The 56,003-nt window shown below is 47.0% G+C and carries 65 protein-coding genes and 1 pseudogene (2 of these 66 cut by a window edge); 30 read left to right on the forward strand and 36 right to left on the reverse strand.

Features of this window, described 5'->3' with window-relative positions; genetic code table 11:
- A protein-coding gene (locus SY83_RS20610) for a putative glycoside hydrolase (RefSeq protein ID WP_068609971.1) crosses the window boundary here: on the forward strand, positions 1–210 show its 3' end. It extends 948 nt beyond the left edge of the window; only the last 210 of its 1,158 coding nucleotides appear in the window; its start codon lies beyond the left edge, outside the window; the stop codon is at positions 208–210.
- A gap of 21 nt (positions 211–231) precedes the next feature.
- A complete protein-coding gene (locus tag SY83_RS20615) occupies positions 232–492 on the forward strand; it encodes a DUF2164 domain-containing protein (RefSeq protein ID WP_068609973.1) in 261 nt (86 codons plus the stop codon).
- A 53-nt stretch (positions 493–545) separates the two neighbouring features.
- Here the strand turns inward: SY83_RS20615 and SY83_RS20620 are convergent, their stop codons facing one another.
- From SY83_RS20620 to SY83_RS20640, 5 genes are all read right to left on the reverse strand, one after another.
- Positions 546–1,079, reverse strand: a complete 534-nt coding sequence (locus SY83_RS20620) for an NADPH-dependent FMN reductase (protein WP_068609975.1) — start codon at positions 1,077–1,079, stop codon at positions 546–548.
- Positions 1,080–1,166: 87 nt separating this feature from the next.
- Positions 1,167–1,376, reverse strand: a complete 210-nt coding sequence (locus SY83_RS20625; RefSeq protein WP_068609977.1) for a DUF3906 family protein — start codon at positions 1,374–1,376, stop codon at positions 1,167–1,169.
- Positions 1,377–1,472: 96 nt separating this feature from the next.
- The gene (pfkA, locus tag SY83_RS20630; RefSeq protein WP_068609980.1) at positions 1,473–2,438 is read right to left on the reverse strand and encodes a 6-phosphofructokinase; all 966 of its coding nucleotides are present in this window, start codon (positions 2,436–2,438) and stop codon (positions 1,473–1,475) included.
- Between the two features lie 74 nt (positions 2,439–2,512).
- Positions 2,513–3,595 carry a tetraprenyl-beta-curcumene synthase family protein gene (locus tag SY83_RS20635; RefSeq protein WP_068611249.1) on the reverse strand — a complete coding sequence of 361 codons (1,083 nt, stop codon included), beginning with the start codon at positions 3,593–3,595 and terminating at the stop codon, positions 2,513–2,515.
- A gap of 179 nt (positions 3,596–3,774) precedes the next feature.
- On the reverse strand, positions 3,775–4,092 hold the full coding sequence (locus SY83_RS20640; protein ID WP_068609982.1) for a hypothetical protein: 318 nt from the start codon (positions 4,090–4,092) through the stop codon (positions 3,775–3,777).
- Between the two features lie 169 nt (positions 4,093–4,261).
- On the opposite strand from SY83_RS20640, the gene SY83_RS20645 reads away from it, so the two are divergent.
- On the forward strand, positions 4,262–4,909 hold the full coding sequence (locus SY83_RS20645) for a nitroreductase family protein (RefSeq protein ID WP_068609984.1): 648 nt from the start codon (positions 4,262–4,264) through the stop codon (positions 4,907–4,909).
- A gap of 105 nt (positions 4,910–5,014) precedes the next feature.
- On the opposite strand, the gene SY83_RS20650 is transcribed toward SY83_RS20645, so the two are convergent.
- Positions 5,015–5,212 carry a cold shock domain-containing protein gene (locus SY83_RS20650; RefSeq protein ID WP_068609986.1) on the reverse strand — a complete coding sequence of 66 codons (198 nt, stop codon included), beginning with the start codon at positions 5,210–5,212 and terminating at the stop codon, positions 5,015–5,017.
- A 336-nt stretch (positions 5,213–5,548) separates the two neighbouring features.
- Between SY83_RS20650 and SY83_RS20655 the strand changes: the two genes are divergently transcribed.
- Entirely contained in the window at positions 5,549–5,788 is a 240-nt protein-coding gene (locus SY83_RS20655; protein ID WP_068609989.1) for a hypothetical protein, read from the forward strand.
- Between the two features lie 56 nt (positions 5,789–5,844).
- Here SY83_RS20655 and SY83_RS23685 read toward each other — a convergent pair whose 3' ends face one another.
- Together SY83_RS23685 and SY83_RS23595 are read right to left on the reverse strand one after the other, a co-directional pair.
- Positions 5,845–5,979, reverse strand: coding sequence for a hypothetical protein (locus tag SY83_RS23685; protein ID WP_269453464.1), 135 nt, complete (start codon positions 5,977–5,979; stop codon positions 5,845–5,847).
- 12 nt (positions 5,980–5,991) lie between these two features.
- Entirely contained in the window at positions 5,992–7,791 is a 1,800-nt protein-coding gene (locus tag SY83_RS23595; RefSeq protein WP_068609991.1) for a thiamine pyrophosphate-binding protein, read from the reverse strand.
- Between the two features lie 106 nt (positions 7,792–7,897).
- Here SY83_RS23595 and SY83_RS20665 point away from each other — a divergent pair, with 106 nt between their 5' ends.
- A complete protein-coding gene (locus SY83_RS20665) occupies positions 7,898–8,077 on the forward strand; it encodes a hypothetical protein (protein WP_068609993.1) in 180 nt (59 codons plus the stop codon).
- Positions 8,078–8,298: 221 nt separating this feature from the next.
- Positions 8,299–10,089 (forward strand): oligoendopeptidase F, encoded by a 1,791-nt coding sequence (gene pepF / locus SY83_RS20670; RefSeq protein WP_068609995.1) that lies wholly within the window; start codon positions 8,299–8,301, stop codon positions 10,087–10,089.
- 76 nt (positions 10,090–10,165) lie between these two features.
- Here pepF and SY83_RS20675 read toward each other — a convergent pair whose 3' ends face one another.
- Entirely contained in the window at positions 10,166–10,657 is a 492-nt protein-coding gene (locus SY83_RS20675) for a GNAT family N-acetyltransferase (protein ID WP_231891473.1), read from the reverse strand.
- Positions 10,658–10,781: 124 nt separating this feature from the next.
- Here SY83_RS20675 and SY83_RS20680 point away from each other — a divergent pair, with 124 nt between their 5' ends.
- The 4 genes from SY83_RS20680 to SY83_RS20695 are packed head-to-tail and all read left to right on the forward strand — an operon-like array spanning position 10,782 to position 13,837.
- On the forward strand, positions 10,782–11,558 hold the full coding sequence (locus tag SY83_RS20680) for a Cof-type HAD-IIB family hydrolase (protein ID WP_068611250.1): 777 nt from the start codon (positions 10,782–10,784) through the stop codon (positions 11,556–11,558).
- Between the two features lie 5 nt (positions 11,559–11,563).
- Entirely contained in the window at positions 11,564–11,905 is a 342-nt protein-coding gene (locus SY83_RS20685; protein WP_068611251.1) for a LapA family protein, read from the forward strand.
- A 12-nt stretch (positions 11,906–11,917) separates the two neighbouring features.
- The gene (locus SY83_RS20690; protein ID WP_068609999.1) at positions 11,918–12,958 is read left to right on the forward strand and encodes a M42 family metallopeptidase; all 1,041 of its coding nucleotides are present in this window, start codon (positions 11,918–11,920) and stop codon (positions 12,956–12,958) included.
- Positions 12,959–13,837 carry a hypothetical protein gene (locus SY83_RS20695; RefSeq protein ID WP_231891312.1) on the forward strand — a complete coding sequence of 293 codons (879 nt, stop codon included), beginning with the start codon at positions 12,959–12,961 and terminating at the stop codon, positions 13,835–13,837.
- A 51-nt stretch (positions 13,838–13,888) separates the two neighbouring features.
- Here the strand turns inward: SY83_RS20695 and ltrA are convergent.
- Positions 13,889–15,150, reverse strand: a pseudogene (gene ltrA / locus SY83_RS20700) (group II intron reverse transcriptase/maturase).
- A 355-nt stretch (positions 15,151–15,505) separates the two neighbouring features.
- Between ltrA and SY83_RS23600 the strand changes: the two are divergent.
- Positions 15,506–15,679: a hypothetical protein gene (locus SY83_RS23600; protein WP_231891313.1), complete on the forward strand. Its 174-nt coding sequence runs from the start codon at positions 15,506–15,508 to the stop codon at positions 15,677–15,679.
- Between the two features lie 62 nt (positions 15,680–15,741).
- Here SY83_RS23600 and SY83_RS20705 read toward each other — a convergent pair whose 3' ends face one another.
- From SY83_RS20705 to hemE, 8 genes are all read right to left on the reverse strand, one after another.
- Complete coding sequence (locus SY83_RS20705) at positions 15,742–17,712, reverse strand: ABC-F family ATP-binding cassette domain-containing protein (RefSeq protein WP_068610001.1); 1,971 nt, start codon at positions 17,710–17,712, stop codon at positions 15,742–15,744.
- Positions 17,713–17,956: 244 nt separating this feature from the next.
- Positions 17,957–18,766 (reverse strand): DUF92 domain-containing protein, encoded by an 810-nt coding sequence (locus tag SY83_RS20710; protein WP_068610003.1) that lies wholly within the window; start codon positions 18,764–18,766, stop codon positions 17,957–17,959.
- A 28-nt stretch (positions 18,767–18,794) separates the two neighbouring features.
- Positions 18,795–19,427, reverse strand: a complete 633-nt coding sequence (locus SY83_RS20715) for a fumarylacetoacetate hydrolase family protein (protein WP_068610005.1) — start codon at positions 19,425–19,427, stop codon at positions 18,795–18,797.
- 22 nt (positions 19,428–19,449) lie between these two features.
- On the reverse strand, positions 19,450–20,184 hold the full coding sequence (locus tag SY83_RS20720; RefSeq protein WP_068610007.1) for a glycerophosphodiester phosphodiesterase: 735 nt from the start codon (positions 20,182–20,184) through the stop codon (positions 19,450–19,452).
- A gap of 14 nt (positions 20,185–20,198) precedes the next feature.
- A complete protein-coding gene (locus SY83_RS20725; protein ID WP_068610009.1) occupies positions 20,199–21,503 on the reverse strand; it encodes a CapA family protein in 1,305 nt (434 codons plus the stop codon).
- Between the two features lie 121 nt (positions 21,504–21,624).
- Positions 21,625–22,446: a spore coat protein gene (locus SY83_RS20730; protein ID WP_068610011.1), complete on the reverse strand. Its 822-nt coding sequence runs from the start codon at positions 22,444–22,446 to the stop codon at positions 21,625–21,627.
- Positions 22,447–22,529: 83 nt separating this feature from the next.
- Complete coding sequence (gene hemH / locus SY83_RS20735) at positions 22,530–23,456, reverse strand: ferrochelatase (protein WP_068610012.1); 927 nt, start codon at positions 23,454–23,456, stop codon at positions 22,530–22,532.
- A 3-nt stretch (positions 23,457–23,459) separates the two neighbouring features.
- Positions 23,460–24,512: a uroporphyrinogen decarboxylase gene (hemE, locus tag SY83_RS20740; RefSeq protein ID WP_068610013.1), complete on the reverse strand. Its 1,053-nt coding sequence runs from the start codon at positions 24,510–24,512 to the stop codon at positions 23,460–23,462.
- 265 nt (positions 24,513–24,777) lie between these two features.
- Here hemE and SY83_RS20745 point away from each other — a divergent pair, with 265 nt between their 5' ends.
- The 3 genes from SY83_RS20745 (at position 24,778) to SY83_RS20755 (ending at position 28,286) form a co-directional block, all read left to right on the forward strand.
- Complete coding sequence (locus SY83_RS20745) at positions 24,778–26,451, forward strand: PhoX family protein (RefSeq protein ID WP_231891314.1); 1,674 nt, start codon at positions 24,778–24,780, stop codon at positions 26,449–26,451.
- 129 nt (positions 26,452–26,580) lie between these two features.
- The gene (locus tag SY83_RS20750; protein WP_068611254.1) at positions 26,581–27,795 is read left to right on the forward strand and encodes an MFS transporter; all 1,215 of its coding nucleotides are present in this window, start codon (positions 26,581–26,583) and stop codon (positions 27,793–27,795) included.
- Between the two features lie 152 nt (positions 27,796–27,947).
- A complete protein-coding gene (locus SY83_RS20755; RefSeq protein ID WP_068610015.1) occupies positions 27,948–28,286 on the forward strand; it encodes a L,D-transpeptidase in 339 nt (112 codons plus the stop codon).
- Here SY83_RS20755 and SY83_RS20760 read toward each other — a convergent pair.
- A complete protein-coding gene (locus SY83_RS20760) occupies positions 28,276–28,929 on the reverse strand; it encodes an O-methyltransferase (RefSeq protein ID WP_068610017.1) in 654 nt (217 codons plus the stop codon). The genes SY83_RS20755 and SY83_RS20760 overlap by 11 nt on opposite strands.
- Positions 28,930–29,055: 126 nt before the next feature.
- Here SY83_RS20760 and SY83_RS20765 point away from each other — a divergent pair, with 126 nt between their 5' ends.
- Positions 29,056–30,198, forward strand: coding sequence for a THUMP domain-containing class I SAM-dependent RNA methyltransferase (locus SY83_RS20765; protein ID WP_068610019.1), 1,143 nt, complete (start codon positions 29,056–29,058; stop codon positions 30,196–30,198).
- Between the two features lie 116 nt (positions 30,199–30,314).
- Positions 30,315–32,321: an LTA synthase family protein gene (locus SY83_RS20770; RefSeq protein WP_068610021.1), complete on the forward strand. Its 2,007-nt coding sequence runs from the start codon at positions 30,315–30,317 to the stop codon at positions 32,319–32,321.
- Between the two features lie 26 nt (positions 32,322–32,347).
- On the opposite strand, the gene SY83_RS20775 is transcribed toward SY83_RS20770, so the two are convergent.
- A complete protein-coding gene (locus tag SY83_RS20775) occupies positions 32,348–33,175 on the reverse strand; it encodes a DUF2935 domain-containing protein (protein ID WP_331709962.1) in 828 nt (275 codons plus the stop codon).
- A 162-nt stretch (positions 33,176–33,337) separates the two neighbouring features.
- On the opposite strand from SY83_RS20775, the gene SY83_RS20780 reads away from it, so the two are divergent.
- Positions 33,338–34,216 carry an alpha/beta hydrolase gene (locus tag SY83_RS20780; protein ID WP_082882665.1) on the forward strand — a complete coding sequence of 293 codons (879 nt, stop codon included), beginning with the start codon at positions 33,338–33,340 and terminating at the stop codon, positions 34,214–34,216.
- A gap of 54 nt (positions 34,217–34,270) precedes the next feature.
- On the opposite strand, the gene SY83_RS20785 is transcribed toward SY83_RS20780, so the two are convergent.
- The 4 genes from SY83_RS20785 to SY83_RS20800 form a co-directional block, all read right to left on the reverse strand.
- A complete protein-coding gene (locus SY83_RS20785; protein ID WP_068610023.1) occupies positions 34,271–34,501 on the reverse strand; it encodes a YuzB family protein in 231 nt (76 codons plus the stop codon).
- A gap of 30 nt (positions 34,502–34,531) precedes the next feature.
- Positions 34,532–34,834 carry a HesB/IscA family protein gene (locus SY83_RS20790; RefSeq protein ID WP_068610025.1) on the reverse strand — a complete coding sequence of 101 codons (303 nt, stop codon included), beginning with the start codon at positions 34,832–34,834 and terminating at the stop codon, positions 34,532–34,534.
- A 69-nt stretch (positions 34,835–34,903) separates the two neighbouring features.
- Positions 34,904–35,134: a hypothetical protein gene (locus SY83_RS20795; protein WP_068610027.1), complete on the reverse strand. Its 231-nt coding sequence runs from the start codon at positions 35,132–35,134 to the stop codon at positions 34,904–34,906.
- A gap of 106 nt (positions 35,135–35,240) precedes the next feature.
- Positions 35,241–36,134, reverse strand: a complete 894-nt coding sequence (locus SY83_RS20800; protein WP_068610029.1) for a M14 family metallopeptidase — start codon at positions 36,132–36,134, stop codon at positions 35,241–35,243.
- A 161-nt stretch (positions 36,135–36,295) separates the two neighbouring features.
- Between SY83_RS20800 and SY83_RS20805 the strand changes: the two genes are divergently transcribed.
- From SY83_RS20805 to SY83_RS20815, 3 genes are read left to right on the forward strand one after another with little or no spacing between them, the layout of a single operon-like run.
- Positions 36,296–37,060 (forward strand): ABC transporter permease, encoded by a 765-nt coding sequence (locus tag SY83_RS20805; RefSeq protein WP_068610031.1) that lies wholly within the window; start codon positions 36,296–36,298, stop codon positions 37,058–37,060.
- A gap of 5 nt (positions 37,061–37,065) precedes the next feature.
- Positions 37,066–37,881 (forward strand): ABC transporter permease, encoded by an 816-nt coding sequence (locus tag SY83_RS20810; RefSeq protein ID WP_197479913.1) that lies wholly within the window; start codon positions 37,066–37,068, stop codon positions 37,879–37,881.
- Between the two features lie 9 nt (positions 37,882–37,890).
- Entirely contained in the window at positions 37,891–38,895 is a 1,005-nt protein-coding gene (locus tag SY83_RS20815) for an ABC transporter ATP-binding protein (RefSeq protein WP_068610034.1), read from the forward strand.
- 178 nt (positions 38,896–39,073) lie between these two features.
- Here SY83_RS20815 and racE read toward each other — a convergent pair whose 3' ends face one another.
- Positions 39,074–39,883 (reverse strand): glutamate racemase, encoded by an 810-nt coding sequence (gene racE / locus SY83_RS20820; protein ID WP_068610036.1) that lies wholly within the window; start codon positions 39,881–39,883, stop codon positions 39,074–39,076.
- A 325-nt stretch (positions 39,884–40,208) separates the two neighbouring features.
- On the opposite strand from racE, the gene SY83_RS20825 reads away from it, so the two are divergent.
- Both SY83_RS20825 and SY83_RS20830 read left to right on the forward strand, forming a co-directional pair.
- Positions 40,209–40,610: a DUF2188 domain-containing protein gene (locus tag SY83_RS20825; RefSeq protein ID WP_068610038.1), complete on the forward strand. Its 402-nt coding sequence runs from the start codon at positions 40,209–40,211 to the stop codon at positions 40,608–40,610.
- 45 nt (positions 40,611–40,655) lie between these two features.
- Positions 40,656–41,525: an SDR family oxidoreductase gene (locus tag SY83_RS20830; protein ID WP_068610040.1), complete on the forward strand. Its 870-nt coding sequence runs from the start codon at positions 40,656–40,658 to the stop codon at positions 41,523–41,525.
- Positions 41,526–41,589: 64 nt separating this feature from the next.
- Here SY83_RS20830 and melA read toward each other — a convergent pair whose 3' ends face one another.
- Complete coding sequence (gene melA, locus SY83_RS20835) at positions 41,590–42,888, reverse strand: alpha-glucosidase/alpha-galactosidase (protein WP_068610043.1); 1,299 nt, start codon at positions 42,886–42,888, stop codon at positions 41,590–41,592.
- Positions 42,889–43,040: 152 nt separating this feature from the next.
- On the opposite strand from melA, the gene SY83_RS20840 reads away from it, so the two are divergent.
- Complete coding sequence (locus tag SY83_RS20840; protein WP_231891315.1) at positions 43,041–43,907, forward strand: AraC family transcriptional regulator; 867 nt, start codon at positions 43,041–43,043, stop codon at positions 43,905–43,907.
- A 48-nt stretch (positions 43,908–43,955) separates the two neighbouring features.
- Here the strand turns inward: SY83_RS20840 and SY83_RS20845 are convergent, their stop codons facing one another.
- Positions 43,956–44,378 carry a hypothetical protein gene (locus SY83_RS20845; protein ID WP_068610045.1) on the reverse strand — a complete coding sequence of 141 codons (423 nt, stop codon included), beginning with the start codon at positions 44,376–44,378 and terminating at the stop codon, positions 43,956–43,958.
- 134 nt (positions 44,379–44,512) lie between these two features.
- Here SY83_RS20845 and SY83_RS20850 point away from each other — a divergent pair, with 134 nt between their 5' ends.
- A complete protein-coding gene (locus tag SY83_RS20850; RefSeq protein ID WP_068610047.1) occupies positions 44,513–45,157 on the forward strand; it encodes a LytTR family transcriptional regulator DNA-binding domain-containing protein in 645 nt (214 codons plus the stop codon).
- Positions 45,158–45,853: 696 nt separating this feature from the next.
- Here SY83_RS20850 and SY83_RS20860 read toward each other — a convergent pair.
- On the reverse strand, positions 45,854–46,444 hold the full coding sequence (locus SY83_RS20860; RefSeq protein WP_068610051.1) for a CPBP family intramembrane glutamic endopeptidase: 591 nt from the start codon (positions 46,442–46,444) through the stop codon (positions 45,854–45,856).
- A 254-nt stretch (positions 46,445–46,698) separates the two neighbouring features.
- On the opposite strand from SY83_RS20860, the gene SY83_RS20865 reads away from it, so the two are divergent.
- From SY83_RS20865 to SY83_RS20880, 5 genes are all read left to right on the forward strand, one after another.
- The gene (locus SY83_RS20865; RefSeq protein ID WP_068610053.1) at positions 46,699–47,406 is read left to right on the forward strand and encodes a hypothetical protein; all 708 of its coding nucleotides are present in this window, start codon (positions 46,699–46,701) and stop codon (positions 47,404–47,406) included.
- Positions 47,393–47,950 carry an accessory gene regulator B family protein gene (locus SY83_RS20870; RefSeq protein WP_068610055.1) on the forward strand — a complete coding sequence of 186 codons (558 nt, stop codon included), beginning with the start codon at positions 47,393–47,395 and terminating at the stop codon, positions 47,948–47,950. The genes SY83_RS20865 and SY83_RS20870 overlap by 14 nt, the downstream gene beginning before the upstream one ends.
- Positions 47,947–48,069 (forward strand): cyclic lactone autoinducer peptide, encoded by a 123-nt coding sequence (locus SY83_RS23170; protein ID WP_157279898.1) that lies wholly within the window; start codon positions 47,947–47,949, stop codon positions 48,067–48,069. Before SY83_RS20870 ends, SY83_RS23170 begins: the two co-directional genes overlap by 4 nt.
- 61 nt (positions 48,070–48,130) lie before the next feature.
- A complete protein-coding gene (locus tag SY83_RS20875) occupies positions 48,131–49,945 on the forward strand; it encodes an EAL domain-containing protein (RefSeq protein ID WP_068610057.1) in 1,815 nt (604 codons plus the stop codon).
- A gap of 220 nt (positions 49,946–50,165) precedes the next feature.
- The gene (locus tag SY83_RS20880) at positions 50,166–51,224 is read left to right on the forward strand and encodes a phosphodiester glycosidase family protein (RefSeq protein ID WP_231891316.1); all 1,059 of its coding nucleotides are present in this window, start codon (positions 50,166–50,168) and stop codon (positions 51,222–51,224) included.
- A gap of 81 nt (positions 51,225–51,305) precedes the next feature.
- On the opposite strand, the gene SY83_RS20885 is transcribed toward SY83_RS20880, so the two are convergent.
- The 7 genes from SY83_RS20885 to SY83_RS20910 form a co-directional block, all read right to left on the reverse strand.
- Positions 51,306–51,650, reverse strand: a complete 345-nt coding sequence (locus SY83_RS20885) for a YtxH domain-containing protein (protein WP_068610061.1) — start codon at positions 51,648–51,650, stop codon at positions 51,306–51,308.
- On the reverse strand, positions 51,643–52,149 hold the full coding sequence (locus SY83_RS20890) for a DUF948 domain-containing protein (RefSeq protein WP_068610063.1): 507 nt from the start codon (positions 52,147–52,149) through the stop codon (positions 51,643–51,645). The genes SY83_RS20885 and SY83_RS20890 overlap by 8 nt, the downstream gene beginning before the upstream one ends.
- Positions 52,150–52,286: 137 nt before the next feature.
- Positions 52,287–52,919 (reverse strand): helix-turn-helix transcriptional regulator, encoded by a 633-nt coding sequence (locus SY83_RS20895; protein WP_068610065.1) that lies wholly within the window; start codon positions 52,917–52,919, stop codon positions 52,287–52,289.
- A gap of 110 nt (positions 52,920–53,029) precedes the next feature.
- Positions 53,030–53,455: a DUF86 domain-containing protein gene (locus tag SY83_RS20900; RefSeq protein WP_068610067.1), complete on the reverse strand. Its 426-nt coding sequence runs from the start codon at positions 53,453–53,455 to the stop codon at positions 53,030–53,032.
- A 31-nt stretch (positions 53,456–53,486) separates the two neighbouring features.
- Complete coding sequence (locus SY83_RS23690) at positions 53,487–53,609, reverse strand: hypothetical protein (RefSeq protein WP_269453465.1); 123 nt, start codon at positions 53,607–53,609, stop codon at positions 53,487–53,489.
- Positions 53,610–53,648: 39 nt separating this feature from the next.
- Complete coding sequence (locus tag SY83_RS20905) at positions 53,649–53,936, reverse strand: Dabb family protein (protein ID WP_068610069.1); 288 nt, start codon at positions 53,934–53,936, stop codon at positions 53,649–53,651.
- An 86-nt stretch (positions 53,937–54,022) separates the two neighbouring features.
- Positions 54,023–54,397: a cupredoxin domain-containing protein gene (locus SY83_RS20910; protein ID WP_068610071.1), complete on the reverse strand. Its 375-nt coding sequence runs from the start codon at positions 54,395–54,397 to the stop codon at positions 54,023–54,025.
- A 192-nt stretch (positions 54,398–54,589) separates the two neighbouring features.
- On the opposite strand from SY83_RS20910, the gene trhA reads away from it, so the two are divergent.
- Entirely contained in the window at positions 54,590–55,240 is a 651-nt protein-coding gene (trhA, locus tag SY83_RS20915; RefSeq protein ID WP_231891317.1) for a PAQR family membrane homeostasis protein TrhA, read from the forward strand.
- Positions 55,241–55,284: 44 nt separating this feature from the next.
- Here trhA and msrA read toward each other — a convergent pair whose 3' ends face one another.
- Positions 55,285–56,003, reverse strand: the 3' portion of a protein-coding gene (msrA, locus tag SY83_RS20920) for a peptide-methionine (S)-S-oxide reductase MsrA (protein ID WP_068610073.1). The gene runs 250 nt beyond the window's last position; the window shows 719 of its 969 coding nt (coding positions 251–969); the start codon falls outside the window, past its right edge — the gene reads right to left on this strand; it ends in the stop codon at positions 55,285–55,287.

Here is a 56,003-nt window from a genome sequence, read left to right on the forward strand (position 1 = left end):
GACACCCATAAGAAACTTGTGCCGATTGGAGCCAAGAAACCTATCATTCGCCCGTGGATTCAGGATTTCACCGCAAGCTGGATTCCGGGACATATCCGATACGGCAAGAAGGAACTTGACGCTCAGATCAAAGCACTGAAGGATAACGGCGTGGAAGAGTATCTGCTGTGGAATTCCGGCAACCGATACACACAACATGTGAAATATTGACCTCAAGAAAGGGGAAGAAATATGGTAACCAAACTTCCTAAAGAAACTAAGCAACAGATGGTATCCAATCTTCAAATTTATGTTCAAGAGCAATGGAATCAAGAAATAGGTCAGTTACCTGCAGAATTATTGTTGGACTTCGTGCTCAAAGAATTGACACCACATGTATATAATCAGGCTATTGATGATGCTTCTGGGTTAATGTCAGATCGCATGACGGCCATGGAAGAAGATCTCTATGCTCTGAAGAAGCAAATTCAACTTGCTAAGCGAACACAGTAAGCAATATAACACAAGACCCATTCACCTGATTAAGGGGTGAATGGGTCTTGTATTTATTGGCGCAAATTAGCGGATAAGTCTATAAAGTAATGCAATGTGCGGAGGATCCGAGTTTTTACCTTATCATCAGCCGGTATACCCTCGGAATCAAACGTTCGCGCATCGCCGCCAACCGAAATCCATTCCGGGCAATTGATGCCGTGTAAATTACGTACGATCGCCTGCAATTGCAGAAGTGACGATGTTCCTACCGCCCCACCCGCAGAGCTGACAACAAGAACAGCTTTTCCATCGAACTCCTCTGAGCTTACATGATCTAAAGCATTCTTCAGCACCCCCGACATGCTTCCGTGATATTCAGGCGTCCCAAGAACAATCGCATCCGCTTCCTTTAAAACCCGTTTAAGCCGCAAAGTAGCCGCATCAGCATGATTCTCATCCGTGGAATAGAACGGAATTGGCGTTACATACAAGTCGACCAGTTCAACTTCGTGCTGCTGTGCTGTAAGTTCATGTTGAATATAACGTAAAACCTGGGTACTTGTTGCTTCCAAGCGATTACCGCCTGCAATTAGAGCTACCTTCATCCTGTTCACACTCCATTCACATTGTGTGCAAAATAACTTTATATACATATTAGTATACAAAGTAGGATTTGGTCAATGTTTCCTATATTATATTTTTCCAGTCTCAATGACGTAGCCTGTACCCTTTTCCATCCTCTTCTTTTCAACGATGGCCACACTCTTCATTTCGGGTGTCGCAATATAATATTTAGCCGCCACGGGCTCCACATATTCGAACGCCTTCTCGTCCGTTTCAGCTATGACAACAAAATAAGTTAACTGATCCGGCAATTCTACTTCAAGTTTATATAGATACATCGTATACCTCCAATGATCATTGTAAATAAAGCAAGCCCCGTTCGCTTGCTTCATAATAAGGCGCAAGCCCAACGGGGCGGAAGTAATCCTAAACATTTATTGAGACAAACGCATCGCTAAATCATACAGATTCATATTGAATGGTTTCTTCGTGTTTACAACCGTATTAATATCCGTAGCCACCAATTCATTATTGACTAAACCTAATGCTTTACCCGAATCGCCCTCAATCAACTTGCGGACCGCGAAATCACCCAAACGGCTTGCAAGAATGCGATCGTTATGGGTTGGCGCTCCGCCGCGCTGGATGTGTCCCAATACGGTCACCCTTGGTTCAATTCCGTTGCGCGCAGTGATTTGCGCCGCGATATCTTCACCGGTCCCGGCTCCCTCAGCAACCAGAATAATACTATGACGCTTCCCATGACGGAAATTATCTGACATACGGTCCGCTACATCATGTACGTCCAATTCCACTTCAGGAACTAGAATCGCTTCCGCACCGCTGGCAAGTCCCGCATATAAAGCTATATCTCCGCAATGTCTCCCCATAACTTCAACTACGGAAGAACGTTCGTGCGAAGTCATGGTATCCCGTAATTTATTGATGGCATCCACAACAATGGAAACGGCCGTATCAAATCCAATGGTGAAATCCGTAAACGGAATGTCATTGTCGATTGTGCCAGGGAGTCCCATGGTGCGAATACCCAGTTTGCTCAATTTATTCGCGCCTTGATAAGATCCATCCCCTCCGATTACCACCAAGCCGTCGATTCCCCGCTTACGCAAGTTATCGGCACCTTTCTGTTGACCTTCCGGCGTGAGAAACTCTTTACAACGAGCGGTTTGCAAGATTGTTCCGCCGCGCTGAATAATATCTCCTACACTCCGCAAATCCATAGGGCGGATATCATCGTTAATCAGACCCTGATATCCTCTCTGAACGGCAAACACCTCAAGGCCGTGGTACAGCGCGCTCCGAACAACCGCGCGAACAGCCGCGTTCATCCCTTGAGAATCTCCTCCGCTGGTTAATACTGCAATCGACTTCACTGACATTATCGTTCCTCCTAAATAATTCCTATCTCTTTGTTTGTATTCTGAACCATCGTATAAATTAATGCTTGCAGTCTCTAAGTGCCCGATGAGCCTGTCTTACGAATCCAGACGCTGTTCATCCAAAAAAACAATCTCGATAAAGGGCTGTTTTTCATTAATTGACGCGTCACCGCGCGAACTTCAGACTGTCCGCTGACTTTGGGGTCAGACAAATATAACGCCAAGAGCCCCTCAATCACCATCCGATGAAAATTTGAGTCCTGCATACGGTTAATATCTGCCCGCGCATGCTCAACAATCGCCGCGATTCTGGCGGCTGTTGCTTCCCGGTTCCCGTAATAGTTACAGAAGTTCAAGTCTCCGCCTTGCAAATCCTCTTCCTGATCAATTAAGTAATCAAGCAGAATGTGCAGGGCGCAAATGTGAGGAAAATAAGCTCCCCGAATGACGACGGCTCTTTCGCGGGTTAATCCCGGCTTGGAAGCTGCAAGGAATAAAGTAAACATCCCCAGTGTTGATCCGGTAGCCGCAGCAAACTCATTCCAGCTTAAATGCGCATGCCGGGACTGATGCTTCTCCCACCATCGCAGCAGCTCGCCTTCTCGTAAATCGTGGTGTATGTGTTTGTACACTTGCAAGTCCGCGTAATAGCCCACCAACTCCGAAACTTGCTCGCGAACCGCTCCATAGGATGGCAATTGTTGAACACATCTCCTGCATGTCTGTACAAGCTCTGCCAGATACGCCCCATCATCTTTCTCGGTACGAAAGGCATAATAATCCTGCATGGGCCAATCGGGATTAACCGCGTCGAGCATCGATTGATGCAATCTGCGAAAATCCTCCGGATCCAAGGAAGTACTGCGATCACAAAGATTATCGAGATAATCGGAAATGGTTTGCAGAGCAACAATTAGCGGAATCAGCACATGCCTTTGATCCAGATTAGCCGCGGCATAAACCGATCCGCCCTGGCAATGAAATTCCTTGGTTTGAATGCTTGCCAAAGCTTGTTTACGTAATTCCTGATCAGGAATCTGTTCTGCCTTGGTTCGCCAAGCGCCTAATTCCTTCTTTACTTCAGGCAATATGTATCTATATACACGGTACATTAAACGTAGTGGTCCTTGCGGTACAGTTACGCTACCTGCTGTCATCCTCGTCTCATTCAAGCATCTGGCCTCCAAGCGTTTCTCGACAAAACCAACGGCGTATACGCCCTTATAACCTTCTCATCACTAGTGTTTCATCGATTCCTAGTTCCATACCTGCTATTATAATATAGGATAACCCCTACGTAAAATGCCATTCCTGAGTACTAACCAACTCAAACCTGCTAGGTGTGCGGACGATCATCTACTTCTTGATTCAGTCTGTACCATAATTGCAAATCATTAATACAGCTTGCTAAAGCAGCAATTTCCCAGTTTAAGTCACAGCTGCGTTCAAAATCACTTTCATCATACAACTCATTCTGCTTCTGAACGATGCAACGCTCAAACGCTTGAATTCGTGTAGGTATGCTTCCTCGGATATTCTCCCATTGCTCCAGAATAAAGGAACGTTCTGATTCGGAAAATTCTTCCCATTCCCTTTCCAACATCGGAATCTGAATTCCTAACCGATCATCTGGTATAAAGTAAACCTTTTCCATGTTAACCCCTCAGTTCCGCATGAAAAACTCCTTTTGTTAATGTACCATGACCCACAAGCGAAATCTACTCTTTCCGATGGACAAAAGGAACTTGGCATTATACTCGGCAAGCGATATAATTAGTATATGATATTAGTACCAAGTCATAAATAGATAAGGAAGCGTGTATATGGACTTTTTTCAACTCAAAAAAATCATTCAAGAACGCCGGAGTATCCGTAAATTTACAGATCAAGCCGTTTCTGCGGAGACAATTCATGAGATTATCGATTGCGCGCGGTATGCGCCAAGCGATACCAATTCGCAAACCTGGGAATTCATCGCCATCGTAAACAAAGATAAAATTAAAGAAATCGAAGCGATGACTTGGGAGCAATTGCATCTTAAAGCCGCTCAGGCGGATGCGGGCGGATTGACCCGGGAAGCCAAATTGCTCACGAAATCATTTGGCCCCTATGCTACTGCGTTCTCGGATGCCCCGGTGCTCATCATTTGTCTGGCCACACCTTATCAATCCAAGTTCCGCGATCGCATCTTTGATCCCATTGGTTTGGTAGATGAAGATGTTTGGCGCGAGGAAGGAATCAAGAGTTCCTGTTTAGCAGCCCAGAACTTGATGCTGGCCGCGCATGCTTTAGGTTTGGGCACATGTCCTATGACAGGTCCTGTTCTGCTGGCGGAGAAACCGTTAAAGGCATATTTGAATATCCCTTCCGATCGTCAAATCAACATGGTCATTTCCTTAGGTTATCCTTCGGACACCCCGGGCAAGTTACCCCGTAAAGAGGTTCAAGAAATTCTTACAATAGTTGAATAATCGGAAACACTTAAAAAGGCAGCCCCAGAGGACTGCCTTTTAATTTCACGATTCCATGCTATGTTACTATTTATAAGGTTAGAAAGTCTCCAGCAGGAGCCTATCTTATAATTTAGTTACGTTAGCTGCTTGAGGACCGCGGTTTCCGTCCGTGATTTCGAATTCTACTTCTTGACCTTCATCAAGAGTCTTGAATCCGTCGCCTTGAATTGCGGAGAAATGCACAAATACATCTTCGCCACCTTCAACAGAGATAAAACCGTAGCCTTTTTCTGCGTTAAACCATTTAACTGTACCCTTCAAGTGAACAACCTCCTAAAAATATCGCCTAGTTAGCGAGTAATGAAATTATACTACAACCGGAATGACAGTTCAACCATATATTTTCAAAAATTTGTAGATTTTGAGATATACAGCTAACTAATCCGGAAGCTTTAACTCCTTCACATTTATACCCAGTACCCGCAAAATTTGAAACAGCGCCTGTCGATCAGACCTATTGAATAATTGATCCGCGGAATGCACATACAAAGGTATTGATTTTCTACAACCCTTTCGTTATGATTTTTTTAAGTAACATCACATTGGACAAGATCTAAAGCCCAAAATTCGGATGCAATGAATGGAGAACCTTACAATATGGCAGCTTTCAAAAAACACTTGATTTATAAAAAAGACAATTGGAATATGTTGACCGTCGAGGTACAGGGCAAAACCCTGGTCCTTAGAGAAATTTCCGATCAATGGGGAGAAGAAGCGCGCAGCTTTATTTCCCGGCCGGAGATGATGCACTGGGCCAACGAACGGTTCAAGAGAGAAAATTATGTAGGCAATGAAGAAGAATACGAAGCGATTATGGCTGCGTTTAAACTAGTATAGAAATTAAGTAAGCCCCGGTGCATAGGCCCGGGGCTTCTCTTTTTTTTGACAACTAATTAATTGGATGGACGGTTCGGTTGATGATACTGATTCGGTGTACGCGTGTTCGCCTTACTCTTCGCAGCGTTGTTCGCGTGATCGGCCGTGCTTTGATTGGACTCTTGCTGGGATTTTCCTTTTTCCTTGCTCATGATGGTCACCTCCTATATTTTCGTGTGCGGGACTATGGGATCCGCGGTCATCACTTCAATCAAGGAAGTCTGCGGCGAAGCCAGCGCTTCCTTGAGATCCGTTTCAAACTGCTCCGCGGTTTGAGACAAGTAGCCTCGGCCGCCGCAGGCCTCGGCGATCCCCGTAAAGCTTGGGTTCAGAATCCGGCTGCCTTCCGTGGACAAACCGCTGACCAGCATGCGGTTGCGCTCCATGGAATAACTGCCGTTGTTCAGAACCACAAGCGTAATCGGAAGCTCCAGCTCGACGGCCGTTACAAACTCCAGCAGTGTCTGCACCACACCGCCGTCTCCGGCCACGGCAACGACCTGACGCTCCGGCTCCGCAAGCTGCGCGGCAATCGCCGCAGGCAAAGCCCAGCCGAGCGTGCGCCATGTGCCGGAGATCAGAATGTCCTGCGCCCGGGCCTGAAAGATGCGGTTAAACCACAGCGAGTGATCGCCTGTGTCCACCGTTATAACCGCATCCTCCGCCACCAGCCTGGACAAGATCCGCATTACGCGTTGCGGGGGGATGCCTTCATGCGATTCTGTGGCAAGATCGACGGGTTGAGCAACCACGTCGGACGACACGCTGCCATCCGCTTGATTCGAATGGATATCCTGTTTATCCGAAGCCGCGTAGTTGCCCGCCTGATCTGATGGGATGCCACCCTCGCATTCCCGCTCCATCCGCAGGAGCCAGGACTGTTTCGCCTCGGCGATGGCAGTCTCCCAAGCGGAGCGGTCCCGCCGCTCATCCCTCAGCTCTCGAAGCAGCGCGGGAACAAAGTGCCCCAGGTCGCCCACCACCCCTTTATGCAGGGGGTGGCCTAAACCGATGGCCGCGCGGTTCAAGTCGACCTGCACGAGCTTCATCGCGGCCGGGACGTAGTCCTCCGGCCACCAGGTGGCGCCGAGCACGACGACGAGGTCGCTCGCCGCCAAGAGCGCGCTGGCCGCTTCGCTGCCCGCCTGCCCCAAGCCCCCCGCGAACAACCGGTGGTCGTTCGGGAACAGGGCCCTGGCGGGCATCGTCGCGGTGACGCAGGCCGACGCCAGCTCGGCCAGCGCCACCGCGTCTCCCGCGGCGTCCGCTGCGCCGCGGCCCAGCAGCAGCATCGGGCGCTCCGCGTCCCGCAGCAGCTGCGCGACGGCGCGCACCTCCTCGCGGGGCGCGCGCACGGGTTGGTGCAGGTGCGCCTGGTAAGGATGCACCTGCCCTTGAACCTTCTGTCCGTACAAATCCTTCGGTACGGACAGATGCGTGACTTCGCCCATCGTAAAGGAGCGAATCAACGCTTTGTGCAGGATATATGGCAGCGCGTCCGCATGCGTTAGAAGCGCGGAATACGGCGCCACGGCGGCAAGCAGCCGCTGCTGGTCAATGTATTGCTTGGTGTCTGTGCCGATCTTGGTCGCTTCCACTTGTCCCGTGATGGCCAGTACGCCCGCTCCGTCCATCATGGCATCGCCAAGTCCGTTCATCAAATTCGCGATGCCCGGCCCGCTCGTGGCCAGACAGACGCCTACGCGTCCCGTCAGCTTCGCTTCCGCGGAAGCCATCAGCGCGGCGGCGCATTCATGCCGGCAGGCTACATATTGAATCTGCGTCTGCTTGGACAATTCATCCAACAGATACAGGTTAGCATCCCCAATAACGCCATATATTCGCCTGACATCCCAAGCCGTTAGTTGCTTCACGATGAATTCGGCAACAGTCAGCTCCGAAGACGTTGACGCTTTGGTATTTAGGGCTTCTTGCGCTATAATCGGCGAAGAGGTGTTGTGCATCGTTATCGGCCTCCATATCTCTTTTTTTCCATTTCATAGAATGACCTATGCACGGCGTTTCATACCTCAAGCACAACCAATTTGCCTATATAGAAAGGAATGCCTTATGTTCTCTGAAATTAATCTGTTATTCATCATCGTCGCTTTCTCCTTCGCCCTGGTCCTTATTCTCAGCCGCAACAATATCGCCCCGGGATTTCGGAGAGGTCTGGCCTTGGCCGCGATTGTTATGGTAGCTTTCGCTTTCTTCCTGTTGGTCTACAGTTTTTTCAATATGGGAACATAGGCCTGCGCCTGGCGAACATGGTATAATTATGAAACAGACGGCATTCTGTTTTATAATACATGCACGGGGTCATACTATGGGAAATATCGACAAGTCAGGAGTGTTTGGCCGTGCGATGGATTCCTATGGCGATGGCTGCCGGTCTGCTCTGCAGTTGTCTTTCCCCGGTTGTGTTCGCAGTTCAGCAAGACCAATCTAAGGTTCAATTCAGGAGGGATCCCATGAGTCAATTTGGTAAACGTACCGAAGTACCCGCAGAACACCGTTGGAAGCTTGAAGATTTATTCGCGGATCAGTCCGCCTGGGACAAAGAATACCAGCTGGTGAAAGAACACGCGAAGAAAATCGCCGATTTTCAAGGAAAGTTGAAAGACGCCGCCGCGGTTAAAGCCTGCTTCACCCTCGAAGATGAATTATCCCTACATACCGAACGATTATATGTATACGCCAACATGAAACATCATGAAGATACCGCTGAGCCCGCGTTTCAGGCGCTTTCGGACAAAGCCAATAAACTAAGTGTTGAAGTGAATGAGGCGCTGTCCTTCATTACGCCGGAGATTCTGGCGCTGTCTGACGATGTGCTGACTTCCTTCATTGACAATCCGGAGCTTGCTCCATACCGGAACACCCTGACGGAAATGCGCAGACAGAAGCCCCATGTTCTAGGCAAAAATGAGGAAGCTTTGCTCGCGCAAGTGGGCAACATCGCACAGGCTCCGAGCAAGATCTTCAACCTGCTCAACAATGCGGACTTGAAATTCCCGAAGATTAAGAACGAAAAAGGCGAAGAAGCGGAACTGACCCACGGCAGCTACATCCAATTTCTCGAGAGCAAAAACCGCGAAGTGCGAGAGAACGCTTTTAAAACCGTATATGCCACTTACAGCAAGCAAAAAAATACATTAGCCGCTACCCTTAGCGCCAATGTCAACAAGAATGTATTCTACGCGCGCGCGCGAAAATATCCTTCCGTCCTCGAGATGTCTCTGTACGGAGATAACATTCCGAAGGAAGTGTACACAAGCCTGATCGATACGATTCACGAATCCCTGCCTTTAATGCATCGTTATATGAATTTACGAAAGAAATTGCTAAAGGTCGACGAGCTTCATATGTATGACTTGTTTGCTCCGCTGGTGGAAGAGTTTGATATGGACATCACGTATGAGGATGCGAAGAAGACCGTTAAGGAAAGTCTGAAGCCGCTCGGCGAGGATTATTTAACGGTGTTGCAAGACGGGTTTGATCAAGGCTGGATTGACACGTACGAGAATGAAGGCAAACGAAGCGGCGCTTACAGTTGGGGCGCTTACGGCACACATCCTTACGTGCTCCTGAACCATAAAGACAACCTGAACTCCATGTTCACGCTCACGCACGAAATGGGTCACGCGTTACATTCCTACTACTCCGACACAACCCAAGAATATCGTGACGCGCAATATACGATCTTCCTTGCCGAAGTGGCTTCGACACTGAATGAAGCGCTGTTGATGGACTATATGCTGAAGCGCACAAAGGATGCCAAAGAGAAAATGTATCTGCTGACGTACTACGCGGACCAATTCCGCACCACCGTATTCCGTCAAACGATGTTCGCCGAATTCGAGAAGATCATTCACGAGAAAGCGGAGGCGGGCGAATCCCTGACACCGCAGGAGCTGTCCAAAGTGTATTATGATCTTAACCTTCAATATTATGGTGCTGATATGGTTGTGGATCAGGATATTGAGATGGAGTGGGCGCGGATTCCCCATTTCTACAACAGCTTCTATGTGTTCAAATACGCAACCGGCTTCTCGGCGGCGACAAGCTTCGCCAAGCAAATTCTGGATGAAGGCGAGCCGGCGGTGGACCGTTATCTCGGTTTCCTGAAGAGCGGCGGCGGCGACTATTCGATCAACATCTTGAAGAAAGCCGGCGTGGATATGTCTTCCCCGCAACCGGTCAGAGATGCGATGGCTGTGTTTAAAGATCTCATTGAACAAATGGAACAATTAACTAAATAGAACATTTTGGAAAGAAAAAGCCGCTCCTTCTCAGGTTGCAATGCACCTGGAGGGAGCGGCTTTTCATTACGGGACTTTACGCTTGGACTCTTAATCCAACAATAATCAAATCTCTCTCCACCCCGTCCAATTCCGCAACATTCGGCATATGCGCCCAGGTTTCGAACCCATACTTACGGAACAGTTGAAGGCTTGGCTCATTATGACCGAAAATAAAACCCAGTACCGTCTTTAGTCCCAGCCGCGGACAAGTGTTAAGAGCTTCATCCATCAATATTCGTCCAATGCCGCGCCCGCGGAAGGCCTCATCCACATAAATGCTAATCTCAGCGGTTCCGTTGTAGGCGGGTCGGCCATAGAACGATTGAAAACTTAGCCAGCCGCAGATTTGCCGGCTTTCTCGGTCGCGAATAACCCATAACGGTCTGAAATTCGGGGAGTGTTCCTCAAACCATCGGAATCTGCTTTCCACCGTAATCTCTTCCGTATCCGCCGTCACCATTCGACCGGAAATCGTACTGTTGTAAATCGCCACAATGGCCGGTAAATCGTCCTTCTGTGCATCCATAATCTCGTATGTAGTCAGGGACTTGTTCACAACCATTCTCCTTTTCATTCTAATTAATAAGATGATACTATGTTCGTACAGGAAATGATATATACTGAGAGAAAAAGGAGCGTGGTTCTTGCTCATGAATGCCGAGAATCAGCTGCAGACCATAAGTCCCCCTTATAAACTCCTTGTGTTGGATATGGACGGTACCTTGTTCAACAGCTCCGGCATTATTTCCGAAGTCAACAAGCTTTGGCTTCGCAAAGCTCGCGAAGCCGGCATTGAAATTGCTCTAGCCAGCGGCAGGCATGTTCGTTACGTTTCTCCTACCGCCAAGGAGCTTGACCTTACGCTTCCGATGATCACAAATAACGGATGCGAGGTCTGGGCAGCGGACGGTTCCCTTCTCCATCGCACGACGATGACGAAAGATCAAATTCTCTGGCTGCGCGAACTGGCATTGGAGTACCATACAGCTTATAGGGTATATGCCGCGGGGAGCGACTTTGAGAGTGCCCTATTTCCAGCGGAGCATGTGGATGAATATATATGGCTTATGTTTATGTTTCGGACTCCGGATCCGACAGTTAAAGAATCTTTATGGGAACGTTGCCTCGCGAACGGCGAGTTTGAGCTTACCATGGCTTCGCCCGCAAAATTCGATGTGAACCCTAAGGGAGTCAGCAAGGGACACGCGATTCAGCGGCTTTGCGAAGAACATGGCATCTCTTTGCGCGAAGTAGCCGCAATAGGAGACGGCTTAAACGATGCTTCCATGTTGCGAATCGCCGGCTTAGGCATCGCAATGGGGAATGCTGAAGAGGAAGTGAAAGCCTTAGCGGATTGGGTGACCCTTGATTGTGATCAGAACGGGGTTGCTCATGCCATTCAATACATACTCGGAGGGAGTCGTTGACTTATATGAAAACACAATGGATGTTGATTTCCGTATTGATTTTTGCCCTGATTATCGCGCTGTTCGCCGTATTGAACGTGGATCCGGTCCTTATCAACTATGCTTTCGGAGAGGCACAGGTTCCGTTGATCCTCGTTATTCTAGGTTCAGCGTTGCTTGGCGGGCTGACCGTAGGCTTGTTCGGTATCGTACGCCAGTATAAATTACAACGCCGCATCCGCACTTTATCCGCGGACCTCGCGAAAGTTAATTCTTCCGCTCCTGTACCGCAGGGAATGACCCCGGTACCGTCTGCTGACGCTACAATTGCAGACAAAGCTTCAGACTCTAAGATAAACCACCCCTAAGGAGATATACACATGATAAATCAAATAAATACGGATTATGTCCAATCGATATTAAGTGAAATTTTGTCTATTCCCAGCCCCAGCGGGTATACCCATGCCGTGATGGAAAGAATCGCACATGAGGCAGCGCAGCTTGGCTATGCTTACGAGACAACTCCCAAAGGAGGAGGCATCCTGACTGTTCCGGGACGTAACCAAGACCATGTGGTCGGCATCTCCGCTCACGTGGATACGCTCGGCGCAATGGTGCGAGCTGTCAAAGATAACGGCACCCTTCGACTGACACCGGTGGGCGGCTATATGATGCATTCCATTGAGAATGAATACTGTGTCATTCACACCCGCAACGGAAAGACGTACACCGGTACAATCCTGACTTCGCGCCCCTCTGTGCATGTGTACACGGATGCGCGTGATTTCAAACGGGAAGAAGCCCATATGGAAGTTCGAATTGATGAGAAGGTAAGCTCCAAAAGCGATGTGCTCGAATTAGGCATCGCCCCCGGCGATTTCATTTCATTCGAACCGAGAACGGAATTTCTGCCGAGCGGCTATGTGAAATCCCGCCATCTCGATGATAAAGCCAGCGTCGCGGCCCTGTTCGCCCTGCTTGAAATGATGAAACGGCATAGCCTGGTTCCCGAATCAACCTTGAAAATTCTGATTTCCAATTACGAGGAAGTAGGTCATGGATCCGCCTATATTCCCGGTGAAATCAGCGAGTTTATCGCTGTGGATATGGGAGCGATGGGCGATGACCTGAGCTGTACCGAGCAGGATGTGTCGATCTGCGCCAAAGACTCTTCCGGCCCTTATGATTACGGAATGACTTCCCGATTTATCGAGCTTGCTAAGCGAGACGGCATCCCTCACGTAGTCGATATTTATCCTCATTACGGCTCTGATGCCTCGGCCGCTCTGCATGGGGGCAGCAATATTAAGGCCGCGTTAATCGGACCGGGCGTGCATGCCTCCCATGGGATGGAACGCACCCATATGAATGCGATTCTCGGGACGGCGGCGCTGCTCGCCGCTTATGTGCTGGAGGCGTAAGTGAACGAGGAGGAACACGTCACGTCTCCAGAGGTTAAGTCGCGTCACAGTATGCCGGCGCGATCCGGTCTAAGAAGCCGGGCGCCGGTTATCGCCGGCTTTATGCTTGCGGCGGCTTGCTTGGCCGCCGCCTTATGGGCCTCTCCCGCGCTTCGGGAAAGCGGGAAACCGCTGTGGTCTGATGCGCCGGCGGGGTACACATACCGCCAAGCGAAGTCCAAGAATGGCGTCGTACTGCACATCATGCAGACGACGCCGGAGAATATCCGCCTTGAGGCCGTCAGCGCCAACGTCACGAAGACGAAGCGGTACGGTATCAACGGCGGGTTCTTCTATGAAGGCGATCTGCTGTCGATCGCCGTGCAGAATGACCGCGCCGCTCGAGGTGGGGGGCGCGTGTTCGGTTCCGGCTGGCACAACGTGAAGTACAGCCGGGGAACGCTGGTGTGGGACGGTGCGGCGCAAGCCTTCTCCGTCCAGGTGGCCGCCTCCGCCGATGCGCTGGCGGTTAAGGACCGCGGCCGATATTGGGCGCAGGGCGGCATTTCCATGAACTTGCGCGATCACACGCGATGGGCGGAACAAGCCGGAAAAGAAGCTATGCCCTTTCCTAACGAACGCCGTATGCGATCCGGACTTGTGTATGATAACGTCAACAGATTATACCTAATCGTTTCTCCTACGCTCACTACGGCCGCGGCTTTTCGTTCCGCCATCTTGGAAACCCTAAACGGACAAGGACGGGACACACGGATTGAAGGTGTGTTTCTGGACGGTGACGGGTCATCACAAATGCAATGCACCGAGATTCAACTTTCGGGTGATCAGCGCGAGGTGTACCAGATGCTGACGCTGATTCAATCGAGTAGGAGGGAGTGATTAACTCCCGACCTCTCACACCACCGTACATACCGTTCGGTATACGGCGGTTCATGACATATTCCGCAGTGAGTTGTATCTGTCCGTTAGACTCTTTAAGCCGCAGGATTCCCAATATTGGTTACCCAGTGCGCGGTGTAAGATTGGACTCTTTGCAATACGCCAATACCCTTTACGGGTATTCCCCCATTCATAGGATTTATCTCTGGGCATACCCAAGGATATAAGCCTTTTCACTTTGGTTTTTGGATTCTTCCATTGTTTCCAAAGGCACATTCGTAACCTTCTTCTAATCCATGAATCCATCTTTTGAAAGATACTTGGTGTATCCGCAAGCGAGAAGTACCCACACCATCCTATGAGGTATTGGTTTAGTTCCTTAATTCGCTCTTCCATTTTCATCGACTTCTTTCGGGACGTGATCGCTCGAATCTTAGTCTCCGCTTTCTGCAAGGATTGCTTCGCAACCCTCACCTTTGGGTCTTGATTCAAGCTGAAGCTAAATCCAAGAAACTTTCGCTTCCATGGCCGGTCTACCGCGCTCTTGGCTTGGTTTACCTTTAGCTTTAGTTTGTCTCGATGAATTTGGTGACAGATGCCTTGACTCGTTCGCCTGCTCTCTTGGTTTTCACGTAGATGTTACAGTCATCCGCGTAGCGAACGAACCTAAGTCCACGTTTTTCAAGTTCCTTGTCTAATTCGTCCAGTACGATGTTAGATAGCAATGGACTTAGGGGACCCCCTTGCGGGGCTCCCTCCGAAGTCGGCTTAACTAACCCGTTCTCCATTACGCCCGACTGCAAGTATTTACGGATGAGTAAAAGCACTTTCTTGTCCCTTACTTTCTCCGCAATCTTCATCATGAGCCTGTCATGGTTGACTCGGTCAAAGAACTTCTCTAAATCCAAATCGACAACGAAGCGATATCCTTCTTTCATGAATGTTTTCGCTTTCCTTACTGCGTCATGGCCTCTCCGTCCGGGACGGAAGCCATGACTATGTTCGGAGAACTGTGGATCGAAAACGGGGTTTAGTACTTGGGCGATGGCTTGCTGGATTACTCGGTCTGTCACGGTAGGTATGCCTAGCTTCCGAAAGCCTCCGCCATACGGTTTCGGGATTTCGACCCGTCGCACGGGGCTCGGTTCATAGGTACCTTCTTCTATAGCTTCGCGTATCTTCTGCCAGTTTTGTTTCATGTGTTCGCGTAAGGTTCTTACGCTCATTCCATCCACGCCGTGGCTTCCTTTATTTGCTTCCACACGCTTTAAAGCGCCAAGAAGATTTTCTCGTGACAGCAATTGCTTCAGCATTTCTACAACTCCTTGCGTGATTGGTACCTTCCTCTTGTGCCCGGGATAAACTCTGCCCTGCCGAGGCCCCACACGGGATTCACCGCTTCCTTCCTCAGTCAGGTCCTTATGGATTTTCTGCTTTCATCGCTTTCCCAGAACGCCTTGATGTACAAATCCTATTTCATGTTCAGCCCTTCCGCTCGTGTTGCAACACGTAACGTACTATGGCTTCTGCTGACTTCTGTACGTTCAGCTTGCTTTCACAAACAAGGTTACGGAGGTTGCTCCGCGTACCGTTCAGACCTCCCCAGGTAAGAACGCTATCTTCCTCTCCATTTATCTGCTTCATTTACTTTCATGCGCCTTCGGCAGTATGGGCTTTGACTTGTTAAGCAGTCTCATCCAACGCACGCTAGCCTTATATGAAGTTCGTGTTCCTCAGACCGGAGATTTGCCGCCGGCTTCCTTCAGATTCGACCTCACGGTCGACACCCTTGCCTTAAGCTATGGCTACTACTGCCTTCACCATTCGGGACTTGAACCCTAGAGATAGCGCTCATGCTGGGCGCACTTAAATGATAAAAAGCCGATCCTGGGATCGGCTTTTTATCATTTTCGCTTGGCTTGTTCAATCTGCTCCGCCAACTCGTTTAAATACGTCCATCGCTCCAGTAGATGCTCCAGTTTGGTCTCCGCGTCGCGTTGTTCTTCCGCTAATTGCTGCAGCAACACCGAATCGCTGCCTGACCCGTTCATCCGGTCGATTAATGCCGCAATATGCGCCTCTTGGGCTTCAATATCCGCATCTATGGTTTCATATTCCTTCTGTTCCTTGAACGAGAATTTCAATGCTTTCTCCCGCTCCGTGCGGACTCCTGTCTGGGCATCGGGCGTCGTCATGCTAACCGTGCTCGGAGATGCTTTAGCGCTTGTATGATTGCTTTTGAGGGCAGCTCCTTCATCTGTTCCTGTATCCATGCCCAGCAGCTTTCGATACTCCTGATATTCGGAATAGTTGCCTACATGCTGAACGATTCGCCCCGCTCCTTCGAATGCCAGAATCTTCTCCGACATTCGATCCAGGAAATAACGATCATGGGACACAGCGATACATACGCCGGGGAAATCGTCCAAATAATGTTCCAGAACCGACAGAGTCTGAATATCCAAGTCATTGGTAGGCTCATCCAGGAGTAATACATTGGGCGCCTCCATCAGCACACGTAACAGAAACAGCCTTCTTCGTTCGCCGCCTGAAAGTCTGGAGATGGGTGTCCATTGCGCAGCCGGCGGGAACAAGAATCTTTCCAGCATTTGAGCAGCCGTTATGGCTTCACCCTCTGCCGTCATAATCACTTCCGCGCCTTCTTTAATGTACTCGATCACCCGCAGCTTCTCATCCATCTCCCGGCTTTCCTGGGAGAAATATCCGATTTTCACCGTGGGACCGACATCAATCATTCCGCTGTCAGGCAACAACCGGCCAGCAATCATATTCAATAACGTCGATTTCCCGCTTCCGTTGGGACCAATAATACCAATGCGGTCGTCCCGTACCGTCGTATAACTGAAATCCCGGATCAGCGTTCGTTCCTCAAAGCGCTTTGTCACATCGACAATTTCAACAATCTTCCTGCCCAGCCGGCTGCCGCCCACCGAAATATCCACTTGATCATTGCGAAAATCCGGATTGGCATCTTGCAGTTTCTCATAGCGGTCAATTCTCGCTTTTTGCTTCGTAGTTCTTGCCTTCGCCCCGCGACGAATCCATTCCAATTCTGTGCGAAGCAGGTTCTGCCGCTTCTTCTCAGAAGCGTGTTCACGTTCTTCCCGGTCCGCCTTTAATTCCAGAAACCGGCTGTAATTTGCCGCATAGCTATATAAATTCCCTTTATCCAATTCAAGAATTCGATTGACTACTCGATCCAGGAAATACCGGTCATGGGTAATCATCAGCAGCGCGCCTTTGCGCTTGTTCAGATATTGCTCCAGCCAATCGACGGTTTCGTTATCGATATGATTTGTAGGCTCGTCCAGAATCAACAGCTCGCAAGGATGAATCAGTGCACCCGCGAGAGCAATGCGTTTACGCTGCCCCCCTGATAATGTGCCTACTTTACGTTCGAAGAAATCAATTCCGAGCTTGGTCAGAATGATCTTGGCTTCACTTTCCAGCTGCCAGGCATCATACGTATCCATATCCTGGCTTAAAGACACAATCCGCCCTTGCAAGATCGAGTTATCCGGATCTTTCTCCGCTTGCTCCAATACGGAACGATAAGCCCGCAACGTCTTCATAACCGGTGTATCTCCGTTAAAGATTTGATCCATGACTGTCGCGTCGGAATCAAATTCCGGATTTTGCGGGAGAAAACGAATTCTTACCCCTCCGCCCGTAGACACTTTACCGGAATCCGCAGGCTCGAGTCCTGCCAATGCTTTCAAAAACGAGGATTTTCCCGCTCCGTTCACACCAATTAACCCGATTTTGTCCTGATCCTCAATACCTAACGTTATCTCATTAAATAATATCTTCTCTCCGTAACTCTTGGACAGTTGCTCAACTGTAACAATATTCATGCGGCAGTACTCCTTGTTCTCGCAGTTCTCGTAATGACCCTTATATCCTTAGCATTATACGGCAAAGCTTGCGGTTTAGCCACAAACAGCCCTTTACTGGCTCGAACGCTTTATGTGAAAAAGGTCGCGTGGAACTGGTCACAATGTATGATTGTGGTATAGAAAAGTGTTTAAAATAACATCTTGAGTCTGAGTTTGAAAAGATAAAGGGATGAGCGCTAACTAAACGCTCATCCCTTTATCTTTAACCGAGGCAGCTCCACACCGCGGCTAAGCACGCGGCAAGCCCCGCCCCCGCCGCTGAACTGATAAAGTTCACGGCATCGTTGTTCATGCGGGCCGAGCCGCGTACCAGCACGGCGGCTTGCCCGCAGTGGTGCGTGCGCTCCAGCTCGCGGCCGCATACGGTGCAGGCGTACATCGCCTGCACCGTGGCGCCCAGCGCGGAGTCGGCGAGCGCGCCGCCCATCCCCGCGAGGCCGGCGAGCGCGATCAGCGCCGGCCAAGCCAAGGCGCCGTCAGCGCCGCCCAGCAGGGCGGTGACGGCGCCGATGAAGAGGCCGCCGGCCAGGCTGGCGGCCGTTCCTGCCGGCGACACCGCGCCGGAGGTGCCTTTGGGCACTTTGCGACCGTTCAGGATGAACCGCGGCTGCCCGCCGCTGAGTCCGCCGATTTCGGTCGCCCATGTGTCCGCGGTCACGGTCGCGATGGCGCCGACAAACAACAGCAGGAAGCCTTCATAGGGAAAGAAGGCGCTCAGAATGCACAACAGCAGCCCCAAACCTCCGTTAGCCAGCACTTGTCCCGCATCCCGGCGGCCAGATTTCTCATAAAGTTGTTCTGTCGCGGCTTTTGCCCGTTTCTTATATTGAGACAAAAGGGAAGAGGACATAAAAAACGCAATCAAAGTGCCTGCCCAAAGAAACCCGCCAATCCCGTAAATTAATGTACCCATGATGACAGCTGCCACAAATCCGGAGAAGGCTAAGGACTTTAGCCGGTACGCCCCGCCCGCGATCAGTAAGCTGCCCGCGAATCCTATGAACCAGTCCATCGTCCTTCTCCTTTCCGAGCATTATCCGTTAACACAAGATAATTGTTGCTTCTCCCAGTTTGTCTTTTCCCCAAAACAACGCCGTATGATCTCCCGAAGCGATCGGCCCAACGCCGGCGGGCGTACCCGTATAAATCAGATCCCCGGGACCCAGTCCATAATGGAAATGAATAAATTCCAGAACGTCTTCAATGGAAAAAATCATATCCTTACTGTTACCCCGTTGCACCTCTTTTCCGTTAATCGTCAGACTAAACTCGATCGAGGACAAACTTTCCTCGCCCGGGAAAGGAAGAAAGGATGTCAATGCCGCCGAATTACGGAACCCTTTGGCCGCAAGCCAAGGATGGCCTTTCTTCTTTAGTTCGCTTTGGACGTCTCGAAGGGTAAAGTCTAAACCTAAAGCCATGGAATCAATCATTTCCGACAACTTTTCACCCTCAACATAGGGTTTACCTATATGAAGAACCAACTCCGCTTCATAATGGACTTCGCCTGTACTGCCCGGGAGTGCGATTTCGTCGCCATTCATTGTGATTAGCGCATGAGTAGGCTTCGTGAAGATCATAGGCTTGTCCGGTATGGCATTACCCAGCTCAGCGGCGTGCTCACCGTAGTTTCGGCCTACGCAATATATATTGCGGATATGATTATGATGCATAAGTTTACTCTCTCCTCTATCGTTATTGTACACCGGATAACAACGCCTGTTTCCAGCGGTCCGGATAATTGGTGCAAATCATAATGTCAGGATGCATGGCGGCAATACGCCGTATGTGTTTCTCTTCGTTGACGGTCCACGCCATAATGCGAAATCCGCTCTGAATAACTGTGGCGGCGAACGCCTCGCTCAAGTACTTATAGGAAATGGACAACAGGTCGCAATCCAGTTCGTCCAGGCGTCTTAGCAGATCAGCCGGTCGTCCGTCCATAATCAGGCCCATTGAAATCCCCGAATCCAGAAGGCGCACATTTCTTAGAGCTAACGGTTCAAAAGAAGTAATACATACGTCTCGTTTCATATCATACTCTTCCAAAAGATTTAAAACATTTTCTTCAATGCCGGGATAAAGCGTCCCTTTTGTCTTCAATTCAATGTTCAGCTTGCACCGACCTTTGGCAAGTTGGAGCACCTCTTCTAACGTAGGCACTTTCTCGCCCAGATAAGCCGGTCCGAACCAGCGTCCCGCATCCAAGGATCGAATCTGCTCGAGCGTGCGATCTTTTACTTTCCCGCGGCCTGAAGTGGTGCGGTTTAACGTGAAATCATGGATGACCACGGGCACGCCGTCCTTCGTTAACTGTACGTCCAGCTCCAACCAATCCACATAGGACTCGTTTAAGGCCAGCTTCATCGCTGCAAGTGTGTTCTCGGGCGCGCGACCCGACCAGCCGCGGTGTGCTGCGCATGCATTCATATCCGGATTCCTCCTCAGTCGGCTATAATTATTCCTTTGGCATCTACTGCGGCGTCCTTAGACAGATCAGAAATCCGCTTTCTTAAAGCTGATCCGGCCACAGCATCCATAAGTTTTGGCTGGCCATACTTGGTCAGTACGGGAATCAGCTTTAAAGCGCAGGAACCCTTCTTTGTGCAGGTCGTTTCCAGTATCCCCGTGTCCCAAGTCTTGGGGTTGGAATTGGTGGTAAAGATGAAGTTTCCTAAAGAGTAGGCAATCCACTTGCCCTTATATTGTTCAAAGCCTTGTAATACATGAGGATGGGCGCCAATGACCAAATCCGCCCCCGCATCAATATAGGCATGCGCCAATTCCTGTTGGTGATCTGCGGGCTGTTCCTGTCTTTCTTTCCCCCAATGAACTACCACAACGACGAGATCGGCGGTTTGATCGGCCTTCCGAATTTCTTTCAAAGGTCTGGTTGTATCATAAGTTTCAGCCACGCCCGGAGTGCTTGGCCCCGCTTTCCATGACCCTTCCGGCACCACCCGGCTTAAACCTACAAAAGCGACTTTTACGCCTTGTTTGGTCATCATAACCGGTTTGTAAGCCTCATCGACATTTTTGCCCGCTCCGATGCGTTCAAAGCCCGCTTCATCCGCAGCTTCCATCGTATCCAGTAGTCCTTGTCGACCTTGATCAAGGATGTGATTATTGGCGAGACTCAATACGTCGAATCCGGCATCCTTCAGCGCGGGTAAGGCATCAGGTGAAGATTTAAACACATAGCTCTTTTTTTGAGGCTCATTGTGTTTCGTGACAGGCGTTTCCAGATTACCCACTGTAATATCCGCCTTGCTTAACACATCTTTAACGAAAATGTACGGTGTGTTCCAGCCTTCTTTCATCATGCGATCCTCCACGGTACCGGCCAGCAGAATATCACCTACGAAATTCATATGTATAAGAGCTTGATCTGATGATGAAGGATTTGGCGCTTTAGAAGAATCGGGTTCAGCGACTTCCGGACCTGAAGGATTCGATTTCTCTGGTTCCTGATGTTCCGCGTCCGGCAGGTTCTCGGGTCGCTTCACCTGATCGGGTACATCCTGGGCAACCGGTTTAGTCTGCTCTGAAGCTTCTTGATTGTTAGCGGCTGTAGTTGTTCTTTCTGTTGAAGGGCTTGCGTCTTCCGGGTCATTTCCCGCATACCATATCCCGTAACCTAAAGTCCCGGCTGTAACCAGCAATAGCGTATTCAAGACAATCAGCCGCTTAAGCTTGGTTTCTTTCCTGGCTTTCCGCTTACGTCTTGTTTCTTTTCGACTCTCAATCATGTTGGATAGTACTCCTTTTCAACCTTGGACATCTCCCTCATTATACCATAGAAACAATAAAGGCTACCCGCTGGTTGGCGGGTAGCCCTGATTAACAAACAAAGAAATGGAAAGGAATTTTTTATTGCTTGCGGAGCTGCTGCTCCTGTATCTGATTCTGTGAATTCATCACCTGGGAGTTCATCATAGCATGGTCGACAGCCTCAACATAACCCATCGGCTCTTGCGCATTTAAGAACGCTTGTCTTGAGATTTCACGTCTTTCGCTTGAGGTCAGCGGTCTGCCGCTGGGATGACGCACCATATCGGAAGCGTTATATCTCTTCCCGCTTGGGGGCTGGGTATGGGATTGCGTTTGCCCGTAAGTAGTAGATTCATTTTGCCCGCCCTCCAGCGTTTGTCCGGAAGGTTGAAATGCGTGCAGATACGTTTTGGCCGTATGATCCTTAATTGTAGGAACTTGATATTCCCCTTGCGCGTTCATGTACAGGAACACTTCATAGGCCTCATCGGCGCACTTCACAGCCCCGTTAATCATCATCTGTCTTAGATTGGGATCCGCGCATTCCAAGCCTTTGGCGATGTGATTTTTTGCAGAGTTTTTATGACAGGACAGCATGGCTGCCGCAATCTGACTATCATTGAATTCCGCGCCGTCAGACGGTCCGACCGGCTCCGGATTCCGCAAACCGTAAGTGATTTCCTGGGGCTTAGCGCTCATGATATTGTGCATTTTGTTGCTTGTTTTCGGTTCTGTGTAATCGTGAGTATAACCAACCAGCTGATCATAGGCTTCCATTGAGGTATGCAGGTGACGCTCAATCATTTGACGCAGTGTCTCATCTTGTGCTTGCTGCGCGTATAAACCAAAATGATTCATCATGTTAATTTTTTCGTTCAAAATTTCATGGACTTCCATCGTTTCATGTGCGCCGAAAGGCATAAAAAAACAGCTCCTTAGTTGTCAGTTTGCAATCATTTCTATGCAAAGTACACAAAGGATACTGTTTCCTAGTCAGGTAATAATTATGTGAGTTTGGAGAACACCGACTCAGCCAGAGTGGTCATATACTTCGGATCGGTGTTCAGGCTGGGCGTTCTCTCCAGATGTAACCCGAGGTCCGCTGCGACCTTCTGTGCTTCGATGTCCAAATCATAAAGAACTTCAAGATGATCGGATACAAAACCGATGGGACAGACCAGCACATTGCGAACTCCCTCTTCTTGCAAAGTCTTTAACGTGTCCAGTATATCGGGTCCAAGCCAAGGCATAGCAGTCTGACCCGCGCTTTGCCAAGAGAATTGCCAGCTGTTCACACCGGCCTGTTCAGCAACCGCCTCTGATGTTTCTATCATCTGCTGCGGGTAAGGATCCCCGGTTTCTAGAATCTTCTCCGGCAGACTGTGAGCCGAGAACACCACACGAACCGGCACTGAGTTCCTATCTTCAAAGCGCTGTAATGTATCCGCTACCCGTTCGGAAAGCGCGTCAATCAGCTGAGGATGCAAATGGTAACTCTCTACAAAGGACATGGCGAGACCTGCTTCTTCAGCCGCCTGCTGCGCACGCTTTATATAACTACCTACACTCATCGTGGAAAAATGCGGCGCCAGCACAATCCCCACAGCGTGGTTTATGCCGTCCTTCGCCATTTTGTGAACGCCGTCCTCAATATAGGGAACGGCATGCTTCAAGCCCTGATAACAAACAAACTCATATTCGGGATACATCCCATTTAATGTTTCTTCCAAGCCGGCAACTTGTTGATTTGTGTTTTCCCGAAGCGGAAAGAATCCGCCAACGATCGCCTCATAGCGATCTGTCAATTCCTTCAATTGCTCTGGACTGGGTGGATTTCCCCTGCGAATGTGGGTGTAGTAAGCTTCCACTTGGTCCAAGCTTTCAGGCGTTCCGTAAGACATCACCAACACACCGATTCTCTTCTTCTCCATCGTCTACACCTTCGATTTCGTCAGCATACTGGCCGAATATTCATGAATATAGGAGGTTAATTCCTTCAGCTTATCCAGTGAAGCTTCCGGATAAAGACCATGACCCAAATTAAAGATAAATCCGGGCTTTTCCAATCCCTGATCCATGATTTCTTTGGCATAACGATGGATAACCGAGCTCGGACCCTGCAGAACGGTCGGATCCAGGTTGCCTTGCACGGCAAAGCGATCATCCAGTCTGTTTCGTCCTTCTTGAATGGATACGCGCCAGTCCAAGCCGATGACGTCGGCTTTAATGCTGTGCAAGGAAGTCAGCAATTCGCCGGATGCCACACCGGGGAAATAAATTTTCGGTTGATCCAGATCCTTAATCCCTTCGAATATACGTTCAATCGTCGGCAACACGAAGGTTCGGAAATCGGCCGGAGACAACGCTCCGACCCAGCTGTCAAACAGCTGAACCGCTTTAGCGCCCGCTTCAATCTGCGCGCGAAGATAAGTCGTGACCATATCGCCAAGCTTCGACATTAACGTATGCCACACCTCAGGCGCGCTGTACATCATTTCTTTGGTACGAAGGTAATTTTTCGACGGTCTGCCTTCAATCAGATAACTTGCAATCGTAAACGGTGCTCCCGCAAAAGTAATCAACGGGCGATCCAGCTCGCGATCCAGAATCTTGATGGTTTCTATAATGTGCGAAAGGTCACCCTGGACATCAATGGGCCGAAGGTTGGCCACGTCCGCCGCCGTCCGGATCGGATTATGAATGACTGGTCCGATATTTTTCACAATATCAAAGTCGATCCCTATAGAAGCAACCGGATTCATAATGTCAGAATAAAGTATAGCCGCGTCCACATCGAGCTTCTTTACAGGCATTAAAGTCACTTCCGCCGCAAGCTCAGGCTGTAAACAAATTTCCAATAGCGAATATTTCTCCTTGATCTTACGGTAATCGGGATCATAACGTCCCGCCTGCCTCATATACCATACCGGTAATCGATCAATCTCTTGTTTGCGGCATGCCCGGATAAATTCGTCACGATAGCTCACTGATAAGCACTCCTTGTTTCCTGTCTCAATAGCCTTTTCCCTCAAACCTAAAAATTGCGGGATCGGCCGACATTTCTGATACCTAACATTATGCCCTTTTTGCCATGACGAAACAACCGACGCCCTTTTTATAGTATGACAAATGTTTGACACTTACGAAGGGAAAGCGTGAATTATTCTTAACAAAGAATCCACATTTCATTAACACTGCAAACATATAACTCTATTAATCTATGAAAGAAACTAATCGTTAGGGGTGTATGGAATGAGCAATCAGGGAATGGATCGTCGCACGTTTCTCACGTTCTTGGGTACCGGAGCTGCCGCTTTGGCCGCCGCTTCAACGGGTCTTGGTGTATTGGAGGGGAAAGCGGAGGCTGCGGAAAAAGGTATATTCGGATTTCATGTGGACAAGAACGCTAAATTCAAATTTGAACCGATCGCGCCTTCATCCGCAGATGAACTCCTGTTGCCGAAAGGATTCAAATATGACGTTGTGGCTGCTTATGGGGACATTATCAACAATCAGGGAGACGTATTCGGATTTAACTGTGATTTCACGATTTATTTCCCGATTGAAGGTTCTAACACCCGCGGTTTGCTATGGGTCAATCATGAATATTCCAGCGATTTGTTTGTGCACGGGGCCAAATCAGGGGATAAATATTCCGCCGAACAAATCCGCAAAATGCTCTATACGCAGGGCGGCTCCATTATTGAAGTATACCGTGATGCAGCCGGCCTCTGGAAGATGGACACCAGCTCTAAATATGCACGTCGCGTAAGCGGATTGACTCCGTTCGCATTAACGGGTCCGGCCAAAGGTTCACTTGCGGTCGGCGGAGCAACCACCGTTCAGGGCACATTTGCTAATTGTTCCGGAGGAACAACGTTATGGAACACAGTACTTTCTTGTGAAGAAAACTATGAAGCGACTTCAACGGACGCGGGATTAAACATGACTCATTACGGGTGGGTTGTTGAAGTGGATCCGTTCGATCCCTCCTTCCCTGTTCGTAAACATACAGCACTAGGCCGTTTTCATCATGAAAATTCGGCAATGGGCATCTCTAAAGACGGACGAATTGTGGTTTACATGGGCGATGACAAGACAGATGCTTGTATTTATAAATATATCAGTGACGGAAAGTACGTTCAGAGCAGCGGCAGATCCAATACTTCGCTCTTGGAAAACGGTCAGCTCTACGCCGCGGATCTGCGAAACGGAAAGTGGATTCTCCTCTCCCACGGTGCAGTTAACACTGCGTTAATGAACGAAAAGTATGTCATTCCTTCCGCCATCAAGAGCACTCGGGCCGACTTACTCAAGAAATACACTTCTCAAGCTGACGTGCTCGTCCATGTTGCAGAAGTAGCCATTCTTCTGGGAGCGACGCCAACCGATCGCCCGGAGGATCTGGAGATCAGCCCGTTCGACAACACCATCTTTGTAGCTCACACCAATAATGATGTGCATGGTAACATTCATGGTCATATCACGCGGTTGTTTGAGAAGGATAATGATCTGGGCGCGACGGAATTCGATTTTGAAATTTTCGCCGCCGGCGGACGTCAAAGCGGCTTCAGCGCACCGGACAACATCACGTTCGACACTGCGGGTAACTTGTGGACAGTGACGGACATCTCTTCGAGCAAATTAGGTAAAGGCGTTTACGCTTCCTTCAAAAACAATGGCGTTTTCGTAATTCCTACTTCCGGCAACCAGCAAGGCAAAGCGTTACAATTCGCTTCAGCGCCGGTTGAAGCCGAAATGACGGGACCTTGGTTTACACCGGACGAAAGCACTCTGTTCATGGCTGTACAGCATCCGGGTGAGGAAACGAAATCACTCAGTGATTTGACCAGCCGATGGCCGCACCGCCTCGGCGATCATATGCCTCGTCCGGCCGTGGTGGCCATTACCGGTTTCAAAAAGTAACTCATGTTTGCGGTATATCATGAAATGTTCAAGCTCATCCCGTCAAAGACGGGGTGAGTTTTTTTGTGTTCTTCCTGTTGTGCTATAATGATCAACAAGAAAAATGAGACTCAGGAAGAAGGAGAATACATGGAGCGGTGGAAAATCAATCTGGCCGTGCTGTGGATCGGGCAGTTTCTGGTCATGGGCGGAATGACTATGATTATTCCGTTCCTGCCTTTGTACCTTCAAGAGCTTGGTTTAAAGGATCCCGATGAGATTACGTTATGGGCAGGCATTATTTTTGCCGGAAACTTTGTAACTTCATTTCTGTTCCAGCCTTTATGGGGGAAGCTTGCGGATAAATATGGACGTAAAATGATGTTGTTGCGCTCCGGTTTCGGCATGGCTGCGGTGATGGCCACCATGGGCTTGGCTATGGTTCCATGGCATCTGCTTGTACTTCGCTTAATTAACGGCACCATCTCCGGCTTTAATCCTGCCGCTGTATCCTTAATGGCTGCCTCAACACCGAAAGAGCACAGAGGGTTTGTCATGGGCATCCTTCAATCCGGTTCGGTAGCCGGGACGATATTCGGCCCTTTGCTCGGTGGTTTGGTTGCAAACGAGGTCGGGTACCGACCCATTTTTTACATAACGGGAGCGTTGATCTTTGCGGCATCCTTACTCGCTATGGCGCTGGTGAAAGAGGATTTCCAACGAAAGACGGAAGCGCAAGAGGCCCCTCTTTCTGTATTCGGCGGTTGGCAAGAGCTAAAGCGCATTCCCCAACTGCCCGCCCTCTTCACCGTTACGGTTTTGTTACAGTTCTCTATGCTAAGTTCGATGCCCCTGGTTCCATTATTTGTTCAGGAACTCAGCCACGACCCCTCGAATATAGCGCTTTATGCGGGATTGGTGGGATCCATGTCAGGATTCTCCAACCTGTTCGCGTCTCCCTTGTTAGGCAGGATAAGTGACAGGCTGGGCGCTGAAAAGGTACTTGTCCTGTCTCTGATCGGGGCGGTGCTCTGCTTCATTCCGCAAGCCTTTGTCACCACGGTTTGGCAACTTATGGCCGCCCGTTTCTTGTTGGGGGTATGTATGGGAGGCATGCTGCCGTCGATCAACGCGCTCATCGGTAAATATACGCCAAAAGGGATGGACAGCCGCGCATACAGCTTTAATACAAGCGCCCTGAGTCTTGGGAATATGATTGGTCCTGTAGGTGGAGGCTTGTTAGCCGGATTTATGGGAATTCGCGGCATTTTCATCGTATCGGCGGTGCTCTTGGTCCTGAATGTGCTGTGGGTGCGGTCTACATTGCTTAAGAAGTCGACACCACACCATGCATCCTCTAAATAAAACGGCTTTGGCAGTGTCTAAGATGCAACGAAATAAACAAAGAACCTATCCGCCGGATAGGTTCTTTACTTTATTTGCTAATCCCAAGTCACCCATTGTTCCGATCGCGGATATACATAGGGTAAACGCCCTTACAAAAAGGAGCAGATGGTATGCCTAATTATCGCATTATTGTTGACTTATCCGACCGCAAATTATATTTGTTGGACAACAACATCGTTGTTCGTCAGTTTCCCGTAGGCGTAGGACGAATTGTTACCACCACTCCGACCGGTGAGTTTACGATTATTAACAAGGCTCCGAATCCCGGTGGCCCGTATGGCGCTTTCTGGATGGGATTGTCCAAGCGCGGGTACGGCATCCACGGTACAAACAATCCTTCGTCCATAGGGAAGATGGTCTCCAAAGGATGCATCCGGATGTATAACAACGATGTAGTGCAGTTGTCCCGCCTGGTGCCCATCGGCACCAAAGTAACCATCAGACCTTAGCTGCGGCCGAGTCCTTTACACGAGCAATCGCCAAGCCGTCATAGGCCGGTAATATCGTGCTTTCCAAGCGCGGATCGCTGGCCATGCGCTTGTTGAATTCGCGCATAGCAAGAACGGACGGACCTTGCTTTAAAGGATCTGTTGTTCTGCCGCGCAGAAGAACATTATCTCCTACGATGACGGCACCGGGGTTCGCAAGACGTATGGCCCAATCCAGATAATTGGGGTAATTCTCTTTATCGGCATCAATAAAGAAGAAATCAAAGGTTGCCCCTTCGGCGCCCAATTTCTCCAGATGTCCCAATGCTTCTCCAATCCGGTATTGCACCTTATCTCCTAAACCTGCTTGCCGCATATGCTCCATCGCAACGTCGGCATATTCAGGAAGCAACTCAAGCGAAATCAGCCGCCCTTCGGCGCCCAACCCCCGGGCTAAGCAGATTCCGCTGTAACCTCCTAATGCGCCAATCTCCAGAATTTGTTTGGATCCGCTCATCCGGACAAGCATTGTTAATAGCCTGCCATAGCCGGGTGCAACGGAAATCTCAGGCATCCCGCGTTCGCGGATTCCCTCTGCGGTTGCTTTCAATTGCGTGTCTTCGGCATATAGCCCGTCCACATATTCATCCGGCAGCATGGTCATGATCTGTACCTCCTGTTTGTGTCAACACTAAGTTTAACTTATACTTAATTGTATGATTTTCAGCAGCGTTACACAACAACGCAGCCGAATACATAACCAGAGCGGAATAATGGAGTGAACAAGCGAATGACATTACAATTAATCGCGACCTCGCCGATGGGTTTAGAAGCCGTCGTGGCGCGGGAGCTCAAGGAACTAGGATATGAAGACGTCCGTGTTGAGAACGGACGCGTGCTTTTCTCCGGAGGCGTCGAGGATATCGCGCGGGCCAACCTGTGGCTGCGTACTTCAGACCGTGTCCTCATCAAGATGGCTGAATTTCCGGCGACTACGTTTGATGAACTGTTTGAGGGCACCAAAGCGATCGCATGGGAGGAATGGATTCCGGAAGACGGTGAATTTCCCGTGGAAGGACGATCTCACAAATCACAGCTTTCCAGTGTGCCGGCATGCCAAGGCATCGTGAAGAAAGCCGTGGTGGACAAGCTGGCTATCACTTACGGCACGGAGTGGTTTGAAGAAGACGGACCTCGCTACGTCATTGAAGTATGGTTACTGAATGACATCGCGATGATTACGCTGGACACCACCGGCCCCGGGCTTCACAAGCGAGGCTACCGCAGGCTTGTTACGGAAGCTCCGCTTAAGGAAACGATGGCGGCCGCCATGGTCTTACTGAGCCGTTGGCAGCCTGAGCGCCCCCTCTACGACCCTTTCTGCGGGTCGGGCACCATCCCGATTGAAGCGGCGATGATCGCCTGGAACATCGCTCCGGGGCTCCGTCGCAGGTTTAACAGCGACCGCTGGCCTGTGATCCCGGAAAGGGTATGGGAAGATGCCAGGGATGAAGCTTTCGATTCCGTTCGCGACGACATCCCTCTGCACATTGCCGGTTCCGATATCGACCCGGCTTCCATTGATGTCGCTCTGGCCGCAGCCAAAAGCGCGGGACTTTCCAAGGAAATCAAACTGCAGGTCCTGCCTGTGGCGAAGATGAATCCTGAGGGTCGGTACGGATGCATTATTACCAATCCGCCATACGGAGAGCGTTTAGGCAATGAAGATGAAATGGTGCGGGCGGTTCGTCAATTCGGCAAATCCTCCCTGTATCTGGACAGCTGGTCCTTCTTCGCCTTATCGCCTTACCGGGAATTCGAACAAGATTTTGGCCGTAGAGCAGATAAGAAACGCAAGTTATTTAACGGACGGATTGAATGTAACCTGTATCAGTATCTCGGACCTTTACCGCCGCGTAACCGAGGTGAATAGGATGAACCGCGCTCCTTCGGGAGTGCGGTTTTTATTTTGCAGAAAAACTTGGACTACCCTTCTCCCTCCGAATTATTGTAATATTAATATATTGTAAACAGGAAAGGAATCTGGTAATGTCTCTGCACAACGAAATTGTAAATCGCACAGTCCCGCTTCGTGAGTCTCGTATTATGCGCATTTTATATAAGATTAATTTTATAGACTATCTATTTTTTATAGCGTTGCTTTTATGGAAGATTGTACTTTTTGACGCTTTCATCGCTGTACCGCAAGTTCGTATGGGTGTTCCGGACTGGTTGGTGGGGACCGGCTCCATCCTGCTTCTTTCCGGATGGGTATTGATCCTGCCGATGACTTGGCGCGTACTCGTGCTGTTAAGTTTAAACATTCTCATTTCTGTCGTTATATTTTCGGATCTGGTGTATTTCCGATACTTCCAGGATTTCATCTCCATTCCGGTACTCCTGCAGTCGAAACAAGTCGGAGAACTCGGAGGCACGATCGGCACATTGGTCTACGCCAAAGATATCTTCTTCTTTCTCGATCTGATCTTCTTAATTCCTATGGCTTTATATGGTTTTAAGAGATTGAGAGAGTCTGGTTCACGACAACCCGAACGGCGGTTCCGTCTGCGTGTCTTGCGCAAATTCGCGGCTAACGCTCTCGTCTTTACCATAGGTTACGCACTTGTATTTGCACCGATTCATGTGGCTAAGGGTACCTGGGCCAAAGGTTTATTCACCGGCAACTGGTGGAACGTGGCGACCTACAACGTAACCGGACTTCTTGGATTTCACGGCTTGGATGTATACCGGTATCTGGACAAGAACGTTCTGTCTAAGGACGAAGGCCTAAGCGAAGAACAGCGGGGTCAGATCAATCAATGGCTGCAACAGCATCATGAACTATCATTAGACGGCCGCACGGAGAACACATACGGAGCTTACAAAGGCTCTAATGTCATTGTGGTCCAAGTGGAAGCCCTGCAGAATTTCATGCTTAATGAGTCGATCGGAGGTCAAGAGATTACGCCGAACTTGAATAAGTTGATGAAGGAGAGCTTATATTTCAGCGAATTTTATCATCAAACCGCTCAAGGGCGCACTTCCGACGCCGACTTTTCATCGAATTGCTCCATGCACCCGTTGCCTTCAGGCTCGGTGTTCACTCAATATGCGAATCATACCTATCATTGCTTGCCGAACGAGCTGCAAGGGCAAGGGTACGCTACAGGAGCCTTTCATGGCTATGAGGAGAGCTTTTGGAACAGGTATGCGTTCTATCCTAATATCGGTTATGACCGCTTTTACAGCAAGAAGGATTACAACTTTGACAGCAAGACCGAGAAAGTCGGATGGTCTATCGGGGACAAGCCTTTTTTCGAACAATCTGTCAGCCATATGACTCAGATGAAGCAGCCGTTTTACTCCTTTCTGATTACATTATCAAGCCATCACCCCTTTGTCCTGCCCAAAGAATTACAAATGCTCGATGTAGGCGAGTTGGATGGCACGGACTTCGGAAACTATCTGCAATCCGTCCATTATGTGGATCAGTCGATCGGTGCTTTCATCGAAAGCTTGAAATCTCAAGGGATGTGGGATAACACCCTATTTGCCCTGTACGGAGATCATGATAATTCCATAAAGGAGAAAGAAACCTTGGAGCAATTCACGGGCCGCTCTTTATCGGAGCTCGAATGGACCAAGGCCGTAAGACAAGTTCCTTTAATCATCCATGCACCTGATGCCGCATTGAAAGGAACACAGACAGACATTGCCGGTCAACTGGACTTGGCGCCATCACTCCTGCATCTTCTCGGGGTTCCGCCTGAAGGAAAGTTTTTTATGGGTCAAAATGTATTCAAGGATACCAAAGAACGTTTAGTTGTGTTCCGGAACCGCTCGTTTACGGACGGTACTGTATATTATAAAGCAAGCGCGGACCAAATCTTTGAAAATGGTACATGCCTGGACTATGCCAGCGGCCAACCGACCGATATAGCGTCCTGTAAACCAGGTTACGATGAAACGGTCAAACGTCTTGACATCTCCGATCAAGTGATTACGAACAATGTTCTCGCGGAAACCTCCGCCCATACGAAAACCCAGACTCCTTAAAGTCTGGGTTTTTTTATATCGTATACTTACACCTCAACCCTCGGAGCGGTCGGATCGCAAGCGGGCGGCTTCACCTCTGACACCTGCGCGAGCTTAAGCAAATAATAACATTCTTCACGCGCCATATGATCCGGCAGCAGCGGACTTAATGTACCCAACGCCTCCTTCGTAAGTCGCATCTCTTCAATCTCAGCCAGGAACTCTTTAAACAACAGCATCTCCAGCTCCACATCTTTGTTAAATCGGGACAGTGCGGGAAACTGGTGCAACTGGGTTCTCATAAACCCCGCCAGTTCAACGGCTTTCAAATAAAATTGTTGAAACTGCACCTCGAATTGCATACTCTTCAGAATCAAACCCTTCTCAACCGGATCCAACTCCTGGGAAACGGCCGCGGCATGACCTGTTGCGTCAGTCAACCAAAGCAGATGATGGTGTATCGCTTCAAAAACCGGGGGCATTTCCCCTTGAATCAAGGCATACAAAATCCGGATATATTCGTCCAATTCATTCACCATATGATTTATAAACGTGGGCGGCAATCCAATCTCAATCTTGCCGACGAGGTGTTCTCTTAACAGCGCCAGTTTAAACTCCCTGAATTCCAGCGTAAGCCGGTATATCCCTTGGTTAAAAGAGGGAAACTGAACAGCATCAATACCCACTCGGGCATTAGCAAGAAACGTATCATAGGAATCCACGTAGAACTTTGCTTTCTCGATATTGCTCTGTTCCTTTGGCGAAAAGGCGGAGTAAATGAAACGGGCATGATCCCCCATAATTTGCAACCAAAAGCGGTGTTCAAACAAGGCCGATTCTATGTACTCGTTGTTTGTCTGCATGTTCTGATTCAAGGGCTTGGACCTCCTCTGATAAATGCTTTACTTTACACACTTTTAATTGTATGTGGAGTGATAGGAATTTTTTCCTATCTTTTCCTGCTAAACTTAACTCCAATGGCTGTTGTATGATAATATGTACATATGATGTTTTGTTCAAAAAGGAGCTGAGATTCGATGTCGTTACCCTTCATCATGGCGTTGACTTTTGCTGTCATTCTGATTTTGGTTTTTTATGCGTGCTGGTATGTTTCAGCCCGGGCTCAAACCCCTAAGAGACGGCCGATTGAGCATATGCCGGATATGCCTTATGAAGATATCTCTTTCCTAAGCCAAGGCTCTGTCATCAAGGGATGGTTCGTACCCTCCTCCGATCTCAAAACAAAGCCTCCCGTGATACTGATCGCGCACGGCTGGAACTCCAATCGCTCCCGCGTGTTGCGCTATGCGCGCCCGCTCTATAACGCGGGCTATGCCCTGCTTCTGTACGACGCCCGAAGCCACGGCGAGAGCGACGGCATCCCCGCTCCATCCGGCATGGCGTTCCGGGATGATCTGCTCTCCGCCGTCGACTACATCCACGCCCGCCCGGATGTCGATGCCAATCGCATCGGCGTGCTCGGGCACTCGCTCGGCGGCTTTGCCGGCGCAGCCTCGCTGTGGGATGAGCGCCGAATCCGCGCGCTGGTAACGGACTCGATGCCGGTCCGTATTGAAGCGATGATCGGCGCGGAGCTCAACCGCTTGCGGATTCCGTTGTTCCCGCTCGCGACGATCATTCCGCGCGTCTGGTTTATCCGCGCGGGAATCAATCGTGAGATGCTCGCTAAGCTCGATCTCATCTCTGCGCTGAGCCGTTCCGGCGATGCTGTGCCCAGGCTCCATGTCCACTCGCGCAACGACGACTATGTGCCGTCGACCGAGCTGGACTATCTGGCCGCGCAAAGCCTGTCCGGCGCCGAGCATCTCTATGTCGATGCCCGGGGGCACAGCTGCTCGGAGACGGATCCGCTGTTCTGGGAACGAGTGCTGCCATTCTTCCGCAACCATATCTAGAATAAATAAATAGCAGGCAACCCTGTGAGGGCCGCCTGCTATTCATGGATATCGTTATTTAGATTTCTTAACATATTTTGCAATTTTCTCAATGACTTCATCCTCTGTCGGAGCGGTGACATAACGCCCGTTAATGAAGATGAAGGCGAACCGCGAGCAAGGACCGCAATAGGACTTGCATGCTACTTTAATCTCCGCGTCGGGAGCAAGCTTCTGCAATTTGGGTAAAGCGGTCTTTACTTTCATATGTTTACACTTATCGCAAATTCGAATGTCGTTAGCCATGGTGAACCAATTCCCCTTTTATGCCCCTGACTAGTGGTCGCCGTGGTTGCCTTTCGAAGGGTTGGTGATCACGAATCCTTCTTCTGGAATGTAGAGGTAGTCAATTTTGACGCCGTCCAGCATCGGTTCATTCTTATTCAGAATAACGTCGAAGCCTTTGTCGGTCGCAACCACTTCATCGTCCTCTGAAGGCTTGTCCAAATCCATACCGTAGTGCGCATGGTCTCCATGGGAAGAAGTAACCAATATTCTAAGCTTCAACTCTTTATTCTCGTCCTTCTCTAGTTCCTTCTGAATGATCTTCGCCGCGTTACGCGTAACTTTGCATTGCATCTGTGCCAACTCCTGTCATTTTCTCAATACTTTATATTTTAACTGATTTTTAGACGATGTCAAAAAACGCTATAAACGATACTTCTTCTCCACCCGCTCCGAAAACCAATTCGCAACAAACATGGTGACGGCAATATCGTCAAAAGGCAGGTACGGCAACAGATCCGGAAGGACCCAATACAGTAAAACCGGAATTCCAAATAATAGTTTTTCTTTCAGCGGCACGGCAGGTGAAGCCACTAGTCGAATAACCCGGCGAAATACATGCCCCCATCTGCGCAGTGAAAACAATTTCCTCAATGCAGCCACCTCCCCAGGAATACAAAGCGCCCCGTGAACCGGAGCGCTTTGCTTCCTATTATACCCTCGCTGGCTTAACCGACGCAAACCATAGCTATAAGCGAATCTATAATTTCATGCCCCGAAGTAACATTGGGACCAACTCATCATACATTTGATCAAATTGTGTTATAGGCAACGGATTACAGCCCCATCCCGATTCTAACGTATAGCCTGGTCTCCTGTAGCGTTGGATAAACCAATCCTTGTAACCCGCGTCACTGTCCCTTAGTTTTAAGGGTTTATATCCGCTCACTCCCGCCAATTCCAGGGCCAAGGGCTCCGACTCGGCTGGTTCTAGATCGCGATAATTCCAGTAGATCTCCCTGCCTTGCGTATGCAGTGCGAAGACACGGTCGAACTGGCGCACATCCGTCCAATTCGCCATTATTATAGCTTCCGGTTCCGTTAAAGGAGCCGTTCCACCATAATCTCGCGGCCCCGGACGGTTCACTAACCGACGTGTTCGTTCTGCCTCCCAGAACGCGGGGAATTGATCATTTAGATCTATCCCGCGGATATTGGCTTTCCATCCTGAGAAATCCGATGAACCGTTATTCCAAGCCAGTAACTCATGAAAATATCGATGATCATCAGGAAGACCCCGGAGCACTAATTCCACACCGTCAGGATTGACCATGGGTACAATCCAAAGACTGCAAGTGTCCAGCAGACTCGTAACCGAAACCCCTTCGAGCGAAAGTCCGTTAGCATATGACTCCGCGCAATCCTCCGTGAACTTCATGAGCAGGAGAGTGGTAATCCATTCATTCGCATGGAAAGATCCGTTCACATGCACATGAAAGCATCCCATACCAAGGCGAAGCGCGGGGATATCTCGACCCATGACACTTGCGCCCAACACCTCACAGCGTAGGAAGGGAAATTTACGGGTCAAGAATTCGATGTCGTCCATCATCTGAGTATAACTGTAAGACAGATCCGTTCGAATGTATCCCACAACATCACTCCTTAGTTAATCAGTGTATGATTACATATAATGAAACTTTCTTATTGCCGATGACAGACCCTTACACTACAATGGATTTAATTACCTTATTATACAATTCATATGATTCGGAGGTGTGAAAACTGGTTCATGCATATTGGTATATTACAAAGATGAGAATTCTCTCCAACATAACGTATCGCTTTGAAGTGTTTGCCGCTATATTTACGAACATCATCATCCTTGTTGCTTCGGTCTTTCTGTGGCAGACGGCCTATAATGGGATATCGCAAGTCGAATCATTTACGTTGAAGGAAATCGTAACTTATACGGTTCTTTCCATTCTGCTAGGCTCTGTTTACATTACCGATGTTCAGAATACGATTTATTACCGAATTCGTGAAGGTAAGATTGTAACAGACTTCTTCCGCCCTATCCCTTTACTGACTTCTTATCTGGCGGATGACATCGGCAGCTCAATCAGCGCGTTAGTTAACCGCGTGCTGCCTCTGTTCCTTTTTGCATCCCTAGTATTCGGTCCGCCCCTTCCTGCAACTTGGGTATCCTTCCTGCTATTTATTCCGTCTTGTATTCTTGGCTACGCCATCTTGTGGTTGCTCAGCGCGCTAGTAGGTTTAACCGCGTTCTGGGTGATGGAACTTGGTAACCTGGGTATGGTTAAGGATAGTATCGTACGTGTACTCTCCGGCAGCATTGTTCCGCTCTGGTTCTTCCCTGACGGAATTCAGAAGGTATCCGCCTATTTACCGTTTCAGTATACATATCAAGCTCCACTTAGTATTTATATCGGCGCCGCTTCATCTAACAAAGCGTTAGTTGGCATGGGTATTCAATGTATTTGGATTATTCTGTTGACACTGTTGCTTGCCGCAGCATGGAAACGAACGAAATCAAAGACCTTAATTCAGGGAGGGTAATTGATATGATTGCCGAAATGAAACATTATGGCAGTGTCGCTTATTGCTTTGCGCGTCTAGCCATACAGCGGCAACTGGAATATCCTCTCTTTCTGGTAAGTTGGTTTCTGATGATTCCCATTCAATATTTCTCCGGTATTTGGATGATCCAGATTATCGTAGAGAGATTCCAGGCATTGAAGGGATGGGAATTTCCGGAGTTGGCTTTTATTTACGGGCTGGCCCTGCTCAGTCATGGCCTGTTAGTTGTATTTTTCATTAACACTTGGCATATGGACCACATGGTCATTGAGGGATTGTTCGATCGTTTACTGCTGCGGCCAATGAGTGTGTTCTTTCAACTGGTAGCAAGCTACGTTAATTTTATAGGACTGGTAGATTTAATTCCGGGTATTATCATATTTCTGTATGCTTGTAATGCCGTCGGATTTGACTGGACATTCATTAACATCTGCAAGCTTATTTCTGTTATCATCGGAGGCGTGTTGCTCCGTGCCGCACTGTTTATCGCACTGGGGTCAATTTCTTTCTGGACTAAACGGAATTCTTCTACCGTCTCGTTCGCGCTCACTATTCTTGATCGCGTCACGATGTATCCTATTACATTATATCCTTATCTGGTTCAGGTGCTCTTCACATTCATCCTGCCTATCGGGTTTATCAGCTTCTATCCCGCAGCAGACTTTCTGCAACAAGACGCACCATTTCACCTACCGCTTAATATGGCGATATGGAGTCCCCTGATTGGCATCCTGTGTTTTTCGTTATCCTTGCTAGTCTTTAAATTAGGAATGAAACATTATGAGAGTTCTGGATCGTGAGGTGTCCCAATGGCAATGATTGAAGTCAATAATATTGTAAAAGAGTATATGTTGATTCGGAAAGAGACCGGGCTTCGAGGTTCAATCAAGAGTTTATTCGCTCCGAAGAAAGAATGTGTACGCGGCGTTGACGGAATTAGTTTCACGATCGATAAAGGCGAGATCGTCGGATATATCGGGCCCAACGGTGCAGGTAAAAGTACTACTATCAAAATGCTGACTGGCATACTGCACCCAACTTCCGGTTCCATACAAATCTGTGGTATATCTCCTCAAGAGAATCGTAAAGCGGTCGTTCAGAAGCTTGGTGTGGTGTTCGGACAACGCACACAATTATATTGGGATCTCCGATTGGGAGAATCGTTCGAATTGCTCAGACGAATTTATCAGATTGATGAACGGACTTATCAGGAGAATATGGCGTTGTTAAATGTTGTATTGAAGTTAAGCGATTTTATTGATACCCCGGTGAGACAATTATCTCTGGGTCAGCGTATGCGCGGCGACCTGGCAGCGGCAATGTTACATTCCCCCTCCGTGTTATTTCTGGACGAACCGACAATCGGACTTGATGCGGATGCTAAGCATGCGATTCGCCAATTTATAATGGAGATGAATCGAACGAAAGCCTTAACTGTAATTCTTACAACGCATGATCTTGATGACGTGGAACAACTATGCAGTCGTTTAATCATTGTTAATCACGGTAAAATTGTTGAAGACGGTCCCAAAGACGAACTTATTCATAAACTGACCCCTAAACGTCAATTAATTGTGGAACTGCAGCACCACGTTGAAGACTTAACTCATCCCTACGCTGAACTGATTAAGCAGGACGGTTTGAAGATCTGGTATCAATTCAATAAGAAATCCATTACAGCCGCTGAACTTATTTCCGACTTATCACGCAAGCTGCCTATTCAGGACTTGAGTGTACGTGAACCGGATATAGAAGACGCGATCCGGGAAGTGTATAAGACGAACACCCCATTGAAGATTCCTTCACTCGTATAGAACCTAAGTGAAACGGCTGGCGCCGTCCTTACAGGCGCACAGTACGTTTCATTCCGGGGAAATATCAGAATAGAGTATGAGCAAAAAAACTTATACTTTCTGATATATGAACAAAGCCTGAATTAGGAGAATTCCTAAATCAGGCTTTGTTCTATAATAGGCTCTAATTATCAATTCATTAAGTGATGCTAGGCGACTGCCATACGACCGGTTGAAGCATTATCTGCTCCCCAAGCCAATCCTGTGCAATATGACGAAACATAGCAGGTTCGCCGCTGCAAAAAAATTGATGTATCGGAGTTTCATGTGAACGCGCCAAATGGTTGGTTTGATAAAGAATCGTGCTGATTTCTCTTGCTGTTTCATCCGCTGAAGAGATTAAAGACACATTCGGTCCCATGACTTCGCCTATCGTATCCGCGAGAAACGGATAATGGGTACAACCCAGAATAAGGCAATCCATGGGGGGAAAGCTTAATCCCTCCAAGGACTTCTCAACAACTTTATGTGTTTCAGGACTGCGGAATAATCCTTTTTCCACCATAGGCACAAAATCCGGACATGATCTGCTCACGACTTGGATTGCCGGAGAAATCTGCTTTAACGCATTCAAATATGCGCCGCTGCGGATTGTGCCGTCAGTTCCGATTACCCCGACCACACCGGTCTGGGTCGCCTTAATCGCGGCTCGAGCTCCGGGATGTATAACGCCGACTACCGGAACATTCACTCTTGAGCGAATATCCTCAAGCGCGACCGCTGTTGCTGTATTACAAGCGATAACGATCATCTTTGGCTGAAATTGTACAAGGTAATCTACAATTTGACGTGTAAACTGTACTACTTCTTCCGATGTGCGAGGTCCGTACGGAGTTCGGGCGGTGTCGCCGAAATAGATGATTTTCTCCTGGGGGAGCTGTCTCATTACTTCTTTCACGACCGTTAGACCGCCTACGCCGGAGTCTAATATTGCGATAGCTTGCTGCACGAACACACCGCTTCCTTTGCAATTTTATGAATAAAGACCATATGTTAAATTATGATTTTTAGCAGGGAATGGTACCAAGGCATAAGCCCCTATATGTATATTTGTAACCCAATTCTCAAAGCTCAAACGGTTGTGACCGTTCTTAATTCATCGCTTGGAATGTAACATATGTTTCCCTACCATTTTGATAAATAACACAGGTTTCGCGAACTCTATTATTCTAAAGGTTCACTTGCTTCAAATCAAGCTCAGCAGTAGGTTTGTTTCAGACCATCCCATAAAGGCTAATAATAGTATAGACAACATGTGAAAGGAGGTGAGCTTGATGCCTTGGATGAAAGGAAAATTCCCCGAATCCATGAAGAATCTCGATCCCCGTGTACGCAATAAAGCAGTGGAAATTGCTAATGCCTTGCTGGAGGACGGTTCGGAAGAAGGGCGGGCGATCGCAATCGCTACAGCTCAAGCGAAGAAGTGGAATGAAGACCATCCTTTGCACGAGATCTCAAGTCACTCCCAACAGAATCGTACAACTGCCAACTACCATGTCATCCCACATGATGGGAAATGGGCCGTGAAATCGGAAGGACAGTCGGATGTGCGGTATATAGCCGACACCAAAGATGAAGCAGTCAAGAAGGCGCAGGTATTGGCCACAGATCATAACAACAGCGCTATAATCCACAGACGTGACGGAACTATAGAATCCTCACATAATTATTCATAATTTGTAGCAACCTAACTTGGTAAATTTGGAAGGAGCGCAAACGACATGAGTACATCCCAATTAAAAGAAGAAAAGTTACCTCCCCAACATCAGGAACGTCAACCCGGTCTTCAAAGTGAGATGACACCCAAACCGGACGCAATCTCTGAACAATATAAAGGCAGCGGTAAACTTCTGGGTAAAGCAGCCATCATTACTGGCGGTGACAGCGGAATCGGACGTTCGGCCGCGGTATGCTATGCTGCGGAAGGCGCCGATGTGGCCATTGTTTACCTGGACGAACACGGTGATGCCGAAGAAACCAAGAAGCTTATTGAAGCGGAAGGTCGGAAGTGTCTTCTGATTCCCGGCGATATCGGTGATGAGAAGTTCTGCCAGGAAGCCGTCAAGAAAACGGTTGATGCGTTCGGCAAGCTGGATATTCTGGTCAACAACGCGGCCGAGCAACATCCTCAGAAGAGCATTGCGGATATCACACAGGAACAATTGGAGCGTACATTCCGTACCAATATATTCTCTTTCTTCTATATGACAAAGGCGGCTTTGCCTCATCTGAAGAAGGGATCCAGCATCATCAATACAGCTTCCATCACGGCCTATAAAGGAAGTCCGCAACTTCTGGACTATTCTTCCACAAAGGGCGCGATCGTCGCGTTTACACGTTCCTTGTCCGGGTCGCTTATTGAACAAGGTATCCGGGTAAACGGGGTTGCTCCGGGTCCAATCTGGACTCCTCTGATTCCTTCTACTTTTGATGAGGAGAAAGTAGCTGAATTCGGTACTACAACGCCGATGAAGCGCGTAGGTCGTCCTGAAGAACTGGGACCTGCATACGTATTCCTGGCTTCGGAAGATTCATCCTATATGGCCGGTCAGATTCTGCATATTAACGGCGGCGAAGTCGTTAACGGATAAATTTCATGTTTGCATAGAAAAGCCATCATCCCAATTAAGGGTTGATGGCTTTTCTAATGTGGTACTATTTCAATGCAGGCAACCAACCGCCATGTGCTTCAATGAGCTCGTCGCACATCGAGACGATATCGTCCATCGACAACTCAGCTGCCGTATGCGGATCAAGCATAGCCGCATGATAGACGTGATCTCTCTTCCCTGTAATGGCCGCTTCAATCGTTAGCAATTGGGTGTTAATGTTCGTACGGTTCAGCGCTGCGCATTGCGGAGGCAGATCACCGACATAAGTTGGTGTAACTCCGCTCGCATCCACTAAACAAGGAACTTCTACGCAAGCTTCTTTCGGTAAATTCGTGATTAAACCGGTGTTCATCACATTTCCGCCGATTTTGAACGGGTTGTCGGTTTCTATTGCCTCTAGAATGTAAGAAGCATATTCGTGTGAGCGTTTGTGCTCCAGATTTTTGTCATTTACCAACTGATCGCGCATTTTCTTCCAGCCCTCAATCTGATCTACACAACGACGCGGATACTCATCTAAAGGAATGTTGAACCGCTCAATGAGCTCCGGATAATTCTTCTTGATGAAATACGGATGATACTCCGCATTATGCTCTGAGGATTCTGTAATGTAGTAGCCGAATTTCAACATTAGCTCAAACCGAACCATATCGTGATGCTTCTCGTTCTGTTTCTCCCGAGCCAGGCGTTTAATCTCCGGATACAAGTCCTGCCCGTCCTTAGTCACTTCCAGCAGCCATGCCATATGATTGATACCGGCAATCTTCCATTGAACCCCTGTGGAATCGATGCCCAGGTTCTTGAACATTTCAGGAACACAAGCTTGAACGCTATGACACAGACCCACCGTATTAATACCGCCGTAAGTATTCATGACATTGGTCAATACTGCCATTGGATTTGTATAGTTCAGGAAAAGCGCGTCAGGACATACTTCATTAATATCTTTAGCAAAATCAAGCATGACGGGAATCGTTCTCAAATTACGGAAGATACCCCCGATTCCGATCGTATCCGCAATCGTTTGTCTTAGGCCGTATTTCTTAGGAATCTCAAAATCAGTAATCGTACAGGGATCATAACCACCGACTTGAATGGCGTTAATAACATATTTAGCTCCGCGAAGCGCCTCTTTGCGATCATGATAGGCCTTAATCGTGCAGGTACTGCCTGCAGTTTCCTTTAAGTTATTCAGCATCATCTCGGAATCGCGCAAACGTTCCGCATCAATATCAAATAAAGCGAATTCAAAGCCGTTTAAAGCTGGAGTCAACATACAATCACCTAGAACATTTTTCGCGAAAACTGTGCTGCCTGCACCTAAAAAAGTAATTTTAGACATGAACATCCTCCATTGTTTGATATAATATAGCGCTTTCTTTAACTACCTTCACTATATCAGCGTTATGTAAAAGCAACCATGGAGGAATACATGTTACATATGGAGAAATGTAGTATACTTTACGATAGTTCGATGTAAAGGAGTCATTTCATTTGGGACATATAAGGGACACATTCGCAACCAATCCTTACCCTTCTAAAGGAGAATTAGTCGTGACCTTCGGCGGTTATGCCCAGACAGAGCCGTCCCACAAGGCCGGACCTTCCGTTCATGATCATATGTTGGTGCATCTTGTTCTAAACGGAAAAGGTAAGTACCATTGTATGGGCAGGGAATACAAGCTCGCTCAAGGCGACAGCTTCTTTATTTTCCCCGGTGATCTTGTGCATTACGAGGCGGATGCGGATGAGCCTTGGGAATATTGTTGGATCGGCTTCCGCGGACATGCGGCTGATGAAATGCTGAGCAAGATGTATATAACCGCCCAGCGGCCCGTTGTTTCAGGGCGATCTTTGCGCAAGTTGCGATTACTAAACAATCGTATTCTGCAATCGCTTCAGCGAGGGGATTCCAATTGTGATTTAATTGCAGGGGGATACATGCGTTTGCTGCTGGCGGAATATGCCGGTAAGAAAGCAAACAATCCCACCGAGGGTGAGACGCCTTCAACCATGATTCAGCAACAAGTAGAACAAGCGATTCGGTGGATTACATTGCAATATTATCAACCGATTTCAATAGAGAATATGGCTCAAAGTCTTGGCTACCATCGTACGCATCTTTCCAAAATGTTCAAACAGCACACCGGCTTCTCCCCCATGAATTATTTGTTAAAAGTTCGTATGGAACGAGCTAAACTGTTGTTGCAGAACGAACGGTTGACCGTCGATCAAGTGGCTTCATCTGTGGGATTTCCAGACTCATTGTATTTTTCGAAGCAATTTAAGAAATGGTTCGGGTCCTCCCCCACCGATTACCGCAACATCACAAGGAAAAGAGATCCTTCCCCCTGCCAATGAAAAAAAAGCGCAGCTTGTAGTCGTAAGCTGCGCTTAACTTTATAAGGTTCATGTTGTGACAGGTTTCCAAGTTGGAGGTTTTACAGAAGGCACCCATAAGTTACCGTTATCCTCGACAACGCCATATTGACCGTAACCATGATCATCGACAATCCAGGCCAAATGTTCTCTCATCTTGCGAGAATGTACATTGGTATTTTCATAGAATGGAGCCGTTGAACGAAATACCAGTCCGGACCAACCCATATCCATGCTCAAATTGATAAAAATCGGATGTTCGGATTGGTTAACAATCCATACACCGAATTCACGCTCAGGATCACTGTACCATTGCATATCGTTCCTAATGGGCATGCATGGAGCGAAGTGAGGATATCCTTTATATTCGAATACTTTCTTTACCTTCAGTGAAGTAAAGTGAACATTGGTTTCTTTAATCTTGTATATATGAAACGGAATAACGATACCCATGTAGACACCTACCATAGTTGTTGTTAAAATATACTAACACAACTATTGTAAACTTAATATTACAAAGTCGTCAATTCTTTTAGCTTTTTTGCCAATTATGTGGTAAAATATGATGAAGAGGAGGTTATAGAGATATGGAAACATTGGGTAATTTTCTGGAACATTTAAGGGGATCTATGTCTTTGCGTGAGGCCGCGAAACGGTGTGGATTAAGCCATGTATATATTCGCGACCTAGAGAAGAACAAGAGCAATGCGAAGAACGGTGACTACATTAAGCCCTCCCCTGACACTCTAATGAAATTATCTTCAGCCTACAATTATCCTTACGAACACTTAATGATTAAAGCCGGTTACATAAAGGAAGAATCAAGCCAGCTGTTTAACAAACCCTTCGTCCAGATGGATTTAAACGACGTATCTCATATAGAAGTGGACGATGATTATGTTACGTTCAACACCGCCGATAAGCAGTACAAGAACAAGATTGAAACGTTGTCCGCCTTCAGCGAATTTTTGGATGCGTTAGAGGATTCAGGTTTTATCAAGACCGATCGCCACCTCTACGCGAACTTAAATAAGATTGTGGATCAGGATGAGGATAACGGAATACTTTATTTTAATGTGGAAAGAACTGTATACGTTACCATCGCATTAATAAGACAGAAGAAGTACCGCAATTTAATCGCGCGCTCCATCGCGAACAATACGAATCAAACCCTGCAGGTTTCCATGAGTCCCTTGAAGCGCAGCTTGATTCATGTATTTTCATGGGATTGAAGGAAAGATAGAATAAAAGCCACCCGAGGGTGGCTTTTTTAGTCTTCTATTTCTCTTATGTAGAGTTCTTTGAAAGTAACATATATTATGAAGAGTATAATTATGAATAAACACAAAATAAAAAGGGGACCTTTTTCCTCTGTAATAAAATAGGTTCCTATTGTTACCGTGATAACTAAACTTATGAGCATAAATATATTTCGTTTTGTAAATTTTATCGGACGTAATTTATTATTTAGCGGAATAAAAGAAAAGCCAATTCTAAACCTTCTACAGATTAAAGTAATGGCAATATTAAATAGAATAATAGCTGATATCTGAGGTATAAGGGGTACTATTACAATATTAAAAAATCTCTCATACACATAATCTACTATCAAGTCTGGAATTCCACTTATTAAGAAAACACTCACAGTCATAACCAATGAATATGTAAACCTCACTTTAAAAATTAGCCAAAAAAATATAACAACAGAAATTAGTTGCAGTATACCAAGAAAATTATAAGCATTAGTTTTAATGATTACAGAAAGCGGAGTCAATATAATTGTACAAAGTAAAATTTGGATAAAGTACTTTTCAATCTTAAATCTGTAAATAGTCAAAGTCATTAAAAGAAATGTAGACCAAAGAAAAAAATAACCTATAAACAAAACTACCATTATGCGACCCCACTTGTATGTGTGTTAAATATCATTATGAACGTAAAGTCATAGCTATAAGTACTAGAAAGTTCAGTGTAATATGAGCACTTATTGTAACCATTAGGCTTTGGCTTTTTTTATAGAAGTAACAGAACAAAACTCCAGTTAGAAACATGCCAATAGATGCAGATAAATTAAAATGTAAGAATGAAAACAAAAAGCTACTGATAATTGCACTACTCCAAAAACCTAATTTCGTATGTAAGTGACCAAACATCCATTTTCTAAATACAATTTCCTCCAGCACAGGAGATAAGAATACAGTATAAATTGCTGCTACTGGATACAAAGTATTAACCACTGAAATATAAGTAAGGTCTAAATTAAATATATAGTTAATCGCAATATTACAGAGGGCTTGAATATATATTGCATATTTAAGAGACTCAAAATACCACTTTCTTAGATTTGGTTCTCTTACTATAACATTATAGTCATACGTTAAAATTTGTTTCTTTAATACTAGAAAAAATACAATTCCACATGTTAAAGGTACTAAAACAATAATATATTTATTCAACTCTCCTAATAAAACAATTCGTGTGCCAATGAAAACAATAAAAGCAAATAAGTAGGATAACATTTAATAATTTCCTCCAAGCTTAGATACAAATATAATACCATATACTTAAAAAACTAAATACAAAAAGTACAATATAGTTCCATTTCCCGACAAATTATGACTTGTTGAATAGAAAGAACTATAATAAACTAAGAATAGCAACTAATTTATTCATGAAAATATTAACAAATAGGACTTTTCGACTATATTATAGACGCCATATTCTGTCATAAAATATTACATAAGCCTCTACTCTCGAAAGGAATTACTCTACTATGCTCAATGTGGGACTTGTTATTCTCAAAGTTGTTTTTTCAAGCTTGGAATTCTTTTCAGGATTAATATTATCTCTTACTTTATTTCGTTTCCCAGTAAAAAACAACTATTGGAAAATAGGACTGATGGGCGCCATTCTTGGATTATTAGGTTTTTACTTACGTGAGATCGCTAATTTACCTGATTATGCTGTATTTTCAAATGCTATTTTTACTATTGTTTTAATAACAATCTTTTTTAGATTAAATTTTGTTTATTCTCTACTTATTGCAATTATTGGAATAGTTGCGGCAACATTAATCGAGATTGTTATTGTATTCACTGGAGTTTACCTGAAATTAACAACCGTGGAACTAATATCCACAAACAACATTCATTCAGCAATATTATTTTTACTTTCTGGCTTGGTAATGCTTTTCATTTCTTTTGTACTACAAAAAAGAAAAATAGGTTTTCTTTTTAAATCTAGTACTTTCACTTGGAATAAAGCTATCAAGGGCTATAACTTTATTGTTTCAGCAGTGCTGTTAGTGTCAATTTTAGTTGTGAACTTTATTACATATTCTATTAGAATAAATAACGTTCACTTTTCACTCTTGATTATCCTAGCTTTATCACTTTTAATAGGTTTATATGTATCCTATAAAAGAAATAAGCAGCTGTTAACTAAGTCTTTTGAGAGGCAGAATATTAATGAACATTATTGATTCAACTGCACAAAATATTGCAAGGTCAATTCGAAAACATTATCCGGAAGCTGGTTCGGAGATTGCCCTGCGTTATTCCTTAAGCCTTATTATTAACTCAACCACATCAATGGTTTTAATATTTATAATTTCAATATTGACTCATAGGTTTTACGAAGCAGTTATCGTGTTAGCCACATTTTTGCTTCTTCGATACTTTACTGGTGGTGTCCACTTAAATAGTTCTCTAGCATGTTGTTTATTTTCAGTCATATTGCTATCTAGCATTACTTTCGCGGAGTTCAACTATTATTTTCTAGGTGTTCTTTTTAATATAATAGCCATTATTATTTTTTTGATAAAGGCACCAGAGGGAATTGAAAATATTAGTCGAATTGATAGAAGATATTATCCTTTATTAAAATTAATTTCAATACTAATTGTTTCAACTAACTTTATTATTTCTTCAAGTCTATTGTCGTTGGTTTTTATTACGCAAGCTTTTTTTCTAACCAAACTTGCGTATAATATAATCCACTATATTGAAAGGAGAATAAACATATGAAACATTTTATTGCTAAGTACTCAAGTTTGGCTTTAATGGCAGTAGGCACTTTCTTTGTATTCACTAATTCTTATTGCTTCAATCGTCCAGAAACTCCAACAGAATTGCTTAAAAAGTAGTACATACAAGCTGTCGCCATTGGCGGCAGCTTTATCCTTCCTCTTACGGAGCTGATGAATCATGCAACGAATTCCAGTAACACGCGATGGCAAGAGAGGGTCGGAAGTTCTCCTAATCGACTCCGCCGATGTAGTGAAAATTGACTTATATCGGGATCGGGAGTATCTGATACACACTAAAACTAAACAGTATTATCTAGATACATCTTTTGACAGCTTGGAAGAGTGGCTGTTTGAAGATGGTTTTCGTATGCTTGACAGCACCAATATCGTCAACATGAATCATGTCAAAGAATATGACTCGCGTAAAGGGGTCGTATATCTCGGTGAAAGTAACTCCAGCAAGGAAATTAAGACAGCCTCGGCTGCTCGCATACAGAAGGAACATATCGATAAAGTACTGCGAATGCTCAAAATTAGTAATGAACATAATCACGAGGGTCCGTCGGACTTTGACCCTGTGGCTCATATAAATTCGATCATCTCTGAAAGCCAAGACACCCAGTTTATGCGTTCCTATGCGACAATTCAAGCTGTTGCGGCCAAGAAGAAGGCTGAAGAACGCATCTTACACATGGCTTATCATGATTCCCTTACCGATCTCCCCAATCGTCTGTTATTTCAAAAAAAGTTAAACCAATTCTTTAAAGAAGCCGACCAATCCGACCGCATGCTTGCTGTTGTGTTCATTGACCTCGATCGTTTTAAGATCATTAACGATACGCTGGGTCACTATGTAGGTGATGAATTACTGAAATATGTTGCAGCTAAGCTCAGTAGCTATGTTACCTCCAACGATGTGGTGTGTCGATTTAGCGGAGATGAATTTATTATTCTGCTCTCGAACTTTGTCCATATTGATGAAGTCAAGAACTTCGCCAAGGGTCTCTCCGATTTGTTCAGCGAACCTTTCATTTATCTGGAACAAGAGCTTTATATTTCTTCGAGTACAGGCATAAGTATCTACCCTCATGACGGAACCGACGCGGATACACTGATTAAGAATGCGGACACGGCCATGTATCGCGCCAAGGAGAAAGGCGGTAATACGTTCCAACTGTATTACCAGGAGATGAATCATCGCTCATTGGAACAGCTTAATCTTGAGAATCAACTTCGGAAAGCGCTTGATAAAAGTGAAATTACCGTATTTTATCAGCCTCTGGTTGATTTAAAAACAGGCAGCATTACCGGCATGGAATCGCTAGTACGCTGGAAACATCCGCAAGGGATGATTTCCCCAGGGGATTTTATCCCTTTAGCAGAGGAAACCGGCTTAATCTTACCAATTGGCAACTGGGTTCTTCGGGAATCCTGCATCCAGAACAAGAAATGGGAGGAACAAGGACTTCCTCTGTTAACGGTTTCCGTTAATATTTCAGTCAACCAATTCCACCAGCCCGGTTTCGTCAAATATGTACAACAAACGTTGAGTGAAACGGGATTGGACCCTCACCGACTGTGTCTGGAAATTACCGAGAATGTTGCAATGAAGAACGTATCGTACATTATGGATACATTGAGCAAGCTTAAAGAAATGGGTGTTCAAGTATCCATCGACGACTTCGGCACAGGCTATTCATCCCTGAATTACTTGAAACGGTTTGATGTGGACACGCTGAAAATCGATCAATCCTTTATACGGGAACTCACAACGGATGAAGACAACGAAGCTATCGTTACAGCCCTAATCGCCATGTCCAAGCAACTCAAGATTAAGACATTGGCCGAAGGTGTGGAGACACGCGAGCAGCTTGAATTTCTTATTGCCAAAGGGTGCGATCAAATTCAGGGGTATATCTTCAGTAGGCCTATCCCCCCGGAGGAGTTCGCTTTACTGGTTACTAACCAACAAAATTTATTCAATATGAATTAAAATATCATTTATAAAAACGAAAACAGAGGAAAGGTTGTAACCTTTCTCTTTTTTTATGCGTTAAAATGAATGAACAGAAAAAATCTAAAAGAGAAATTGGTGAACATTAGATATGAATGAATCCAAACCTCTATCACCCCGTAATTCAGCGCATACATCAGCTACAATTAAACTTCCGAAGAAATCCCGCACACAGCGTTTCATCAGGGGATTACTGTTTATGTTAAGCAGTTTTTTATTTGTAATCACCTTGTTTATCGCCTGGATCTTTATGACGACATCCGGTCATCACTTTCGTTATCTAGTAGCGGATACACTGATTTCTTCTCAGCACCGTATATGGGCCAAATATGTCATCGGTGACGAAGCATTAAAGTCACGGGTCAATGATTATCAGAATATTGCAGTGGCCACAGGTTCCGAGAAAGCGACACACGAGATTAAACTCACCGAGAACGTTTCCAACCCTACACAAGCCAAACCTGTTGAAATTAAAGAAATATCCGGTAAAGGGTACAAAGGGCATATCGTCTATGTTAGAGACCCTAAATCCCTAAGGCTTGTTGTTCCTGACAAAGCAGGAAAAGGCGAGAAAGTTTCTTCTATGGTAAAGCGCACCGGCGCTTTACTCGGCGTTAACGCAGGCGGTTTCGCAGATCCTAACTGGAAAGGAAACGGGTTCGTACCTATTGGTCTGGTCATCTCGAACGGCGAAATCTTCTTTGACAGCAGCGGCCGGAATAAACCCGCTCAAATCGTTGGTATAGATAAAACCGGCAAGATGATCGCCGGGAACTATTCACCTAATGAGTTGCTGAAATTAGATATTAAAGAAGCTGTAACCTTCCAGCCCCGACTGATCGTGAATGGCAAAGGTCAGTTGAAGAACGAAGCTCAGGGTTGGGGGATCGCGCCCCGAACCGCTATGGGCCAGAAGGCCGATGGAACCATTCTGTTCGTCATTGTGGACGGCAGGCAGCCAGGACATAGCATCGGAACGAATCTGTATGAAATTCAACAGATTCTCTTATCCGAAGGTGCTGTCATTGCCGCAAATCTGGACGGTGGTTCCTCCACGGTCCTTGTCGAAGGTAACGGATCCAACAATTCCGACGAGTCAGAAGAAATTGATCCCCGCATTGTAAATAAGCCTGCCAGCCAACATGGCGAACGTTATTTACCAACAGCTTTTCTTGTGTTCGAACAGCCGGAAGCCATTACAATTCCTAACATCTGGGCACATGCAACCAAGGAACAGTTAGATCCTTCCCGTTGGTAAACTACTCACCTGTACCCGTTCTCTCCACAAATGAAACAAGGATCCTTCAGCGGATCCTTGTTTCATTTCACGGCCATGTATTCAGTTGGACTCTTCTAAGTCCTTTTCTTGCGTAGCAGCCACTTCTGCGTGTGCTCCTGTGGTGCGTTCTTTCCATGATTTGACCTCGCAAGCTGCCTGGGCAACCGCTTCTTTCGTACGGCCATACCAATCTGTAGCCGTTGTTCCGACTTCTTTGGCGATATCCGTCGTTTTTTGACTGACATTTAGTGCCAAATCCTTGGTTTTATCCGCCACCGCGTTACATTGCTGCGCAATATCGGTACGCAATTCTTTACCCGCTTTAGGCGCGAATAATAAAGCCGCTACCGAACCGATCAGACCTCCCACGAGACTGCCGATAATAAACGTTTTACCTTTAGACATTTGAATCCTCTCCCTTATTTACAGGGTCATTTACCTTACCTGCGGCCGCAGCGGTCTGCTCACGAGCCGTACGATGCTGCAGATGCCTTAACCAGACGCTAAACACCATGCGTCCTGCTTCCGTCCAATCCAGCGAGGAGCGGGCTTCTGAAGCGCCTTCACGCTCGCTTAGAACTGCGGCATTGGCAGCTTGTGTCAACTGTTGGCTAATCAGCTTCACCTTAGACGCGGTATGCTCCATCACAGTCCCTGCGTGTTCAGCCGTCCGGAAAAAGCCATCCATGGCTTCCGCCTTCCGGTTTACATCTTGCGCTAAACGAATGGATTCTTGTAACCAGATGTCGGCCAGTTCACTCGTTTTCTCAAGATGGCCGGACGCTTCCTCCATACGTAATCCCGCCTGCATCAGAACGCTTTGCAACGTGACCAATACTCGAATACCATAGAGAATGAATGCAATGATTGATACAACACCGGCGCAAAGCACCCAAGTAAGCATCCCGTTTCCCTCCCGTGCCGCATAAATAGGTAAATGCCCATTTCTTAATGACAGTATAAGTAGCAAGGGAGCGTTTTGACACCGATTTGTGCAAAAAAAAAGAACCTCCCTTCAGGAAGCTCCCTCATTAAATCGATTCATGTCTTAGCATTAATCCGGTAGGTGCATTTCTGGCCGCCCTTAGCCAGGCATTCCGTCCGTTCAACCGGAGTACCTAACAACTGTTCGAATAACTGCAGCTCACAATTGCAAGCCTGATTAAACTGATTCGCCACCTGTGAAATGGGACAGTTATGCTCTTGCAACAGGTATCCCCCGTCTTCCGCCTCAGACCAGGATGCCATATAACCGCCCGCATTCTGTATCTCCGTCAGCAAAGCGACACGTTCCTCCAGCGGCAAATCCCTCATCCTGTCATTGTACTTCAGAAACAGCTTATCCTTGCGGCGTTCAAACAGACGAGCTACGGTCCCTTCCCCTTCATCTGCCTCTAATTCTTGTAGCAAATCCAGAGTAAGGGTGTGATAGTTCTTGGGGAACAGATCCTCGGCAAGTTCCGTAAGGGCATATTGCTGTGTGGGCCGCCCCATCGCCTGCCTAATCAACTTGGAATCAATTAAACCGTCACGCTCTAGTGTATTCAAATGGCGACGTACCGCCATCTCGGTAATTTGTAATTCCTTGGCCAGCCCGTTTACGGTCATGAACCCCCGCGTCTTCAGCAGGTTTAATATGACTCTTCGGGTTGAAGTTTCTTGGATGTTATTCATCGTTTCTCATCACCTTGCGTTATGCCTTATATGTAATATTGTAATGCATCGCCAAGGATAAGTAAATTAATAAACATTTATGTTTACTATCTTTATTGGCTTAACAAGAGCTAAGCCTTTTCCTTCTCCAAATAAGACCTGACCGAATCAGCGAAGTCTTCCAGTGCATCAGGTAACTCTTTCAGAAGCTCATGCTTCCCAACCCGTTCCCATTCAAAAAATTCCTGTACCAACGGACGGCGAAGCTTTACCAAAGCTGTCAGCGTATGATATACCTCGTCTGTATACACCTTCTCGTCCTGCAAAATACTTAAAATGTCCTCGTAGCTGCTGGGATCCCGCATAATGAAAGCATCAATCATATAGCTCCCCACATCCGTAACGGCTTCAATCGCCAGATGCAGCGCTCGTTCCTGAGCAAAATGATCCAGCATGGTAAAGCCGCTTTCCTTACGTTCAAGTTCGCGCAACGCACTCACGACAACCGGTAGGAAATTCAACCGCAAGTCGATCTGTTCGTGATTCACATAGTACACATGGATTCCTCCTTGGTGATGAGATGAGGCTTTATTTACGCTTTTTCTTTCCTCTGCGCTTGAGGATCGGAATCATCACGATAAACGCTACGATGAATATGACGACGATCATCATCGTTTCGTAGACATCTTTCAAATCTTTGGCTTCTTCCATTCAGATCCTGCCTTTCTAGACGCTTGTTGCTTATGCATTTTAGGATTCGTAGTCAACCGATACGGACGCTTCGCGCACTTGGGACATATGTTTAATGACTTCCTGGTGCACGGGATGTACCTGATACGCCTGGAGGTCTTCAAGAGAATTAAACTTCGTCACGAGGGCAAGATCGTAAGATCGCTCAGAATGCAGCACATCAACTCCTACTTCAATGTGTTGCAGTTCTTGTATGCGTCCTTCCATCCCCAGTAGGACATTCCGTGTTATATGAACGGCCTCCGGGCTGTTGTCCTTCAATTTGAAACAAACGATATGTGTTATCATGTCCTGCACGCTCCTCTTCATTGCATTGGTATGGTCTTTCCTAAAGAAGAAAAGCCCGCAATCTTCATTGCGAGCCTCCCATTCTATTATTCAACAATAAGTACGGATTTCATATCCATATGACCTTCGCCGCACATCACGGAACATACCAACTCATAGGTTCCCGGTTTGTCGAAAGTAACTTCCTTCTCCGGATTGTTCTCATCCAGCTTCACGTCAAGACCTTGAATCTCAACGCCGTGCTTGCCCAGCTTGTTCTGAAGCTTAACCGTCTTCGTTTCGCCGGCTTTCACCTTGTACTCCTGCTGATCAAACTTAAAGTTCGACGCCACAATTTTCAACGTGTTCGCTGCTTCTTCCGGGCTTTCCGCTTCTTCGGCCTTCGGTAAACCAACGGTCATCAAGACCAAGCTGAGCACCACCAGCGCTGAACATAACGTAGCCATAACCCATTTGTGCATCTGTCAGTAGTCCTCCTTCAAAATATCCAATACTTCTATTCTACCTAATAAAGCGCTTTAAGCTCAACATTAATATTATGACAAAAAGATGAACATTATGGAAGTGCCTCTCGCGGCAAAAAATAGATTGAGCTTCCAAAGTGAGATATAATTAGAATTAGGCAGTAACAAGCATAAACGGAGGGGACCGTTATGAAACTTATGAAAATGAAAGAACCTGTGAATACTTGGACGCATTTCATTACTTTTCTGGCCGGAATCGCAGGACTTATATTTCTGATTCTCATCTCCAGAGAGAGCCCGTCCCAACTCGTCACCATGACCATTTACGGAAGCAGTATCATTCTGTTGTACGGTGCAAGCTCCCTCTATCATTGGGTAAGCACAACTCCGAGCAAAGAGCTCATGCTGAAGAAATTAGACCATGTTTCCATTTATATCCTGATCGGCGGGTCCTATACACCTGTATTTTTTTACGGATTGGAGGGTGCCTGGAAATGGTCGATGCTGGTATGTATTTGGGCCTTGATCACGGTAGGGATTATATTGAAGCTTTTCTTTATTCGCGTACCTCGTTCGGTGTCCACCCTGTTCTATATCGCGTTGGGCTGGATGGCTGTTATCCCTTTCGGTCAGTTGCTGCAAAACCTGCCGTATCAAGCGATTATTCTGATGATTAGCGGCGGTATCGCATACACTGTAGGCGGTGTCATCTATGCCACGAAAATATTCGATTTCTATCCTAACCGATTCGGATTTCATGAAATCTTTCATCTGTTTGTGATGGCCGGGTCCGTCATTCACTTTATTATGATCGTAATGTATGTCATGCCCCGTACATAAAACAGAAGCAGCCCATTAAAACCTGGGCTGCTTATCTGTCTCCTTTATTTGTTGAACAGTGCAACATACTGCGGATAACCTTCTTTGGCCAAATCCTCTTTGGGAATAAACCGGAGTGCCGCGGAGTTGATACAATAACGTAGTCCGTTCTCCCCCGGTCCGTCATTAAAGACATGACCAAGGTGGGAATCCGCGTCAGAGCTTCGAACTTCCGTACGAACCATGCCGTGTGTTAGGTCGGAATGCTCTTTCACATGGCTTTCCTTCAACGGATTCGTAAAGCTAGGCCACCCGCATCCCGAATCGAACTTGTCCAAGGAGCTGAACAGCGGTTCTCCTGAAACGATGTCAACATATATGCCTTCACCTTTGTGATCCCAGAATTCGTTGCGAAACGGATGCTCGGTGCCGTTATTTTGCGTGACATGATATTGAATCGGTGTCAGCCTTTCTTTCAATTCCTGATCATTCTTGCGATACGACCAATTCTCTTTAATAAAATCCTGACGGCCGGAAGCTTTGCTGTAACCTTCATAGTGGGCCGGGTTTTTGCGATAATACCCTTGGTGGTACTCTTCGGCTGGATAGAACTCTTTGGCAGGTAAGATGTCCGTAACGATCGGCTTGGTAAACCTTCCGCTGTTCTGAAGCTGTTGTTTGGACGCCTCTGCTTGCTGTCTTTGTTCCTCATCCTGATAGAAAATGGCTGTCTGGTAGGACTGACCGCGGTCATGGAACTGCCCCCCGGGATCGGTCGGATCAA

This window comes from Paenibacillus swuensis (genome assembly GCF_001644605.1).
GTDB lineage: Bacteria > Bacillota > Bacilli > Paenibacillales > DY6 > Paenibacillus_N > Paenibacillus_N swuensis.

Bases quoted from the DNA above. Each gene is read 5' to 3' on its own strand.
- SY83_RS20815 (WP_068610034.1), top strand. From the start codon at position 37,891: ATGGCAATGATTGAAGTCAATAATATTGTAAAAGAGTATATGTTGATT.
- SY83_RS20850 (WP_068610047.1), top strand. From the start codon at position 44,513: ATGGAAACATTGGGTAATTTTCTGGAACATTTAAGGGGATCTATGTCT.
- SY83_RS20730 (WP_068610011.1), bottom strand. From the start codon at position 22,446: ATGCCTTTCGGCGCACATGAAACGATGGAAGTCCATGAAATTTTGAAC.
- SY83_RS23600 (WP_231891313.1), top strand. From the start codon at position 15,506: ATGGGCTTTGACTTGTTAAGCAGTCTCATCCAACGCACGCTAGCCTTA.
- SY83_RS20905 (WP_068610069.1), bottom strand. From the start codon at position 53,936: ATGATAACACATATCGTTTGTTTCAAATTGAAGGACAACAGCCCGGAG.
- SY83_RS20910 (WP_068610071.1), bottom strand. From the start codon at position 54,397: ATGCACAAATGGGTTATGGCTACGTTATGTTCAGCGCTGGTGGTGCTC.
- SY83_RS20645 (WP_068609984.1), top strand. From the start codon at position 4,262: ATGGACTTTTTTCAACTCAAAAAAATCATTCAAGAACGCCGGAGTATC.
- SY83_RS20665 (WP_068609993.1), top strand. From the start codon at position 7,898: ATGTTCTCTGAAATTAATCTGTTATTCATCATCGTCGCTTTCTCCTTC.
- SY83_RS20640 (WP_068609982.1), bottom strand. From the start codon at position 4,092: ATGGAAAAGGTTTACTTTATACCAGATGATCGGTTAGGAATTCAGATT.
- SY83_RS23595 (WP_068609991.1), bottom strand. From the start codon at position 7,791: ATGCACAACACCTCTTCGCCGATTATAGCGCAAGAAGCCCTAAATACC.
- SY83_RS20790 (WP_068610025.1), bottom strand. From the start codon at position 34,834: ATGCAATGCAAAGTTACGCGTAACGCGGCGAAGATCATTCAGAAGGAA.
- SY83_RS20885 (WP_068610061.1), bottom strand. From the start codon at position 51,650: ATGTCTAAAGGTAAAACGTTTATTATCGGCAGTCTCGTGGGAGGTCTG.
- SY83_RS20860 (WP_068610051.1), bottom strand. From the start codon at position 46,444: ATGTTATCCTACTTATTTGCTTTTATTGTTTTCATTGGCACACGAATT.
- SY83_RS20750 (WP_068611254.1), top strand. From the start codon at position 26,581: ATGGAGCGGTGGAAAATCAATCTGGCCGTGCTGTGGATCGGGCAGTTT.
- melA (WP_068610043.1), bottom strand. From the start codon at position 42,888: ATGTCTAAAATTACTTTTTTAGGTGCAGGCAGCACAGTTTTCGCGAAA.
- SY83_RS23690 (WP_269453465.1), bottom strand. From the start codon at position 53,609: ATGGAAGAAGCCAAAGATTTGAAAGATGTCTACGAAACGATGATGATC.
- SY83_RS20765 (WP_068610019.1), top strand. From the start codon at position 29,056: ATGACATTACAATTAATCGCGACCTCGCCGATGGGTTTAGAAGCCGTC.
- SY83_RS20865 (WP_068610053.1), top strand. From the start codon at position 46,699: ATGCTCAATGTGGGACTTGTTATTCTCAAAGTTGTTTTTTCAAGCTTG.
- SY83_RS20655 (WP_068609989.1), top strand. From the start codon at position 5,549: ATGGCAGCTTTCAAAAAACACTTGATTTATAAAAAAGACAATTGGAAT.
- SY83_RS20890 (WP_068610063.1), bottom strand. From the start codon at position 52,149: ATGCTTACTTGGGTGCTTTGCGCCGGTGTTGTATCAATCATTGCATTC.
- SY83_RS20785 (WP_068610023.1), bottom strand. From the start codon at position 34,501: ATGGCTAACGACATTCGAATTTGCGATAAGTGTAAACATATGAAAGTA.
- SY83_RS20690 (WP_068609999.1), top strand. From the start codon at position 11,918: ATGATAAATCAAATAAATACGGATTATGTCCAATCGATATTAAGTGAA.
- SY83_RS23685 (WP_269453464.1), bottom strand. From the start codon at position 5,979: ATGAGCAAGGAAAAAGGAAAATCCCAGCAAGAGTCCAATCAAAGCACG.
- SY83_RS20745 (WP_231891314.1), top strand. From the start codon at position 24,778: ATGAGCAATCAGGGAATGGATCGTCGCACGTTTCTCACGTTCTTGGGT.
- SY83_RS20705 (WP_068610001.1), bottom strand. From the start codon at position 17,712: ATGAATATTGTTACAGTTGAGCAACTGTCCAAGAGTTACGGAGAGAAG.
- SY83_RS20825 (WP_068610038.1), top strand. From the start codon at position 40,209: ATGCCTTGGATGAAAGGAAAATTCCCCGAATCCATGAAGAATCTCGAT.
- SY83_RS20685 (WP_068611251.1), top strand. From the start codon at position 11,564: ATGAAAACACAATGGATGTTGATTTCCGTATTGATTTTTGCCCTGATT.
- SY83_RS20805 (WP_068610031.1), top strand. From the start codon at position 36,296: ATGAGAATTCTCTCCAACATAACGTATCGCTTTGAAGTGTTTGCCGCT.
- SY83_RS20760 (WP_068610017.1), bottom strand. From the start codon at position 28,929: ATGACCATGCTGCCGGATGAATATGTGGACGGGCTATATGCCGAAGAC.
- hemH (WP_068610012.1), bottom strand. From the start codon at position 23,456: ATGGAGAAGAAGAGAATCGGTGTGTTGGTGATGTCTTACGGAACGCCT.
- SY83_RS20615 (WP_068609973.1), top strand. From the start codon at position 232: ATGGTAACCAAACTTCCTAAAGAAACTAAGCAACAGATGGTATCCAAT.
- trhA (WP_231891317.1), top strand. From the start codon at position 54,590: ATGAAACTTATGAAAATGAAAGAACCTGTGAATACTTGGACGCATTTC.
- SY83_RS20895 (WP_068610065.1), bottom strand. From the start codon at position 52,919: ATGAATAACATCCAAGAAACTTCAACCCGAAGAGTCATATTAAACCTG.
- SY83_RS20830 (WP_068610040.1), top strand. From the start codon at position 40,656: ATGAGTACATCCCAATTAAAAGAAGAAAAGTTACCTCCCCAACATCAG.
- SY83_RS20845 (WP_068610045.1), bottom strand. From the start codon at position 44,378: ATGGGTATCGTTATTCCGTTTCATATATACAAGATTAAAGAAACCAAT.
- SY83_RS20870 (WP_068610055.1), top strand. From the start codon at position 47,393: ATGAACATTATTGATTCAACTGCACAAAATATTGCAAGGTCAATTCGA.
- SY83_RS20635 (WP_068611249.1), bottom strand. From the start codon at position 3,595: ATGACAGCAGGTAGCGTAACTGTACCGCAAGGACCACTACGTTTAATG.
- SY83_RS20675 (WP_231891473.1), bottom strand. From the start codon at position 10,657: ATGGATGCACAGAAGGACGATTTACCGGCCATTGTGGCGATTTACAAC.
- SY83_RS20880 (WP_231891316.1), top strand. From the start codon at position 50,166: ATGTTAAGCAGTTTTTTATTTGTAATCACCTTGTTTATCGCCTGGATC.
- SY83_RS20770 (WP_068610021.1), top strand. From the start codon at position 30,315: ATGTCTCTGCACAACGAAATTGTAAATCGCACAGTCCCGCTTCGTGAG.
- SY83_RS23170 (WP_157279898.1), top strand. From the start codon at position 47,947: ATGAAACATTTTATTGCTAAGTACTCAAGTTTGGCTTTAATGGCAGTA.
- SY83_RS20780 (WP_082882665.1), top strand. From the start codon at position 33,338: ATGTCGTTACCCTTCATCATGGCGTTGACTTTTGCTGTCATTCTGATT.
- SY83_RS20725 (WP_068610009.1), bottom strand. From the start codon at position 21,503: ATGATTGAGAGTCGAAAAGAAACAAGACGTAAGCGGAAAGCCAGGAAA.
- SY83_RS20720 (WP_068610007.1), bottom strand. From the start codon at position 20,184: ATGAATGCATGCGCAGCACACCGCGGCTGGTCGGGTCGCGCGCCCGAG.
- SY83_RS20710 (WP_068610003.1), bottom strand. From the start codon at position 18,766: ATGGACTGGTTCATAGGATTCGCGGGCAGCTTACTGATCGCGGGCGGG.
- SY83_RS20875 (WP_068610057.1), top strand. From the start codon at position 48,131: ATGCAACGAATTCCAGTAACACGCGATGGCAAGAGAGGGTCGGAAGTT.
- pepF (WP_068609995.1), top strand. From the start codon at position 8,299: ATGAGTCAATTTGGTAAACGTACCGAAGTACCCGCAGAACACCGTTGG.
- SY83_RS20620 (WP_068609975.1), bottom strand. From the start codon at position 1,079: ATGAAGGTAGCTCTAATTGCAGGCGGTAATCGCTTGGAAGCAACAAGT.
- SY83_RS20810 (WP_197479913.1), top strand. From the start codon at position 37,066: ATGATTGCCGAAATGAAACATTATGGCAGTGTCGCTTATTGCTTTGCG.
- SY83_RS20680 (WP_068611250.1), top strand. From the start codon at position 10,782: ATGAATGCCGAGAATCAGCTGCAGACCATAAGTCCCCCTTATAAACTC.
- pfkA (WP_068609980.1), bottom strand. From the start codon at position 2,438: ATGTCAGTGAAGTCGATTGCAGTATTAACCAGCGGAGGAGATTCTCAA.
- SY83_RS20625 (WP_068609977.1), bottom strand. From the start codon at position 1,376: ATGTATCTATATAAACTTGAAGTAGAATTGCCGGATCAGTTAACTTAT.
- SY83_RS20715 (WP_068610005.1), bottom strand. From the start codon at position 19,427: ATGCATCATAATCATATCCGCAATATATATTGCGTAGGCCGAAACTAC.
- SY83_RS20755 (WP_068610015.1), top strand. From the start codon at position 27,948: ATGCCTAATTATCGCATTATTGTTGACTTATCCGACCGCAAATTATAT.